Annotated in this window: 19 protein-coding genes (1 of these 19 cut by a window edge); 11 read left to right on the top strand and 8 right to left on the bottom strand. The window is 71.6% G+C overall.

The genetic code is table 11. From position 1 onward, the window contains the following. Positions 1–589: 589 nt before the first annotated feature. The 3 genes from IE267_RS08045 to IE267_RS08035 all read left to right on the top strand — a co-directional run bounded on the left by IE267_RS08045 (position 590) and on the right by IE267_RS08035 (position 3,818). On the top strand, positions 590–1,939 hold the full coding sequence (locus IE267_RS08045; RefSeq protein WP_189762612.1) for a DUF8189 domain-containing protein: 1,350 nt from the start codon (positions 590–592) through the stop codon (positions 1,937–1,939). 307 nt (positions 1,940–2,246) lie between these two features. Beyond that, positions 2,247–2,672 carry an HIT family protein gene (locus tag IE267_RS08040; protein WP_189762611.1) on the top strand — a complete coding sequence of 142 codons (426 nt, stop codon included), beginning with the start codon at positions 2,247–2,249 and terminating at the stop codon, positions 2,670–2,672. A gap of 681 nt (positions 2,673–3,353) precedes the next feature. Further along, a complete protein-coding gene (locus tag IE267_RS08035) occupies positions 3,354–3,818 on the top strand; it encodes a hypothetical protein (protein ID WP_189762610.1) in 465 nt (154 codons plus the stop codon). 286 nt (positions 3,819–4,104) lie between these two features. Here the strand turns inward: IE267_RS08035 and IE267_RS40390 are convergent, their stop codons facing one another. Next, positions 4,105–4,314 carry a hypothetical protein gene (locus IE267_RS40390; protein WP_189762609.1) on the bottom strand — a complete coding sequence of 70 codons (210 nt, stop codon included), beginning with the start codon at positions 4,312–4,314 and terminating at the stop codon, positions 4,105–4,107. Positions 4,315–4,341: 27 nt separating this feature from the next. After that, on the bottom strand, positions 4,342–4,680 hold the full coding sequence (locus IE267_RS40385) for a hypothetical protein (RefSeq protein WP_189763045.1): 339 nt from the start codon (positions 4,678–4,680) through the stop codon (positions 4,342–4,344). Between IE267_RS40385 and IE267_RS08020 the strand changes: the two genes are divergently transcribed. Further along, positions 4,679–5,059, top strand: coding sequence for a hypothetical protein (locus tag IE267_RS08020; RefSeq protein ID WP_189762608.1), 381 nt, complete (start codon positions 4,679–4,681; stop codon positions 5,057–5,059). The two genes, IE267_RS40385 and IE267_RS08020, sit on opposite strands and share 2 nt — an antisense overlap. A gap of 100 nt (positions 5,060–5,159) precedes the next feature. Here IE267_RS08020 and IE267_RS08015 read toward each other — a convergent pair whose 3' ends face one another. Continuing rightward, the gene (locus IE267_RS08015; protein WP_229860840.1) at positions 5,160–5,396 is read right to left on the bottom strand and encodes a recombinase; all 237 of its coding nucleotides are present in this window, start codon (positions 5,394–5,396) and stop codon (positions 5,160–5,162) included. Between the two features lie 620 nt (positions 5,397–6,016). Beyond that, a complete protein-coding gene (locus IE267_RS08010; protein ID WP_189762607.1) occupies positions 6,017–7,012 on the bottom strand; it encodes an NAD(P)H-dependent flavin oxidoreductase in 996 nt (331 codons plus the stop codon). A 313-nt stretch (positions 7,013–7,325) separates the two neighbouring features. Between IE267_RS08010 and IE267_RS08005 the strand changes: the two genes are divergently transcribed. Then, a complete protein-coding gene (locus IE267_RS08005) occupies positions 7,326–8,834 on the top strand; it encodes a cryptochrome/photolyase family protein (protein ID WP_189762606.1) in 1,509 nt (502 codons plus the stop codon). A 123-nt stretch (positions 8,835–8,957) separates the two neighbouring features. Here the strand turns inward: IE267_RS08005 and IE267_RS08000 are convergent, their stop codons facing one another. The 3 genes from IE267_RS08000 to IE267_RS07990 form a co-directional block, all read right to left on the bottom strand. Beyond that, on the bottom strand, positions 8,958–10,562 hold the full coding sequence (locus tag IE267_RS08000; protein ID WP_229860838.1) for a beta-N-acetylhexosaminidase: 1,605 nt from the start codon (positions 10,560–10,562) through the stop codon (positions 8,958–8,960). A 703-nt stretch (positions 10,563–11,265) separates the two neighbouring features. Continuing rightward, positions 11,266–11,643 carry a hypothetical protein gene (locus tag IE267_RS07995; protein WP_229860969.1) on the bottom strand — a complete coding sequence of 126 codons (378 nt, stop codon included), beginning with the start codon at positions 11,641–11,643 and terminating at the stop codon, positions 11,266–11,268. A gap of 201 nt (positions 11,644–11,844) precedes the next feature. Next, positions 11,845–12,699 carry a hypothetical protein gene (locus tag IE267_RS07990; protein WP_229860836.1) on the bottom strand — a complete coding sequence of 285 codons (855 nt, stop codon included), beginning with the start codon at positions 12,697–12,699 and terminating at the stop codon, positions 11,845–11,847. 395 nt (positions 12,700–13,094) lie between these two features. On the opposite strand from IE267_RS07990, the gene IE267_RS07985 reads away from it, so the two are divergent. Next, positions 13,095–13,949 carry a class I SAM-dependent methyltransferase gene (locus IE267_RS07985; RefSeq protein WP_189762988.1) on the top strand — a complete coding sequence of 285 codons (855 nt, stop codon included), beginning with the start codon at positions 13,095–13,097 and terminating at the stop codon, positions 13,947–13,949. A gap of 618 nt (positions 13,950–14,567) precedes the next feature. Here IE267_RS07985 and IE267_RS07980 read toward each other — a convergent pair. After that, positions 14,568–15,140 carry a dihydrofolate reductase family protein gene (locus tag IE267_RS07980; RefSeq protein WP_189762604.1) on the bottom strand — a complete coding sequence of 191 codons (573 nt, stop codon included), beginning with the start codon at positions 15,138–15,140 and terminating at the stop codon, positions 14,568–14,570. Between the two features lie 3,015 nt (positions 15,141–18,155). Here IE267_RS07980 and IE267_RS07975 point away from each other — a divergent pair. The 5 genes from IE267_RS07975 to IE267_RS07955 form a co-directional block, all read left to right on the top strand. Then, positions 18,156–18,551 carry a hypothetical protein gene (locus IE267_RS07975; RefSeq protein ID WP_189762603.1) on the top strand — a complete coding sequence of 132 codons (396 nt, stop codon included), beginning with the start codon at positions 18,156–18,158 and terminating at the stop codon, positions 18,549–18,551. A 747-nt stretch (positions 18,552–19,298) separates the two neighbouring features. Then, on the top strand, positions 19,299–20,510 hold the full coding sequence (locus IE267_RS07970) for a cytochrome P450 (RefSeq protein ID WP_161250043.1): 1,212 nt from the start codon (positions 19,299–19,301) through the stop codon (positions 20,508–20,510). Between the two features lie 102 nt (positions 20,511–20,612). Next, on the top strand, positions 20,613–21,968 hold the full coding sequence (locus IE267_RS07965) for a serine hydrolase domain-containing protein (protein WP_189762602.1): 1,356 nt from the start codon (positions 20,613–20,615) through the stop codon (positions 21,966–21,968). Between the two features lie 248 nt (positions 21,969–22,216). After that, positions 22,217–40,762 (top strand): non-ribosomal peptide synthetase, encoded by an 18,546-nt coding sequence (locus IE267_RS07960; RefSeq protein ID WP_189762601.1) that lies wholly within the window; start codon positions 22,217–22,219, stop codon positions 40,760–40,762. A 13-nt stretch (positions 40,763–40,775) separates the two neighbouring features. Further along, positions 40,776–57,671: the 5' portion of a non-ribosomal peptide synthase/polyketide synthase gene (locus tag IE267_RS07955; protein WP_189762600.1), read on the top strand. It continues 3,135 nt past the right edge of the window; 16,896 of the gene's 20,031 nt are visible here — the first part of the coding sequence; its start codon is at positions 40,776–40,778; its stop codon lies beyond the right edge, outside the window.

Genomic DNA, 57,671 nt, shown 5'->3' with positions numbered 1-57,671 from the left:
GTCGGGCCCGCCAACCGGGATCCGGCATCGGCCACCCGGGTGCGAACAGGCGGCGACGGCCTTGATCCAGAGGCACCGAGGCGGCCGAGAGGCCAGGAGCGCATCGTCCCAGCGCATCACGTGCGACACGATGGCATCGTCCTCGCCCCAGAGCAGTTCCGGACGTTCCCTGCCGCGCCGCCCCTGACCGCAGGGGGAGCGGGAGCAAGGTTGGGCCGTCTTACGCGGTCCGCTGCGGCGGTACCCCTCCCGGAGCGGGCCGCCCGCCTGCGTCGAGGCGATCTGTGGCGAGCGTCGTGAGGCCCTGGGGTCCGCCGCTCAGCGCGGCTTGAGCTGTCTGGTCCAGGCGTGGGGCCAGGTCCGGCGGGAAGGGTTCGGGGCGCCGGGCCGGCCACTTGCCGCCGCCGAGCCATGTGCCTGGGCCGGTGGGCCGGCTCGCCCGCCCGTGGCTTCTCTTCGCATCAGACAAACCAGCCGCTTCGGCGAACAAGCTGGCCTGTGTGCTTCTTGCAGGCTGTGGGGGTGGTCGGGACACTCGGTACCGTTGAAGAGCCTCGCGGCGGATCCTCCTGAGCAGGGACGTGATCGCATGCACGACGAGAGCACCAGCCCGAACCACGACCAAGCCGAAGCCGACGCCCGTTCCGCCTGGCAGGCTGTTCCGTACGCCGTGTCCCACGAGGAGGCACGGCGGATCTCCCGGGAGTATCTGGACGCGGCCCGCAAGGAGTTCGAGCAGCAGACCGGTCGTCTCGCCCGCGGCACGGGGAGCACTGCTCTCCAACTTCAGGTGGAGCTGAACGCGAACGGCTGGGAGGTGTACCCGTACGCGAAATGGTGGGGCTTCGAGCTCGTCCTCAACGCCGCTGCCGCCCAAGCCGCGGCGGAAATCTCGGAGAAGGTGGGGGAGCTCGTCGGAGCCGTCCTTCCCAAACCGATCGGCACGCTGGTCGAGGCCGCCTTCAAGATCCGCGCGGTCGTCATCAAGGCGATGGGCGAGCACTACGGCTGCCGCCTGGTCTCGCCCTGGACCGCCCCGCTGATGCTCATTCCCCTCCCGCTGGCCCCCAAGCAGGACACCTCGCTGTGGTGGACGGTCATGAACGCCTCCCACAACTGGAGCCAGGACGAGAAGTTCTCCGGCCACCTCTCCAAGGCCCACCCGGCCTTGGCGGAGTTCCGCGGCAAGCTGTACTGCGTGCACCGCGGGGATCAGGACGACAAGCTCTGGTGGACGGTCTACGACCCCGCGCGCAACAACGGCTGGAGCGCCGATACCGCCCTGACCGGCCACTTCAGCGCGGACGGTCCGGCCCTGGCGGTCTACAACGACCGCTTGTACTGCGTGCACCGCGGCACCGGCAACGACCGGAACCTGTGGTGGACCCGCTTCGACGGCACCAACTGGAGCCGCGACACCCGCATGAACGGCGCAAGCAGCCGGGGCCCGGCCCTGGCGACCCACGACGGCATGCTCTATTGCGCATACAAGGGCGCCACCAACGATGAGATGTGGTGGACCCGCTTCAACGGCACCAGCTGGAGCGCAGACCAGTCATTCGGCGCTCACCGCACCGCCGCCAGCCCCGCCCTGGCCTCTTACAACGGCCATCTGTGGTGTGTCCACCGCGGCGGCGGCAACAACGAGGACCTGTGGTGGACCCGTTTTACGGGCACCACCTGGGCGGGCAACCCTCAACTGCCCGCACACAAAAGCAAGGAGGGCCCGGCGCTGACCGTCTACAACGGCTACCTGTACTGCGTGCACCGCGGCGCCGGCAATGACCGGAACCTCTGGTGGACCCGTTTCAACGGCACCAGCTGGCACAACGATGTCCGACTGCCCGGACACATGAGCTCCCACAGTCCAGCCACCGCCGGCTACCGCGATCCCAACGGCACCGAAACCCAGCTCTTCTGTGTCCACCGCGGCGCTTAGAGGACATGTCTTTTCGGGGGTCTGGGGCAAGCCGATCCAACTCGTACAGCGGTAGCTCTCCCCGAGTTACGTTCAGCCCGGCACCGTGCTGTGCGGCAATCAAGGACCTCTCCGAGGCAGGCACCAAGACACCCGCACGGAGACGGCGCAGTATCACGCACGCTGTGGACGACCAGAAGGTGGCGTTGTTCACAAGAACGGGTTCTGGCGCAACATCTGTGAGGTCGCGGGTCGCCTCCCCCGTGCCGTCCCCACCAGACCCGAACCGGTTGACGAGTTCCCTCCCTCATCTGGCAGGGTCGGTCGCATGGATTGCATTTTCTGCGGGCTCATCCGTGAGGGCACTGCGAGTTGGGTGGATCGTGGTCCGGTCGCCTGTGCTTTTGCTCCACTGAACCCGCTGACGCCGGGTCACACTCTGGTGGTTCCGACGTTGCACTATGCGGATGTGTTTGAGACCCCGCCCGAGGTACTCGCCGTGACGACGGCGCTGGTGCAGCGCGTGGCCGAGGCAGCGCGGACCGCCTTGAACGCCTCGGGTGTGAACATCCTCAGCGCCAGCGGTCCTGGATCGGAGCAGTCAGTGCCCCATCTGCACTTCCACGTTGTTCCGAGGTGGCTGGACGACGGAATCTCGACCTGGCCGACCGGACGTTCCGCCCACCACGTCACTGGCGATCCGAGAGCGCGGCTCGCCGAGGCCCTGGCTTCTGGCCGGTACCACAGAGGTTGAGCCAGATCTCGTTCTCGTGAATTGGGCCAAGAAGGCGATGAACTGAACGGTCAGCAAGGGCCGTTCAGGGTTGAATAGCAACCCGTCGGTGAAGTGCAGGCGGACGTCGGGTCGGTCGCCCCTGCGGCGGCCCACGCTTGCAGTTGCCGGATCTGGGCGGGAGGCAGGTTGCCCGCTGCGGACGTTGGAGCAGTTGGCAGGACCTCCCTGAGCGGATCGGGAGGGTGGCATCAGGTGGCACCGAGGGCATCGAGGAAGTCGCCACGCGCTGCTGGAGAACGCGCCGACGCTGTGGAAGACGTTGATGACGGCATGGGCGAACTATGGCAGTAGGCTCCTTCGCTGGTCCGGCCGCAACGCTCATCTCTATGGTCCGCTCCACCCGCTCATCCCTATGGTCCGCTCCACCCGCTCGTCGCCGCCGGGGATGACGCAGACGGCAACACCATCCCCGACCTCTGGGCAACAACCGGCGACGGCAAGTTGCTCTTCTACAGCGGAGCAAGAGACGCGAGCGGTAACCCCACGAACGGCGCGTCCACTGTCGTAGGCAGCTCTGGCTGGAACGAGATCACAGCCATCAGCTGAGCACGCACCAACACGGCAGAATGTGTACGGGTCGTAGGCCGAGCGCCTGTGACCCGTACACATACCCGGTCGCCTTTGACACACAGGAGCGACATGCCTGAACAGCTGACCGCATACGAAACCCTCGTGATGCCCGACTACGGGGGCCTCGACCTCTACGACGCGGACTTCGACGTCCGCGACAACGACTTGATCCCCCTCGCCAGAGAGAATGTAGCGGCCGGCAACGGCTACGAGGTGATCGTGGTTCCGGCGCAGTCGCAGTTCAAGGTGAAACTTCGCATCGAAACCTGGACAGAGGAACACGCGCCTCCCGTCGGGTGGGAAGGCCACCGCGATCTGCACATGGAATTTCCCACTGGAGAGCTGGTGATTTCGGAACGTACCAGGGGGGCATGGGGCGTCTCGATTGCGGAAGGTGATCGTCATGCTCGCCTATCGTTTCGTGGACGCAGTGAGGCGAAGCGCGTCGCTGACTCCTCCGGGCCACATGATGACTTGTCCCCGTACGAGGGGACGGAGCAGTACTTGCTTCAGCTCTGGCCGCGGACGTCGTAGCAGTACGTGCCGCGTCCCAGCGCCGGCAGATCATGGTGCTTGGCATGGCCTCACAGCGAAGGGTGCCAGCCGGTCGCATGGTGTTGTTCGGGCCCGTTGCCGGCGCAGTCAGACAGCAGTGCAGTCTGTTTGCCCAGGGTGGTTCGGCCGGGCGCCCAGCTTCCTATTTGGAGGCCGAGCGACGTCAGCGCTGTCGTCCAGTCCGTCGCGATGGCGTTTTGTGCTGCTGCGCGTTGGACCTTGCCGGAGCAGACGGCGGTGTGGAGCTAGGACTCGACGCTGTCCTTCAGGTTGTTGGGTCCTGCTCCCGCCTCGTGGTCCGGTGACGGCGGCTCAAGCCATGGTTGCGGCTGTCGTTGGGGTCGCCGCCCGGCTCAAGGCTGACCAGGTGGTCGTACTCGGCGGTGACGGCGGTCGCGGTCATCTGGCCCGGCGCTCTTGCGTCGGAAGTCCAGATGATGATGACGGCGACCGCATGGTCGGACCGGAGCGTCATCTCGTTCGTAAGGATCCGCTACACCCGCTAATGCGCCGGCCGGGCCGTGCAGCTTGCAGTTCCCGCGAGGTTCAGCAGAGCTCCAGGCGCGATGGCTGCTGTTGGCTTCGAGCGGTTCTTGGCCCGGTGGATTTCATCTGTCGAAATCCCGACCCACTGCTCAACGAAAACGTCGCGCGGGATACGCGCGGGATAGGGGTATCCGAGGAGTTTGCGCACCTGCTTCTTCAATGGCTCGCTCTTGTACTCGCCAGTGCTTCTCTGCACTTCACCCGTTCGGGTGGGGCGGTGGCTGCGCTGGCCTTGAGGTGTTGAGGATTGAATCCCATGGACCGTCGCATGGCCGTTGTGATCCACTGCGGTCATGAGTCTGTCGGTTGATGTCTTCGTCGTTAGCGCGGACGGCGAGATGCAGGTGCTGGATGTTCCGGAGGGGTGCTCCGACCTGGCTGGCTTCGAGAGCTGGCGTACTCGCGTGTGGGGCTCGCAGGTCGTTTGTTCGCTGGGGGCGCGGTTCTTTCCTATTCTGGCGGATGCTGACCTGAGGGTTGAGGCCAGCGAAGTGCCGGCGTTCGTGCGGGAGTGCGCTCTCCTCCGAGACCACCTGGAGGACATCGTCATCGGCACCGACCCAGTACGGACGGTGGAAGAACACCGCCACGGGATCTCTGGACGATTGGCGAATATCGAGGATGCGGCCAGGCGCGCGGAGCGAGTAGATGGTGGTGGGGTCCTCATCTGGTGACGCGTCGGATTGGGACTGCGGACGAGACGGGATTCCCGTCCGCAGTCACCGGCTCCTTGCGGCGCGCCACTGGCTCGTATGGCTATAGGTATGTGACTCGTCAATGGGTCTCCAGGGCTGAGGGGATGGGGCAGGGTTTCGGGATGCCGAGGTCGACGACCGGTCGTCGTGCCATGCGCTGGGACTCGTCGCGCTTGGAGCGGAGGAGTGCGAGGGGCAGGTTGCGTTCTTCGATCTCGCCGGCCCAGCCCTCTCGTTCGGCTCGGTCCCCGCGTGAGAGGAGGTTCTTCTCGAGGTCGTCGAGACGGGCCAGCATCTTGGGGTTGACGTGCAGCATTGGACAGCGAATGCACGCGTGTCGTGCTGGCAGGGAGTGCCGTAGGGGAGCCCGCAGGAGCCGAGTTCGACTTTGCGCTTCTCGAAGTGCTCGGTGAACTCGTCCCACTCTTCGGTGCTGGCTGGGCGGTATTCGTCGCTGAAGCGGATCTTGCGGCGGTTTGGGCGTGGGCGATCTGCTGCGGGTCCATCAACCAGGTCCGGCCGACCGCCGCCCGCGCATCGAGCGTGGCGGTGAAGGCATCGCCCGCGGCCTTGTTCGAGGTGAGTAGGACTGGGCCGGGCGCGCTGAGGATGGAGGGTGAGAAATGAGAGGGTCAGCCGGGTGAGCGACACACTGGACGAACACCCTGCAATGCCGCTCTGGCGGACCAAAAGACGCTCCGGTCCTGGTTCTGGGTCCCTCGCTGGGTACCGCATGGCACAGGCGGTACCGCCCCCGCCCACAGTCGTGCCCCGGGTGGCCGGACCGGGGTCGCGGACGGCTGCGGCCCGGGCGTGCGCGTCTTCGTGGCCGGGCCGCGGTGGGACAGGGCCCCGGACGCCGGCCTGTGCCCCCCAGGAGCCGCGAGCCGGGCCTCGGAGCGGTCCGCGGCGTGGGGGACGGGCGGCAGTCTGGTGTCAGTCGGCGGCGTGTGATCCGTCCACCTGGTGCCTTCGCCCGGCTCGCGTCAGCGCGTCCTCGGCCTGGGCGGCCAGCGTGGTGACGAGGTCGGCGGCCGACGGCAGATCCGTGATCAGGTCCACCGCCTCACCCGCCCATACCGGCTCGGACGGAATCACCCCGCGCGCCACATCGTCCCGGTACTGCAGTGGCGCACTGCCGTCGCGGGCCAACTCGGCCTCCCTGCCGCGCCATTGGTCGAGGTAGGGGTGTCCGAGGGTGCGAGCGGTGTACCGCTCGACGGGCCAGCGGGACCCGCGGGCGATGTCCAACACGCCATTGCGTTCGGTGTCCTGTCCACGCCCTTCGAGGAGTGCCTCGCGGACCGCGCTGCCGACCGAGGCCTCGGTGGTGGCCTGGAAGCGGGTGCCGATGAGCGCACCCGCGGCGCCCAGAGCCAGCGCCGCCGCGACCCCGCGCCCGTCGCCGATCCCGCCGGCTGCCAGCACGGGCACCGGAGCCGCGAGGTCCACCACGAGCGGGACGAACGGGAAGGTGGAACGTCCGCGGCGGGCACCGTGCCCGCCGCTCTCGGTGCCCTGCGCCACGATGACGTCGGCACCCAGGTCCACGGCCCGCCGGGCCTCCTCCACGTCGGTGACCTGGATCAGGACGGCCGCGCCCGCGTCATGGACGCGATCGACGAAGGGGCCCGGGTCTCCGAAGGACAACATCACCGCGGCCGGACGGAACGCCAATGCGCGCTCCACCGCACGGACATCGACCGCCCAGGCCAGAAACCCGACGCCCCAGGGCCGGTCGGTGCCCCGGGCCACTACCGACAACTCCCGCTCCAGCCAGTCGACTTCACCGTATCCGCCACCCACCAGACCGAGCCCGCCCGCGCGGGACACGGCGGCTGCCAGCGCGCCTCCGGCCGCACCTGCCATCGGCGCCAGCGCGATCGGGTGCCGCACACCCAGCAACTCGGTGAAGTCCGTCGACAAGGCCATGGCCCTCATGATTCCTCTCGCACCCCATCGGCGGGCGGAATTGACCAACCGTGCGATCGGCTCCGGACGGAATCGGCCACGCGCCGCCGTACCACGGAAGCTCGCGCCGTCCCCCCCGTGCGGGGTCAGAGCGAGGGCGGGTGATGCGGGCCCGGTGGCCCCGATGGACGTTCCGGGACCGTACGTGGCGGTGTCGGTCCGCGCGTACGACCTGTGTGGCGTGCCGTGCCGGCGGCGTCCTCGTGCAGTTGGATCGGCGGTGGACGGCCGCACTCGAGACAGGACGGGCGTGGCCGGCGACGGACGGAGTGGCATGGCATCCGCAGAACCCGCAGTGACCCACTGGCTGTTCGGCGATCAGCTCGGGCCGCACTTCCTCGATCCGGCGCGCGGCGGCCCGCGCCGGGACGCGCCCGTGCTGATGATCGAGTCCCGCGGTGTGTTCCGGCGTCGGAGGTTCCACCGCGCGAAGGCACACCTGATCCTTTCGGCGATGCGCCACCGGGCCGCCGAGCTGGGCGACCGGGTGCGATACGTCAAGGCGGACTCGTACCGGGAGGGGCTGGAAGCGGTGGGGGAGAGGCCCTTGACGGTGCATCACCCCACGTCGCATGCGGCACTCGGATTCGTCCGATCCCTTCCGTCCGTGCGCGTCCTGCCGGCCCGCGGATTCCTCGTCACGCACGATGCGTTCAGGTCGTGGGCGGAGGGCCGCGGTACCAAGCAGCTGCGTCAGGAGGACTTCTACCGATGGATCCGCCAGGGGCACGACCTGCTGATGGAGGGGGACCGCCCGGCCGGCGGCCGGTGGAACCTCGACCACGACAACCGGCAGCCGCCGCCGCGCGACGCCACCACGCTCGGCGTTCCCGCGCCCTACCGGCCGCGGGAGAGCGACATCGACGAGGAGGTGCGCGTCGATCTCGACCGCTGGTCGCGCGACGGCGACGTCCAGTTCGTCGGCGAGGACGCACCGCGCGCGTTCCCCGCCACACGCCGTGAGGCGCTTGCCGCGCTGCACCGGTTCGCCGAGCATCGACTCGCCACCTTCGGCGCGTACGAGGACGCGATCCTGGCGGGGGACGCCACGATGAGCCACAGCCTGCTCTCGTCCTCGCTCAACCTCGGTCTCCTTGACCCGGCCGAATGCGTCGAACTGGCCGAGACGCGCTGGCGGTCGGGCGATGTCCCGCTCAACAGCGCCGAGGGGTTCGTGCGGCAGATCGCCGGCTGGCGCGAGTTCGTCTGGCACCTGTACTGGCACTTCGGTGACGAGTACCGCGACAGGAACGCCCTGCGCCACCACCGGGAGCTCCCCGACTGGTTCACGGAGCTGTCCTCGGAGGGCACCGACGCCAACTGCCTCTCCCACGTGCTGGAACAGGTCAGTGCGACCGGCTGGACGCATCACATCCCGCGTCTGATGATCCTGGGCAGCTTCGCGCTCCAGCGGGGCTGGGAGCCCCGGGCCGTCACCGACTGGTTCCACCGCAGCTTCGTCGACGGCTACGACTGGGTGATGGTGCCGAATGTGGTGGGGATGTCGCAGTACGCGGACGGCGGACGGATGACCACCAAGCCCTATACGTCAGGGGGCGCCTACATCGACCGCATGAGCGACTTCTGCGGGGCGTGCCGGTACAAGCCGTCCGTGCGCGTGGGCGACGATGCCTGCCCGTTCACCTCCGGATACTGGAACCTCCTGCACCGCCACCGCGAGCGGTTCGAGCACAATGCCCGCATGGTGCAGGCCGTGCGGGGTCTCGACCGGCTCCGCGACCTCGACGAGTTGCTGGCTCAGGAAGCCGCGCGCGAGGACTGAGGGACACCGGGCGGGATGCTCCCCTCGACATCCGAGGTGCGTGGAGGCCGACGGAATCCGCCCGGGCGAGGCCACGAGTCGCACGGGCGCGGCGGGGATCAGACCACTGCGCCCGTGGACTGCTCAGTGAGCGCTGCCCGATGCGGAGGCGCCACTGGCAGGAGGGGTCGCGCCGGCCCGCGCGGGGCCGCCGCCCGGATCGGCCCGCCCCACTAGCTGTTGAAAATCGCTCCAGGACCGGGTGGGCTGCCCCGCGTTCCACACCTTCTGCGACAGAGCGGCCAGCGGCATCCTGATCCCGCTCGCGACCTGCTCCTCGCTCTGCGCTCCGGGCCTGTCGCACCAGACGGCCAGACGGGCGCCCAGGATGGAGTCCTGGTAGCGGGCGGCGTCGGGGACGGGCCGACTGCCTCGCAGCACGGCGGGGGTCCACTCCTGATAGATCGCCTGGCCGGTCGGATACGTGAAGTCGTTGGGCTGGCCCAGGACGTAATACAGATACGCGTCGTTGAGGTTGACCACCTTGCGTCCTTCGGCGAGGTATCCCTCGGGGAGCCGGGCACCGATCTCCTTGCCGGTCCAGTACTCGGCCTCGATGGCCGCGTCGGCCTTGGCGATGCCACCGGTGTAGAAGCCGTCGTTCCACGCCTTGAGCTGCTTCTTGGAAGGGGCCAGTGCCCGTGCCCGGTCGTCGAGCCAGCGGGTGGCGAGGTCCTTGACCGTGCCACCCGGTCCGTACAGTCTGTGGGCCGCGGCCGCGAGGTTGGGGAACGATGCCTCCGGGTTCCGCCGGGTGAGGGCCTGATACTCGTCGCCGCCCAGATGCCAGGCACCACCGGGGAACAGGGGCAGGAATTCCTTGTTCAGCGCGTCGATCACCGGGCCGGCGCCGGCTTGGGAGATGTCGATCGCACCCTGCACTATCTGGCCGTTGACGTCCTTGAGCCGCAGATCCGGGAAGGACTTGAGCACCGCTCCCAGATGGCCGGGGGAATCGATCTCGGGCACCACCGTGATGTGGAGGGACTCGGCCAGCTTGACGATCCCGGCCAGTTGCGCCTGGCTCAGGCGGGCCGTCGAGACGCTCTTGGCGTACCGGGGGTTCTTGATCTCGATCCCGAACCCCTGGTCGTCGGAGATGTGCAGGACCAGCTGGTTGAGCTTGAGGTCGGCCATCTCGCGCAGCCGTGCCTCGATCCACCCCGGGGTGAAGTACTTGCGGGCGATGTCGAGGTTCAGGCCCCGCTGAGGCTTGGCCGGACCGTCCGTGACCGTGCCCTCGGCCAGTGCTCCCGTGGTGCGCACGGCCTGCTTGACGGTACGGGTGCCGTAGAAGACGCCCGCCTCGTCCCGACCGGTGACGTCCACCCGGCCACCACTCACGGTGATCCCGTACGACTCGGCCGGGCCGGATGCGGACCCGGACAGCGCGAGGCGTATGTCCCCGCGCCCCGGAGCGGCGGTCTTCCCGTACGCCAGGCCCAGCTCCCGCGCCAGGAGCTCGCCCTCGTCCGCCAGACCGGGACTCTTCCCGTCGATCACCACGCGTGAGCCGGGCGCCGGGCGCCACCCCGGGCCGGAAGAGGCCTTGAACGTGCGGACGGAGGGCACCACGGACGGCGGGCCGGTGGCCGTCGTCGCCGCGGGCCGTTCGGGGGCCGTGGGCACCACTGCGGAAGCTGTCCCGGAACCGGCGAGGAAAAGGGCCGTGACGGCAACGGTCGTCATGGTGCGACGGTGGTCATTCCTGTGTACGGACATGGTCCTCCGCTCTGCTCCGTTTGCCCTACCACGCTGGCATGCGGCTCGGGAGGCCGCGACCGGGGCGGGGTGCGGTACGGCGGTGCGCGGCCAGTGATCTCGGGGCATCGGTGGTTCGCGCCGACCGGCAGGCCCGGTCCCGCCGACCGGCGACGAGGCGGGTGACCGCGCGGCGATGTCCGCGGCGGGCGACGGCCGGGTAGACACGGTGATCGGTCTGCCGCCCGGGCCACCCGGCTCGGAGGCGTACGCGGAGGCCGTGACCGTGCGTGAATACGGCCACGTCGTTCTCGTGAGCGGAGTCGGCATGCCGGGTGGCTGCGACTTGCCATTGCCGTACCCATGGATCGAGCGCAACTCGATCATGAGGGGAGCTGATCTCGACGCCTTGGGAAGTCCTGACGAACTCTGTGCGGTGATCGGGCCACCGCTTCCCCCAGCTGAGCGTGGGAGCAGGCGTTCGGGACGCAAGCGGCATCCGGACCGGCTGATGGTCCGGGACATCCTGTCCATCGTCGAGGCGCCCGGAATACGTGTCACAGGAACGCGGATTCGGCTCCGGCCTGATCTGCTGGTGCCGCCTGGCGGAGTGGGCCGAGGCCGACGTGTGGACCCCGGCTGCCCGAGGGGCTCGTGGTGAGGTTTCGCGGCGTGAACGCCCCGGACCTCGTCAGGGGATCAGTACGCAGTGGTTCTCGATGAACCTGCCACTACGGTCCAGACCACCGCAGACGGCCAACTTCGGATACGCCCTGAACTCACGGTTGACGACGAACCGATACTGGGACACCCCGGCCTTGCTGCCCCGGTAATCGCCCACGAAGGCGCGCAGCGTTCCCGGCAGTCCCTCACGGGTCGTGACGGTGATGTCCTGAACGTAGTCGCGACCCTGGTAGGCGGTGGCCACGCAGATGTAGGTGCCACAGGTGGACTTGACCTCGGCACTGGCCGGTACTGCGGTCACCACACCCAGGGCGCAGGCTGCGGCGAGAGAGGCCGAGACCGTTGCCAATCGTCGGCGCTTTGACACCGGCTGGCGCGTGTACATCACGAGACCTCCTCGGCCTGCTTGCGCTGGCTGCACGTCATGCGCTGGCTGTACGTCCATTCTCACTGTGACGGACCACCCGTCAGGCGGCAAGCAGCCCGGCCTGCAATGCTCCTGACGGGCCATCGGGACCGCGGCGCCGCAATAGCCCGGCATCTGCCGGGCGCGCTGGGCCATGGAGAGGTCCGTGACCGGGAGAGGTCAGGGTTTCCAGGGGAGACGGAGGGCTTCGAGGCCGGGGGCGTTGAGGAGGGCATCGATCAACGGGGTGGGGCCTGCGACCTTGGTGCCGTGGAGGTCGAAGTGCGTGAAGGCGACCCAAGTCCGGTCAGCGGGCCAGATGTTGGAGGGGCTGTATGCCATCAGGTCGGGATGGTGGTAGAGGCTGTAGGCGTCGCCCAGTCGGCCGGTGAGCACCGTGGGGACGAAGTAGTAGAACATGTTTCTGCAGAAGTGGACCATGCAATGGGTGTCCGGGCCGTCCGGACTGTGCTCAATGAGGAGGTCGATCAGCCGGTCCCAGGTTTCCCGGTCGAGGCTGCCTTCGTTCGACCATAGGATGTCGTCCCGCTGGCTGTGGTCCTTGGAGCGGGAGCGCCATGACCGCAGTTGGTACCGGTCGGGATAGGAGCCTTCCTCGACGATCGCGTCGCCGCTGCGTTCGGCCAGCTCGGACCAGCGCACCCGCTGCCACTCAGGACCGGGATGTGCAGCCCAGTCCGTTTCGTCGTCGCAGTCGTCGGCGCCTTCCGTGCCGATCCCGGTCTCGGCGTCGGCCGGAGTGGCCGGATGTCGCGGGCTCTCGTACATGGCGTGCAGAATCCACGCGCTGTCAGGGCGAGCCGGCGGCTCGAAGCCAAGGAAGCCGTCGTCACCGGACAGTGTGGCCAGCCAACGCGTTTCGGTCTCGGCGGGAACGCGCGCCCAGTTGGCGAACGACGCGGCCTCCTCGGGTGTCAGGACCCGCGCAGCCCTCTCGGCCTTGTCCGCCGTGAGGATGCTCCGCAGTGCCGGAGGTACCTCGGCCAGGTCGGGGAGGCCGTAGACATCTTGCATCTGGCCATTCTCTCAAGGTGCGGGAGCCCCCTGGACGCGGCCGGGGACCCGCACGCAAGGCGGGCTCCCGGCCCCTGGCGGTCCAACAGCGTCCGGAAGCGGTCCACCTGCGCGTCGAGCGTAGAAGGTGCCCGAGCCAGCTGTCCGTGGCAAGGAATGTCCGAGAGCGCCGAGCCGGGCGGGCCGAAACCCCTCAGGTTGCGTGCGCTCCACCCGAGGAAGCGTACGAGTCCCCTCGCCTCTGCCGAAGCCGACCAACGGCCCAGGACCACCGTCCAGGACTGGAAGCATCTGGTGGGGTGGGGGCGCACCGTTTGTTGCCCGGGCCCCGGAGGTGCCGTGGAATTATCGGACGCCGGATCTGCACGTTTCTCTGCGAAGGGTGGTGGGTGGATGTGGATACCGACTGGGAATGGGACGAGACGTTGTTCTCAGGCACGGCCACCTACTACCGGCGCGGGAGGCTGCCATACGCCCCCGGGCTGACGGACGTGGTCGCCGAGGTTCTGGACCTCAATGGGCGAGGGCGGCTCATCGACGTGGGATGCGGACCTGGCACCCTTGCCCTGAGCTTCCAGGACTTGTTCAGCGAGATCGTCGGCCTGGACCCCGACCCGGTAATGATCGCAGTAGCCGCTCGCGAAGCCGCCGAGCGCGGAGGGGCTGACAAAGTGAGGTGGGTCCAGGCCCGCGCCGAGGATCTGCCCGCAGGACTGGGAACATTCACCGTCGCGACCATTGGCCAGTCCTTCCACTGGATGGATCGTGGCCTGGTGGCAGCGAGCATCAGGGACATGCTCCAGCCCGGCGGGGCGCTGGTGCACATCTCCGACTTGAAGACGGAGCGCCGAACCGTCGACGATCCTGCGTATCCAGCGGTTCCCCATGTGGCGATCGAGGAGCTGGTCAGGAACTATCTCGGACCGGTTCGCCGAGCTGGGCAGGGGGTGCTGCAGCAGGGAACAGCCGGCGGTGAGGCCGCGGTGCTCGCTCAGGCGGGATTCACCGGTCCCGAGAGGCGGGTCGTCCCTGGCGGACAGCTGCTGGAACGCACGGTTGACGAGGTCGTCGCGGGGGTGTTCTCCATGTCTTTTTCGGCTCCGCACCTGTTCGGCCAGCGCCGTGACGAATTCGAGGCGGACTTGCGTCGACGACTGCGGGGGGCTTCCCGCTCGGGCAGGTTCTCCGAGCGGCAGCCGAGCACCGAGGTGTTCGTCTGGAGGAATTGCCCCGCTGAATTGCCCTGCTGAACCGGGATCCGCGCTGACCGCGCGACCGTGCAGACGGGGGCCAGGATCGTGTCGGCTTCAGTGCCTCTTCTGTTCTTGGCCGATCGACTCCGTCATCAGCATCGCGTTCATCGCTGCGCAGCAGTTCCTGGGACTCGGCTCAACCCCTTGCTACGTCTACCTCTTCGCCACAGTGCTGCCCGCATGCCGCCTCGCACTGGAGCTGAAGGCAGACGCGATCGTCGTCGGCGTGCAGCCCCGTCATCGGACTCGTCTTCGGTGCGCCGGCCGTCTGGCACAGCGCGCCCCGCCGAGCCACGGGACGCCGACGGCGCCCCGGTTCCGTCAGTGAATAGTCGGCGGGGCCTCGCACGGCCGACGGGGTACCGGGGCCTCACGTCCTGGCTCCCAAGTCAGCCGCAGAGACGGCCATTCCGGGGCTTCGATGGCCAACCATCGTTCGGCAGAGTGACCATGCAGGAATCGGCATCGACCGGTGGCCTGCTGTTTTCGTTTGCAGCCGGCCAACGGTCGGCCATGGCCACATGTGTTGTGACCGTCACCGATGGCTCGCCACTGGCAGAGGTGGTTGGCCATGCGTCGGGGTGTCGGTCTCGTCCGGACGAGACCGGACCCTTGTCAGCGGACCACGTCGAAGACGTTCTTCTGCAGCCCGTTGGCGTAGGCCTCGTGCTCGACGAGCTTCAGCTTCTGCGTGTCCTTGTCGGTGGTGCTGAAGAGCCGCTTGCCCGCGCCGAGCAGCAAAGGGAAGACGAGCAGGTGGTACCGGTCGATCAGGCCGGCGTCGGAGAGGGCCTGGTTCAGGGACGCGCTGCCGTGGACGATGATCGGGCCGCCCTCGGTCTCCTTCAGCGCGGCGACCTGGTCGAGCGACCGCAGGATGGTTGTCTCACCCCAGTTCGAGACCAGGTCGTCCTCGGCGAGCGTGGTGGATACGACGTACTTCGGCATCAGCCGATAATCGGCGAACTCCTCCATGTCGGGCCACACCGCGCTGAACGCTTCGTAACTGGTCCGGCCCATCAGGATCGCGGAGGCCTCCTTCTGCTCTCGGCCCTTGATCTCGAAGGCCTCGGGGAGGAATTCGACGTCCTTGAAGGTCCAGCCGGAGTTCCGGTAACCGGGCTCGCCTCCGGGCGCCTCCACCACGCCGTCGAGCGATACGAAGGCGGTGCTGATCAGGGTGCGCATCTTGCTTCCTCGGTGTCTCGTGTCTGGATCTCAGCAGGTGAGGCTGGTGCACGCTGCGATCACCTACGTGGCTGCGATGCACCAATCATGGTCTATGACTGTGGATCGTGTACGAAGTCATCGGTCGCCGCGAGCAAGAAACCAAATCACCTATGCCGAGCGAGCTCCCGGCGCGCCTGGGACGACGGCGAGGGCCAGGATGCTGCTGAAAGTGTGAGACGCCTTCGACGCAGAGTGAACGTCGGGTGCTACAACGTGTCATTCTCCGTGCTCATTCAATTGGGATGCCAAGGAGCGCTTTTGTTCCGGTGCACGGCCACACACCGCGCCGGGATGTCGCCGTCGTTGCAGAAGCTGTCGGGGTAACCGGCAGGCCACAGGGAGCAGTGTCCCGCCCGGAGTTCCGGAAAGCTCGGCCTGCACCAGGCCTCCCCGTACACCTTCGCCGTGCTGCGGTTCGCCGTGACGGGCGGGGCACTGTTGGTACCTGACCTGATTTGCCGTCAAAATGTGTCCAGAGGAAGCAAGTTGCTCCACAAGTAAGTGGCTGACGTGTTCGTGCAAAGGGTGCAGTTCTCCAGTATCTACGTGGGTATGGAGCGCGGTGTCCCCCCGGTCTCTTCGCTCTCGTTGTCATCCTGTACTCCCTGGTCGCCTCGCTCATCGCGGTGTCGGTACTCCGTGAACGGGCCACCCGGGGACAGTGCTTCGAGTTGTGCCTCGCCCTTGGCAGGGTGGTGTACGCCGTCTCGGGGAGCCTCACCCTCGGCGCCGGATTCCCGCGAAGGCGTGGCCTGCTACTCGCGCCGTATTTCGTCTGCTGTGGTGATGGCGGCCTTTCCGTCGGCACCTGGATGGCCGATGCCCTCGGCAGCGTGTGAAGGCGGATTCAGGGTGCGATGGTGCAGCCCCCGCTCGGCGAACAGGGGCCGCACGTCACCGATCGCACGCGTGATGGTGCGGCGATCGACAGCGAATCAGCAGGTCAGTTCATCGTGCGTGGCGCCGTGTCGGGCTGACACAGGTGGCGGACAGTAGGTGGACGAGCTTGCGTTTGGTGCTGGCCCACTGCCCGGCGACGGGGTTGTGGCTCAAGCGCTGTCTGGTGCCGCTCATGCCACAACGGGCCAATCCTGGCGACGAGTTCAGCAATCACTCTTCGGGCGTCAGCCCTATGGTCTCCTGGCTTCGGATGATTGCTGCACGTGCCCGGATCCCCACCACACAAGCCATGGTTGACGGTCATGCTGTCGACGCGCCAACGCCAACCATGCGCGTGCTCACTAGTTTGTGTGTCGCCTGACCCAGGAGATGAAATCACTCTTTGAGGAGAACGTGGCGTCGCGATCCCTGGTGGTCCCGTCCCTGTCGATGACGGTGGCGCTGGTCAAGCTGCCGTCCGCTTGGAGTTGTCCCGAGGCCTTCCAGTGGCTACTCGGGTCGATCCAATTTTCTTGCATTGCTGCCTCCGTTGCGTGCAATTGAGACTTGGGGATGTTCGCGAAGACTAGCCAGCGCGAGTGACCGTTTTCGTAGGTTTGCGAAAACCGAAGTGGTAGCCTACGCCTATTGCCTGACGAGCTGAGTAGACATGAGAGTAGTGCTGGCGAGGAGTGCCAGACGAGCACGTTGACGGCGCAGAATCGCTCGCCTAGACCTCTTCATCCTGTCAGAACACAGCAAGGCCATGATTTCAATCGAATCGTTCCGGTGAGCATCCTTAGTTCGGTGGGGGTGGTGGGTGGAGTCGGACTGGTGTGGGTGAGGAATGATCAGGGGAGTTGGGGGTCGGTGTCGATGTAGTGGATGGTGCGTTCGGTGGGGTCGGCTTGATCGGCGAGGTGGTTGCCGGCGAGGTTGGCGTGTTCACGGCTCGCGTGTGAGCCCGTTCTGTCCGGCGGCCCACGCTCGTGTCGCGCGGCTCCAGTGGGCAGACAGACAGACCGTCCCAGCTCAGGTCCACCTTCTCGCCGCGGTAGAACACCAGAACACCCTCGTTTGCTTTGAGGACTTCGACGGACCCGGTGGTGTCGTAACTGGCGGGGCTTGAGGTGGAAGCCCAGGCGGGTGCCTCGGCCGCGGCCGGTGGAGTAGTGGCCCAACGCCCCGGCCATCGACGCCCGAATACAGTGCAGGCGGTGCCGCAGGAGTCGGGTCCGGTCTTGGTGGTGCATAGGTGTGACGGATCTACGGGGGCAGGAAAACCCACCGTCCGGGCCGCTGAAGCCTCGGCCCAAGCCGGCCCGTCAGCAGCCCTCACAAAGGCGCCTTCGTGGCGGAGGTCTTGTCGGCGGGTCTACGGGTCGCACTATCCGGCGAGGCTGAGGTTGTGCAGGTGGGCGACCCCGATCATGGTGTGGTGGCGTCCCTTCCTCGACCTGCCCGTGAGGGTTGGCGCGGCCCGGTGCGCTGCAAGTTCCTTGCCCGGTTGATAGGGGTGTGGCTTGCCGAGCCCGCTGTCGGGACAGCCGGCGTCAGCTACCGTGCTCCGATCTCCGGCGCGGACGCTGCACGGCTTGAGCAACGCGCGGCCGGCTGTGCGTGAGGCTCTCTTTCGCTGCGGGGGAATGCCGGCAGTGGCACTCAGCCGGCAGGCCTACGCCGCTTGGATCAGCGCGGCCCAGTTGGCGGGGTGGGGACGACGCCTGGTCGGTCCCAGGGCGTAGATGCCAGCTGCCTACGCGGAACCACGTGCACCGTAAACGACGCTCAGCGGATCACTGGCAAGAACGGCTCCGCCACTTGGCGATCGGCTGGGGTAATTTGCCAGCATTGCGTTCAGGATGCCGCATCTTTCCGCTGTGCCAGCTTTCGATGGACTTTCCCTTGTGCGGGATGCCTTGATGGCTCGGGTCGTCCCCCATGTCCGATACGAATCTTGCTGTGATGCCCGGTTGCGCTTCTCCTTATTGAAGTCAGGCATATGCCAAAGGCATTCATGCTTTCACGTGTGCAGCTACTTGGTCGCCGGATTCTCGCGGTGCCCCTTCCGCGATGGGGCGGGCGGTGATCCGTATGGAAACTGTCTTGCTGCCTGCGATGTGCGCGACGTTGTCCCATTTGTGGCAGATCGGAAAGATCGTCATGGTGGCACCGGAAGGCCCGGTCCTGGCCAATGTGATCTCGAACATCGGAGCCGACTGCCGCAACTCGGGTTGTGTGCCAGGGCGTGGCAAGAGGCAACAAACGGTGCTTCAGCAACATTCGTCACTGCAGTCCCCTCTGGATGTCGCCACCTGTCGGTGCGACAAGGCGTTTGAACTGCGCCGGGATCAACTCGGCAACCGGAACAATCTGCTTCTGGCCATCTGTCGAAAAACGACCTGCCAAGTACGGGTCGTCAGTGGCCGGCACGGTTCATTTTCAGCCTTCGGCTTGTTCGAACAGCTCCTTGCGTTTCGGTACGACTAAGCAGTTCGCGCCTGGGTTACTACCTAGTTACCTCGCTCTGCCGACCCTAGGAAATCGGCCGAGACGGACTGTCCGGAAACTTCCTGTGCGGTTCGCTTGTTTGTCACTGAAGCGCTGGGGCACTCGCGCATCAGCGCTCCAGCCGTGGGCTTGCGTACACCGTGACATCACGTCAATGCCCCCTGGTGGAGACCCAGGCAAACCGTCAAAGTTTGCGTCAAAAGACAAGGGTTGCGTCGGAGCGGGCCTTGTGTGGAGACTGTGGCGGAGTTTGGATGGAGCGCAGCTGTGCAGGAAGCTTGATATTTCGCCAATCCAGATCCTTACCGAGGCGTAAATAGGTACCGTCATGCTTCAGGGATGAGTTCTACAGTTCTGGTCGATCACTGGTGGGACGCCCGCGTGACCGTCACGCGTTGGCATCGCCGAGGGGGATATGTCATGCCGGGTGGAGTTGCCGCGCCAAGTGCGCTCCGCAGGAGTCAAGGACACTTCGACTCGTCGCGCCGGGAGTGTTGACGTTCGGGCGGGAGATCTGCACGGGATCTCTGCGCCTCTGACGCGCTTCATCGGCGCATCTGGGCGGTCATTCGCCGGCGGTGCGGGGGCACCGACGCGGGCGGGCCCGTCACGCCGACGGACGTCCGCGCTCCGTCGTCCAAGCCACACCCCGAACTGCTCTGTCCTTGTTCCCTGCCGCGTGCGTACGCGGACGGGCCGTGTCCGCGTGCCGTTAGCCGAGGAGTCATGGTGTCCACCGACCAGAAGACGAACAAAGCCTTTCTGCTGGATGAGTTACCCGGTCGCTGGCGTGACCTGCGTAAGGACGGCCCGGTCAGGCACGACGACCGGCAGGGTGTCTGGCAGGTCGTGGACCACGAGACGATCTCCGCCGTGCTCGCCGATCCGGCCACCTATTCCTCGGACCTCTCCTCCCTCGCTCCCACGCAGGAGGACTTCGCGACCTTCACCCAGGGAAACTTCGTCGGAATGGACCCGCCGGAGCACCGCAAACTGCGCGCCCTGGTCAGTCAGGCCTTCACCCCCCGCGTCGTCCAGGGACTTGAGCCGCGTATCGAGGCCGTGTGCGACCGGCTGCTGAACTCCGTTGCCGACCAGGACCGTTTCGACCTCGTCGAGACCCTGGCGTATCCGTTGCCCATCATCGTCATCGCGGAACTGCTGGGCATCCCGGCAGAGGAGCACCGAACCTTCCAGGACTGGGCGAGCGTCCTGTTCGGCGGAGACCAGCTCGGTGAGGCGCCCGACATGGCCGACCTGGAGCGGGCGCTGGCCGCCATCGCTCCCACGGTCCGGGAGATGAACAGTTACATGCTCGACCACATACGCGGCTGCCGGGCCGCCCCCGGTGACGATCTGACCAGCAGACTCATCGCCGCCGAGGTGGACGGAGTCCGGCTCACCGACCAGGAGATGGTCGGTTTCGTGGCACTGCTCCTCGTAGCGGGCCACATCACGACGACCGCCCTGCTCGGCAACGCCGTCGTCACCTTCGACCGTCACCCCGATGCGGCCGCCGCCCTGCGCAAGGACCCCGGCCGGATCCCCCCGGCCGTGGAAGAGGTGCTGCGCTGGCTGCCCCCCTTCCCCGAGCTGGGGCGACGCGTCACCCGGCCCGTGGTGCTCGGCGGCCACGAACTGCCCGCCGACAGCATGGTGATGGCCCACCTGGGTGCCGCCAACCGCGACCCCAAGCGGTTCGAACAGTCCGATGTGTTCCTCGCGGACCGCCACCCCAACCCGCACCTCACCTTCGGGCACGGCATCCACTTCTGTTTCGGTGCCCCGCTGGCCCGGCTGGAGGCCAGGATCGCGCTGAACATGATGAATGAACGATTCCGCTACCTGGCGATCCCGTCGTACGACGACATCGTCCTGCAGAATCCGGCCGTCATCGTCGGCGTACGCCATCTGCCCGTCGAGGTCGGCAGGCCCTAGCCGCCGCCCGGCACGTTCGCGCACCGCCCCGGCTCGGCACCGCTCGCCACGGCCGGGTAAGCCACCCGCACACGAGGAAACTCACTGGGGAGCTCCTTTCTCATGCCCTACTACGTCCCCTCCGTCCCAGCCGCCCCCCGAGCGGCAGGTCCCCACCGCCAAGACCTGCAGAACAGACTCGACGCCCTCGCCGAGACGCACGGGGTGCCAGGCGCCCAACTGGTTGTCACCACCGGCACGGGGACCGTCTCCCTGCACACCGGTATCGCCGACGCGGCCACCGGCACACCGTTCACACCGGACACAGCCGTCGCCCTCGGCTCGCTCACCAAGCCGTACACGGCCGCGCTGGTGCTGCTCCTCGTCGACGACGGTGACCTCGACCTGGACGAGCCGGTCGCCGACCACCTGCCCGCGCTGCGCGGCTTACCGGAGGTGACGATACGTCACCTTCTCAGCCACACCGGCGGGCTCCCCACCGGTCCCGACTCCGACACCGCTTCGACGACCAACGGCACCCGCTACCTCACCTCGCTGTGCACGTCCGACCAGGCGCTCTTCCCGCCCGGCACCGACTTCTCCTACTCCAACGCCGGCTACGTCGCCGCCGGGCTGCTGGTCGAGGAGATCACCGGCATGCCGTGGCACGAAGCCGTTCGCGCGCTGCTCCTGGAGCCCCTGGGGACATCGGCCGCCTTCATCGGCGACAGCACCGTCAGCCGTCCGTGGGCCGCCGGACACGCTCTGAACACCGCCACCGGGCGGGTCCGTCCCGTACAGCAGAACCTGGCCTCGCTGGAGGCCCCGGCCGGGGCCCTGATGGCCAGCGCCGCCGATCTGGCGGCGTTCGGCAGCGCGCTGATCGGCCGGTCCCACGTGCTGCCGCCCGCGGTGGCCAAGGGGATGCTCCGCGCGGAGCACGGTGCCCGGCCCGGAGCCCTGGCCGACGGCTGGGGCCTGGGGGTCGCCCAGTACCGGCAGGGCGACGACCTGTGGTGCGGGCACGACGGCAATGCCCAGGGCACCTCGTGCCACCTCCGGGTCGACCCCGCGAGCGGCGTGGTCGTGGCCTTCACCGGCAACGCGGGCGGAGCCACCGCTCTGTGGCGTGAACTCGCAGCAGAACTGCGGGACTTGGCCGACGTGCACGTGCCGGCCGGGCCCGCCCCCGCCGGAGACCGGGGCCGCCCGGTTCTCCTGCCCGAGTGCTGGGGGGCGTACCGCAACGGTGGCGCCGACTATCGCGTCAGCGCCGGTCCCGACGGTAGTCCGGTCCTGTCGATAGACGGTGACCTGTCGCTGCCACTGGTCTGCTACGCCGACCTGTCCTATGACTTGGTCGACCCCGCCACCGGTCGCCGCGAACCCGGCGGACGCTTCCACCGTGACCCCGCCACCGGCCGGATCGAACGTGTCCAGGTGTCCGGACGCACGGCCCGTCGCACCGCCGACGGCTGAATCATCCCGGGCCGACATCAGCCGTCGGGCAGAACGCCGCCGGTTCCCCCGGCCCCGCGCCGTGGCAGCGGGACAGTCGCCCGGTCCGCCCCGGTGGCTGCCCGGCCGTACGCCCTGCGGGGCGGCCGACCGGCGCCCCGCAGGACGCCGTGAGCCCCGCCCGCCGCACCTTCGCGGCCGATGACGACGCGCCCGCCCCCACCTCGCCGCCCACTCGCGCCACCCCTGGCTTTCAAAGGACTGGACCCATGACGGACCCGCACGTCACCCCCCTGCCGGCGACCCCGCGTTCCCAGGACGGCGGCACCGCGCGAGCGGAGGGGCCTCCGGCGCTCGACGAGCTCTTCGCGCGGCAGGTGGCCCGCGCACCGCACGCTCCGGCGCTGACCGACGGGCGTCGGACCTGGACGTATCGCGAACTGGCCGAGCGCGCCGACCGGTTGGCCGCACACCTGGTCGGTTCGGGCGCCGGGCCGGACCGGGTGGTCGCGCTGGTGCTGCCGCGATCGATGGAGCTGATCGCGGCGGAACTCGCCGTGGCCCGGGCTGGTGCGGCCTTCCTGCCGGTGGACCCGGCCTATCCCGCCGAGCGGCGGGCGCTCATGCTCGCCGACAGCGCCCCCGCGGTGACCCTCGACGATCCGCAGGCGGTCGCCGCCCTGATGGAGAACGAGCACCAGGCGTCCCTGAGGGAGCGGGTGTTGGGCGGGCCCGGCCTGGACCGGGCCGCCTATGTGATCTACACGTCCGGGTCGACGGGCACCCCGAAGGGCGTGACGGTCACCCACCGTGGCATCGGCGGATTCACCGAGGCCGCCGCCGACCGGTACGCCGTGGGTCCCGGCGACCGGGTGCTGCAGTTCTCCTCGCCGAGCTTCGACGCCTCCGTCCTCGAACTGTTCATCTCCGTTCTGACCGGCGCCACGCTCGTGGTCCCGCCCGAGGGCCCCTGGCTGGGCGACGAACTCGCCGCGGTCCTGGACGAGCACCGCATCTCGCACGCCCTCATCCCGCCGGCCGCGCTGGCGACCCTGCCGGACCCGGCACAGGGGACCGGACGTCACCTGCGCACCCTGATCGTGGGCGCCGAGGCCTGCCCGGCCGGCCTGGTGGACCGCTGGGCGCCGGGCCGCCGCATGATCAACTCGTACGGCCCCACCGAAGCCACCATCGTGGCCACCTGGACGGGAGAACTGTCCGCCGGGCAGGGCACCCCGGCCATCGGCGCGGCCCTGCCCCACACGCGCGTCCACGTCCTCGACACCGCTATGCGCCCCGTCCCGCCCGGTGCGGACGGTGAGCTCTACATCGGCGGGGACGCCGTGGCCCGCGGCTATCTGGGCCGGCCAGGCCTGACGTCGTCCCGGTTCGTCGCGGACCCCTTCGGAGCACCCGGGGCCCGGCTGTACCGCACCGGCGACCGGGCCCGGCTGCGGCCGGACGGCGAACTCGACTACCTCGGACGGTTCGACCGCCAGGTCAAGATCCGCGGGTTCCGCATCGAACCCGGCGAGATCGAGGCCGCTCTCGGCAGCGACCCGCGGGTGGGCGAGGCGGCCGTCGTGGTCCGGGAGGACGAACCGGGCCGCCCCCGCCTCGTCGGATACGCGACCCCCGCCGAGCCCGGATCACCACCCGACCCGGCGTCGCTGCGCGCCGCCCTCGCCGCCGTCCTGCCCGCCCACATGGTGCCGTCCGCCCTGGTCGTACTGGAACGGATGCCGCTCACCCCGCAGAACAAGACCGACCATGCCGCCCTGCCGGCACCGGAGTTGACCACACGTGCGGACCGGGTCGACGCACGTACCCCGCAGGAGGCGGCCCTCGCCGGGATCTGGGCCGATGTCCTGGGCGTCGACGGCGTCGGTGTCGGCGACGACTTCTTCGACCTGGGCGGCGACTCCATCCTCGCCGCCCGCGTCCTGTCCCGCATCCGTGAAGATCTGGGCATACGGTTGACCGTCCGCGACCTGTTCACCTCGCGCACGGTCGAAGCCCTGGCCCCCTTGCTCGGCGACCCCTCCGCCGCCGCGCCCGCCGAACCGATCCCGGCCGCCCCGCGCACCGGCGGCCTGCCGCTGTCGAGCGCACAGCGCAGGCTGTGGTTCCTCGACGACCTCGCCGACGGCGGCCCCGAGTACAACACCGGCCTGACCCTGCGCCTGCGCGGCGCCCTGGACGCCGAGGCCCTGCGCCGGGCCCTGCGCCGACTGGCCGCCCGGCACGACGCGCTGCGCACCACCTTCCGCTCCGACGGCGGCCAGGGCACCCAGCACATCGCCGCCGAACCCGAACTGCCCCTGGAGATCGCCGACCTCGCCGGCACACCCCATGCCGACCGCCGCCGCGCCGCCGAGCGGCTGCTGGCCGAAGAACTGGGCCGCCCGCTCGATCTGGCGACCGGCCCCCTCACCCGCGCCCTCCTGATCAGGCTCGACGAGGCCGACCATCTGCTGCTGGTGGTCCAGCACCACATCGTCACCGACGGCTGGTCCGTCGGCATCCTGACCCGGGAACTGGCCGCGCTCTACCGGGCCGAGACCACGGGCGAGCCGGACGGTCTGGCCGAACCGGCCGTGCAGTACCCGGACTTCGCGGTCTGGGAACAGGCGCAGCGGGGCTCGGAGGCGGAGGCCGGCCACCTGCGGTACTGGCGCAGGCACCTTGAGGGGGTCCAGCAACTGGAGCTCCCCACCGACCGTCCCCGGCCCGCCGTGCGCACCACCTCGGGGGCCGGACACCGCCGTCACCTCCCGCCCGCACTGATGGCACGGCTGCGTACGCTCGCCACCGGACGCGGCACCACCGTGTTCACCGTGCTGGCGGGTGCCTGCGCCCTGCTGTTCGCGCGCTACTCGGGACAACGGGACGTGGCGTTCGGCACCATCACCGCCGGCCGCGACCGCCAGGACCTGGAGGACGTGGTCGGCTTCTTCGCGAACACCGTGGTGGTGCGCGCCGACGTGGACGAACGGGCCAGTGTCGACCGGTTCGTGGAGCGCATGCGCACGACGCTGTTGGACGCCTTCGCCCACGACGCGGTGCCCTTCGACCGTGTGGTCGAGGAACTGGGCCTGCCCCGTGACCCGAGCCGCACCCCGCTGGTGCAGGCGCTGGTCGTCCAGCAGAGGGCGAGCGACGCACCGCGCGTGGGCGGTCTGCGGTTCACGGACCATCCGCTTCCCCGGCCCGCTGCCCGCTTCGATCTCGTCCTGGAGTTCACGCCGGACGCGGACGGCGGATGCGTGCTGACCGCCGAGTTCAACACCGACCTGTTCGAGACGGCGACCGTGGCCCGGATGGCCCGCCACGTGCAGCGCCTGCTGGAGGCGATGGCCGACGGACCGGGACGCAGCCTGGCCGAACTGTCCCTGCTCTCCGACGAGGAACAGCGCACCCTCCTGGACTCCTGGAACCCGCCGGCCGACGCCGAACCCGACGACGTCACCCTGCCCGAGCTGCTCCGCGCCCAGGCGGCCGGCACCCCCGGCCGCACCGCCGTCACCCACGGCAGCGAGCGCCTCGACTACGCCGAGGTCGAGCGCCGCGCCAACCGTCTGGCCCGCGAGCTGATCGCCCGGGGGGCGGCTCCCGAGACGCTGGTCGCGCTGTGCCTGCCACGCACCGTCGACCTGCCGGTCGTGCTGTGCGCGGTGCTGAAGTCCGGCGCGGCCTATCTGCCCGTCGACCCGAACTACCCGGCCGAGCGCATCCGTTACATGCTCTCCGACGCCCGGCCCGCGCTCGTCGTGGCCACCCCCGAGACCGCCGCCGCGCTGCCACCGGACTGCGAACCGTTGATCATCGGGGACCTCGACGCCGACAGCGCGGTCCCGGTGCGCAGCCGGTCTTCGGCGGACGTCACCGACGCCGACCGGTCCCAGCCCCTGCTGCCCGATCACCCGGCGTACGTCATCTACACGTCGGGTTCGACGGGCCGGCCCAAGGGTGTCGTCGTCACCCACCGCACGGTGGCCGCGCTGGCGGCCTGGACGGGGGAGCGGTTCGGGGACCGCGAGCCGGACCCGGTGATCGCCTCCACCTCCCTCAACTTCGACGTCTCCGTGTTCGAGCTCCTTTGCCCCCTGCTGACCGGCGGCAGCGTGGAGGTGGTCGCCGACCCGACGGCACTCGCCGACGCGGGCGAGGGGCGGCGCGGGCTGATCAGCAGCGTGCCCTCCGTGATGTCCCGGCTGTTCGTCGGGGACGAGGCACCCGTGGCGGCGGACACGGCCGTCCTCGCCGGCGAAGCGCTGCCCGCGCAGACCGTCCAGGACCTGCGGGCGGCCCTGCCGTCCTGCACCATCGTCAACGCCTACGGGCCCACCGAGGCCACCGTCTACGCCACGGCCTGGTTCGCCGGTGACCGGGTGCCCGACCAGGCACCGCCCATCGGCCGCCCGGTCGCCCGCACCCGCGCCTACGTCCTGGACGGCCGCATGCGCCCTCAACCCCCGGGCGTCACAGGGGAGTTGTTCCTGGGCGGCGGGGGGCTCGCCCGCGGGTACCTGGGGCGCCCCGGCCTCACCGCCCAGCGGTTCGTCGCCGACCCCTTCGGCGGTCCCGGAGCCCGTATGTACCGCACGGGAGACCTGGTGCGGTGGACCGCCGACGGTCAACTGGAGTACCTCGGCCGCACCGACCAGCAGGTCAAGGTGCACGGCTTCCGCATCGAACTCGGCGAAGTGGAAGAGATGTTGCGCCGCTGCCCCGGCGTCGCGGAAGCCGCCGTCGCCGTCTCCGGGGACGACGACAACCGCCGACTGACCGGCTATGTGGTGCCCGTGCCCGGGCAGGCGCTCACACCCGACTTCGTACGCCGAACGCTCGCGCAGACGCTGCCCGACTACATGGTCCCCGCTTCCGTCCTGCTCCTGGAGGAGCTGCCGCTCAACCCCAACGGAAAGCTCGACCGGGCCCGCCTGCCCAAGCCCGGCCCCGCGACCACCCGCGCCGCGCGCCACGTCCCGCCCCGCACCGCCACCGAGCGCACCCTGGCCCTGGTCTGGGCCGAAGCGCTCTCCGTGGCACGGGTCGGCGTGGACGACAACTTCTTCGAGCTCGGCGGCGACTCGATCCTCAGCCTCCAAGTGGTGGCGCGGGCCCGGCAGGAGGGACTGACCGTCACCTCCCGCGACATCTACCGCCACCAGACCCTCGCCGCCCTCGCCCGCTGCGCCGACGCCGCCGATCCGCAACGTCCCGGTCCCGCGCGGGTGGACCCCGAGGGCCCCGCCCCGCTGACGCCCATCCAGCACTGGCTGTTCGCCACCGACACCGCCCGGGCCGCACACTTCGCCCAGACCCTCTCGGTGCTCGTGCCCGACGACGTGGACACCGAGGCGCTCGAAGGCGCCCTGAACGACCTCGTCGCCCACCACGACGCCCTGCGCTCCCGCTTCGACCCCGCCCCCGGCACCCCGCCGACCTGGCACATCACCGACCAGGAAGACCGCGTCACCCTGACCAGGCACCGCGGCCCGGACACCGACACCCCCCACTTCGGGGCCTTCGACCTGGCGCGTGGCCCGCTGCTGCGGGCCGTGCTGCACGACCGGGGCACCGGGCACGCTCCCGTTCTGCACCTCGCGGTCCACCACCTCGTCGTGGACGGCGTGTCCTGGCGGGTGCTGCTCGAAGACCTGGACACCGCCTACCGCGCCCGCCGCGACGGTAGGGACGGCACGGCCGCACTTCCCGCCAAGTCCTCGCCGCTGCGCCAGTGGGCGCAGCGGCTGGCCGCACACACCAGTGGCGGCGGCTTCGACGACGAACGGGCCTACTGGGCGCAGGCGGCCCTGCCCAGTGGAACCGATCTGCCCGTCGACCTGCCGGGCCGCAACACCTACGCCTCCGCGCGCGCCGTCACCGTCCGGCTGAGCGCCGCGGACACCGCTACCCTGCTGCGCCTGCTGCCGGAGACCTACCGCACCCAGGCCAACGACGTCCTGCTCGCCGCGCTCGGCCGCGCTCTGTCCACCTGGAGCGGACAGGAGCGGGTCGTGGTCGACGTGGAGGGCCACGGCCGCGAGGAGCTCTTCGCGGATCTCGACCTCAGCCGTACCGTCGGCTGGTTCACCACCCGCCACCCCGTCGCCCTCGCCGTCCCGGAGCAGGCCTCGTGGGACGCCGTGCTCAAGCAGGTCAAGGAGCAGTTGCGGGCCGTGCCACGGCACGGCATCGGCCACGACGCGCTGCGCCACCTGGCCGGCCCGGATGCCGAACCGACCGCGCAGGGGGCCCGGGTCAGCTTCAACTACCTGGGGCGGATGTCTCCGGGAGAGACGGGCACGGGGCTGTACCGGGGCACCTTCCGGCCGCTTGAGCTGGACGCCGACCCGCAGGCCGAACGTCCGCATGCCCTGGAGCTGGTGGGCCGACTGGACGGCGACGCGCTGGAATTCACCTGGTTCTACTCCGACCAGGTGCACCGCGAGGACACGGTCGAAGCCCTCGCCCACGGCTACGCCCGCGCGCTGAGCGAGCTCGCGGGCCACGCCGCCGGACCGGACGCCGCCGGGCGCACCCCGTCCGACTTCCCCCTCGCCCGGCTCGACCAGAGCGCCGTCGACCGCCTCGTGGGAGACACCCCGGCCGCCGTCGAGGACGTCCTGCCGCTGACGCCGACCCAGGCCGGCATGCTCTTCCACGGTCTCTCCCAGGACAGCGGCGTCTACTTCCAGCAGGTCACCTTCGTCCTGGACGGAGTGGAGCGCACCGACCTCCTCGCGGCGGCCTGGCAGCAGGTCACCGAGGCCACGACCGTCCTGCGCGGCCGGGTGGTCTGGCAGGACGTGCCCGAACCGCTCCTCGTGGTCGAGCACGCCGTGCCCGTGCCCGTGACCGCGCTCGACTGGCGCGGCCTGAGCGACGACGAGTCCCGCGACCAGCTGGAGACCGTGCTGCGCGAGGACCGTGCCGCCGGGATCGACCTGGTCGGCGGTCCGCTCCAGCGCCTGGTGCTGGCCAGGGTCTCGGACACCGCCGTGCGCGTGGTGTGGTCCTTCCACCATCTGCTCCTCGACGGCTGGAGCCTGTTCCAGGTCCTTTCGGACGTGTTCACGTGCCACAGCTCGCTCACCGGCCGGCCCGGCGCCCCGGCGCTGCCCGACCGGCGGCCCTGGCGGGACTACCTGGCCTGGCTGGGCGAGCGCGACCGCGACGAGGCGGAGAAGTACTGGCGCCGGCGGCTCGCCGGCCTGGACGAGGCCACCCCGTTGCCCTACGACCGCGAGCCCCGCGAGGCGCACCGCGCGGAGTCCTCCAGGGCCGTGACGGTCACCCTGCCCGAGGCCACGACCGCAGCCCTGGAGGAACTGGCGCGCACCTCGGGTCTGACCCTCAACACCCTGGTGCAGGGCGCCTGGGCCATCCTCCTGAGCCGGCAGTCACGACGTTCCGACGTGGTGTTCGGCACCACGGGATCCGGCCGCCCGGCGGAGCTGACGGGCGCCGAGTCCATCACCGGCCTGTTCATCAACACCGTGCCGACCCGGGTCACCGTCCCCGCCGACGGCACCCTGCGCGACTGGCTGCGCTCGCTCCAGAGCGACCAGAGCGAGGACCGCGGTCACGACCACCTGCCGCTGAACCGGCTCAAGGCGTTCACCGAACTGCCGGAGCGGGCCGCCCTGTTCGACAGCATCGTCGTCTTCGAGAACTATCCGAGGGACGACGACCTCTCCGCCCACGGTCTCGTGCTGAGCGACCTGGACGGCATCGAGACCACCAACTACGCGCTCGGCCTGGTCGCCTACCCCGGCACCGCACTCGCGCTGCGTCTCGGCTACGACCCCGAGCTGTTCGACGCCGAGACCGTCGAGAGGTTCGCCGAATACCTCGCCGTGCTGCTCACCGGGATGGCCGACGCACCGGAACTGCCGCCCGCCCGCATTCCGCTGCTGGCCGACGACCGGCGCGAACAGGTCCTGCACACCTGGAACGACACCACCACCGACCTGCCCGGGGCCACGGTCGCCGAACTCTTCGCCGCACAGGTGCGGCACACTCCCGAAGCGATCGCCCTGGAAGCGGGCGACGAGCGGCTCACCTACCGCGAACTCGACGCGAGAGCAGCCGAGTTGGCCGAACGCCTCGCCGCCCTCGGCGTACGCGCCGAGCGTGCCGTGGGCATCCTGATGGACCGCTCCGCCGATCTCGTCGTCACCCAGCTCGCGCTCGTACGCACCGGCGGGGTGTACGTCCCCCTCGACGGCCGGGCGCCGCGCGAGCGACTGCGGCGCATGCTCGCCGACGCGGACGTCACCCTGCTGCTCACCGACGCCGAGGGCGAGGAAACCGCCCGGGACCTGCTCGCCGGTGACGCCGTCCGGCGCGTGGACGACCGCACGGCGACGCGGGGTACGCCGCCCGACATCGGTGTGCTCCACCCCGACCAGGTGCAGTACCTGATGTTCACCTCCGGCTCCACCGGCACCCCCAAGGGTGTCGCGGTGCGCCAGCGCGACGTCGCCGCTCTCGCCCTGGACCGTGCCTTCGCCGGACACGACCGGGTGCTCGTGCACTCCCCGCACGCCTTCGACGCCTCGACCTACGAGGTGTGGGTGCCCCTGCTGCGCGGCGGCACCGCCGTACTGGCCCCGCCGGGTGACCTGGACGCCGCGGTGGTGCGGCACGCCATCACCGAGCAGCACGTCACCTGCCTGTGGCTGACGGCCGGTCTGTTCCGGCTGCTCGCCCAGGAGGACCCCACCTGCCTGCAGGGCGCCCGCGAGGTGTGGACCGGAGGCGAGGCCGTGCCCGGCGCCGTCGTCCGACGTGTCCTGGACGCCTGCCCCGGACTGACCGTGGTCGACGGCTACGGGCCCACCGAGACCACCACCTTCGCCACCCGTCGCGCCTTCCGCGCCGGTGACCAGCTACCCGCCGTCCTGCCCATCGGCCGCCCGCTCGACAACACCCGCGTCTACGTCCTCGACGACACGCTCCAGCCCCAACCCCCGGGCATACCTGGTGAGTTGTACATCGCCGGTGCGGGCCTGGCGCGCGGCTACGCGGGCCGTCCGGGGGCGACCGCCGCCGGATATCTCGCCGACCCGTACGGGACGCCGGGTACCCGCATGTACCGCACGGGTGACATCGTGCGCTGGAGCGCGGACGGCGAACTGCACTTCGTGGGCCGCGCGGACGACCAGATCAAGATCCGCGGCTTCCGCGTCGAACCCGCCGAGATCGAGGCGCGGCTCACCGCGCACCCCGCCGTCGCGGAGGCCGTCGTGTCGCCGTACACGGTCGACGGACGCAAGCGGCTGGCCGCCCACCTCGTCCCGGCCGAGGGCACAGCCCTGCCCGCGGCGGCCGAACTGCGCGCGCACGTGGCCGCCGATCTGCCCGACTACATGCTGCCCGCCGCGTTCGTCACCGTTCCCCGGCTGCCGCTCACCGCGAACGGAAAGGTCGACCGGCGACGGCTGCCCGACCCCGACTGGGCGGCCGGCGGCGACAGCGCCTACCGCGCCCCCGGCAACGACACGGAGCAGACACTCGCCTCCATCTGGGCCGACCTGCTGGGCGCCGAACGGGTCGGCGTCGACGACAACTTCTTCATGCTGGGCGGCGACTCCATCCTCAGCATCCAGGTCGTCTCGCGGGCCCGTGCCGCGGGGCTCTCCCTCACCCCGCGCGACCTGTTCCGCCACCCGACCGTGGCCCGGCTCGCCGCCGCCACCGGTACGGCCGTCGCCGTGTGTGGCACCGAGCCGGTCGAGGGCGAGGTCCCCCTCACCCCGATCCAGCACTGGTTCCTCGACCCGGGGCCGAGCCGGCCGGGCTTCTTCAACCAGTCCGTCCTCGTGGAGATCGCGCCCGACACCGACCCGGACGTCCTGCGCCGGGCGCTCGCCGCCCTGTGGAGCCGGCACGACGCGCTGCGCTCCCGGTTCACCACCAAGGACGACGGCACCTGGCACCAGCACGTCACCGCCGCCGACGCCCCCGACCTGCTGACCGTCTGCCCGCTGGACGGTCTCGACCCCACCGCGGCACGGCAGCGGGAGGACCGCGCCACCGCCGAGGCGCACGCCGCGTTCCGCCTCGACACCGGGCCGCTGCTCACCGCCCGCCTGTTCACCGGTGACGGCGCCGCGACCGCCCGGCTCCTCCTGGTGGTCCACCACCTGGTGGTCGACGGCGTGTCCTGGCGCATCCTCCTCGAAGACCTGGAGACCGCCTACCGGCAGATCCTGGCGGGCCAGCCGGTACGGCTGCCCGCCCGCACCACCTCCGTACGGGAATGGGCACGCCGCCTGCACGCCCGCGTCGAGGGCGGCGGCTTCACGGACCAGCTCGCCCACTGGACGCGCACCGCGGGGCACTGCGCCGAACCGCTGCCCGTGGACGGCGAGGGCGGGAACACCGCTGCCGACGTCCGCGAGGTCACCGTACGGCTCGACCGGCGGCGCACCGACGAACTGCTGCGCCAGGTCCCCGCCGTCTACGGCACCCGCATCGACGACGTCCTGCTCACCGCCCTCGGCCGGGTCCTGGGCGACTGGACCGGACGCGAGACCGTGGCCGTCGGCCTCGAAGGACACGGCCGCGAGGACCAGCTGTTCGAGGACGTCGACCTGTCCCGCACGGTCGGCTGGTTCACCACGCTGTTCCCGGTCGCCCTGCGCGTCCCCGCCGACGACTGGGGCAGCGCCCTGAAGGCGGTCAAGGAGCAGCTGCGGTCCGTGCCCGAGCGCGGCCTCGGCCACGGCGTCCTGCGCCATCTCGCGGGCACCCCCCTGCCCGCCATCGCGCCGATGCCCGGCATCAGCTTCAACTACCTCGGCCGCTTCGACTGGTCCGCCGACGGCGCCACCCTGATCCGCGGAGTGCGCGGAGGACTCGGCGGCGCGGACGCGCCCGACACCGAACGCGCCCACCTGCTGGACGTGGTGGCCCGGGTCGAGGGCGACCGGCTGGAGATCAGCTGGCACTACAGCCAGGCCCTGCACCACGAGAGCACCGTCACCGGCCTCGCCGAGGGCATGCTGCACGCCCTGGAGGAGATCCTGGCCCACTGCGCCGAGCCCGGCGCGGGTGGTCGCACCCCCTCGGACTTCCCCCTCGCCCGCCTCGACCAGCGGGCGGTGGACCTGCTGGCCGGTGACGGCCGGGCCGTCGCGGACCTCCTGCCGCTGAGCCCGATGCAGTCCGGCATGCTCTTCCACAGCCTCCTCGACCCCGACGGGCGCACCTACGTCAACCAGGTGCAGCTGGTGCTGAACGGCGTGACCGACCCCCACGCCCTCGCCGAGGCCTGGCAGCGGACCGTGGACGCCAACCCGGTGCTGCGCTCCCACCCGGCCTGGCAGGAGAGCACCGAACCCGTCCAGGTGATCCGGCACCGGGCCACGGTGCCCGTCGTCCACCACGACTGGAGCGGCAGGCCCGCCGACCTGTGTGCGGCCGACCTCGACCGGCTCATGGAGGAGGACCGCCTGGCCGGGATCGACCTGGCCGCCGCGCCGTTGATGCGACTCGTCCTCATCCGGCTCGGCTCCGAACGCGTACGGATGGTGTGGACGTTCCACCACATCCTGCTGGACGGCTGGAGTGCCGCCCAGGTCTTCGACGAGGTGTGCGAGCGCTATGCGGCCCTGACCGCCGGGCGCCCGCCCCAGATCCCGGCCCGTCGGCCGTTCGCCGACTACCTGGGCTGGCTGGCCGGACAGGACACCACCAAGGCGGAACGGTACTGGCGGACCACCCTCGCCGGATTCCACGCCCCGACCGAACTGCCCCGCGACCGCCGGGCCACCGAAGCCCACCACAGCGCCTCGTCGGGCACGGTACGGGTGACGCTCGACGCCGACGTCTCGGCCCGCTTGCGGGGGACGGCCAAGGAGGCCGGCCTCACCGTCAACACGATCCTCCAGGGCGCCTGGGCTCTGCTGCTGTCCCGCTACGGCGGCGGGGACGACGTGGTGTTCGGCACCACCGTCTCCGGCCGCCCCGCCGAACTCCCCGGCGTCACCACCATGGTGGGCCTGTTCATCAACACACTGCCCACCCGTGCCCGGATCGACGGGCGACGCCCGCTGCTCGACTGGCTGAGCGAACTCCAGGCCGCCCAGTCCGAGGCCCGGCGCCACGACTTCGTCTCGCTCGCCCAGTTGGGCACCTGGAGCGAGGTGCCCGGCGGAACCAACCTGTTCGACTCCATCGTCGTGTTCGAGAACTACCCCTTCGACGAGGGCGCGCTGGCCCGGCACGGCCTGTCCATGGAGACCGAACGGGACCTGGAGCCCACCAACTACCCGCTCAGCGTGGTCGTGGCGCCGGGGGACACCCTCGACGTCAGCCTCGACTACGACCCGGCCGCCTTCGACGAGTCGACCGTCCAGGGACTGGGGGAGAGCCTTCGCACCCTGCTGACCGCGATGGCCACCGCGCCCGCCGGCACACTGGCCGAGCTGCCGCTCACCGACCCGGCGGACGGCCGCGCGCTGCTCGACCGGTTCGGCGGAGCACGCGTCGCCGCACCCCAGGACACCCTGCCGGAAGCCTTCGCCCGCCAGGCCGCCCTGACGCCCGACACCCCGGCGGTCCGCCACGGCGAGGACCAGCTCTCGTACCGCGAACTGGACGAGCGCTCCAACCGCCTCGCCCGGCTGCTCATCGCCGCCGGGGCCGGCCCCGAGCGGTACGTCGCGCTGGCCCTGCCCCGCACCGGGGACCTGGTCGTGGCCCTGCTCGCCGTCCTCAAGAGCGGTGCCGCCTACCTGCCGGTGGACCCCGGATACCCCGCCGAACGCATCGCGTTCCTCTTCGAGGACGTGGCGCCCCTCGCCGTCGTCACGGCGGACGCGACGGCCGGAAGGCTGCCGGACGGACCGTTCACCAGGATCGTCCTCGACGACCCCGAACATGCCCGGAAGCTCGCCGCCGCCTCGGCCGCCCCGATCGGTGACGGCGACCGGCGCGCCCCGCTGCTGCCCCAGCACGCCGCGTACGTCATTCACACCTCGGGTTCCACCGGCCGCCCCAAGGGAGTGGTCGTCGCGCACGGCTCGGTGCTCGCCCTGACCGACTGGGCCGCACGCGAGTTCACCGGCCGGGGTCTGGCGCACGTGGTGGCGTCCACCTCGCTCAACTTCGACGTGTCGGTCTTCGAGATCTTCTCGCCCCTCATGGCCGGCGGCTGCGTCGAGATCGTCCGCGACCTGCTGGCGCTGGCCGAGCGGCCCGGTCCCTGGCGTGCCGGACTGCTCAGCGCGGTGCCCTCCGCCCTCGGCCGGCTCCTTGCCGAGGACACCGTGCACGTGAGCGCGGACACCGTGGTGCTGGCGGGGGAGGGGCTACCGGCCCGGACCGTACGACAGGTCCGCGCGGCCGTACCCGGCTGCGAGGTGCGCAACATCTACGGCCCCACCGAAGCCACCGTCTACGCCACCGCCTTCACCTGCGACCCCGCCGACCCCGACCGCGACCCGCCGATCGGCCGACCGCTCGGAGGCGCCCGCGCCTACGTCCTGGACGACCGGATGCGTCCGGTGCCCGTCGGCGCGCCCGGCGAACTGTTCCTCTCGGGCACCGGAGTGGCCCGCGGTTACCTGCACCGGCCCGGTCTTACCGCGTCCCGCTTCCTGCCCGACCCGTTCGGGCCGGCCGGCAGCCGCATGTACCGCACCGGTGACCGGGCCCGCTGGACCGCCGACGGGGACATCGTCTACCTCGGGCGGGCGGACGACCAGGTCAAGGTCCGCGGCTTCCGCATCGAACTCGGCGAGGTGGAGGCGGCCCTGACCCGTCACCCCGAGGTGGCGGACGCGGCCGCCCGCGTGGTCGAGCACGACGGCCACCGTCGCCTGATCGGTTACGTGGTGCCCGGCCCGGCCGGAGCCCCGGAACCGGCGGACCTGCGCGCCTTCCTCGCCCGCACCCTGCCCGACCACCTGGTGCCCGCGCTCGTGATGACGCTGGAACACCTCCCGCTCGGCGCCACCGGCAAACTCGACCGACGGGCCCTGCCCGATCCCGAGTGGAGCGCGGGCACCCGGTCAGGGCGTCCCCCCGCCACCGCGACCGAGATCACCCTCGCCGCCATCTGGTGCGAGGTGCTCCGCCTGCCCGAAGTCGGCGCCGACGACAACTACTTCGAGCTCGGCGGCGACTCCGTCCTCGGCATCCAGATCGTCTCCGCCGCCCGCCGCGCCGGACTCGGCCTGAACCCGCGCCACCTCTTCGCCCACCAGACGCTCGCCGAACTCGCCGCGGTTGCGGCCGAGTCGCCCCTCTCGCCGGTCGTCGCCGAACAGGGTCCGGTGGTCGGCGAGGTTCCGCTCACCCCGGTGCAGCACTGGTTGCTCGACACCCTTCCCGGCGATCCGTCCGACTTCAGCCAGACGGTCTCCTACGAACTGGCCGAGGACACCGACGAGTCCCTGCTGCGGGCCGCCCTGGCCACGGTCCTGGAACGGCACGACGCGCTGCGGCTCCGCTTCGAGCGGGACGCCGCCGGGGTGTGGCGCCAGCACGGCACCGCCCCCGGTGAGCCCCCGCACCTTGAGGTGCACGACGGGGCACCGGCCACCGGACCGGAGAACGGGGCGGACGCCGGCTTCGACCTGGCGAACGGGCCCCTGCTGCGGGCCGTACTGCGCCGCGGTGCAGGAGACGTGCGGCCGGTGCTGACGCTGTCCGCGCACCACCTCGTCGTGGACGCGGTGTCCTGGCGGCTGATCCTGGAGGACCTCGACACCGCGTACCGCGCCCTGCGCGCCGGTGAACGCCCCGACCCGGGCGCCAAGAGCACGTCCTTCCGTGCCTGGGCGCAGCGGCTTGCCGCCCACACCGCGGCCGGCGGCTTCGACACGGAAGTCCCGTACTGGCAAGCCCAGCAGGCCGAATGCCCGCTGCCCGTCGACCTGCCCGGGGGCGCGAACACCGCCGCCGAGGAGGCGACGGTCACCGCCGGTCTGGACGCCGAGGACACCCGCAGGCTCCTCCAGGACGTCCCCGACGCCTACCGCACGCGCGTCAACGACGTGCTGCTGTACGCCCTCGGCCGGGTGCTGGCCCGCTGGACCGGGCGGGACCGGGTGGCGCTCGCCCTGGAAGGACACGGTCGCGAGGACCTGTTCCAGGACGTCGACCTCTCCCGCACCGTCGGCTGGTTCACCAGCCTGTATCCGATCGCCCTGGACGTGGCACGGGACGCGGGCATCGGTACCGCGCTCAAGGCCGTCAAGGAGAACCTGCGGGCCGTACCCCGCGGCGGCATCGGTTACGGCGCCCTGCGCCATCTCCGCCCCACCGCCGCCCGCGACCTGCCGGGTCTGCCGGAGATCAGCTTCAACTACCTCGGACGGCAGGACCGGCAGACGGCGGCCGACGGACTGCTGCACGCTCCGCACGGCGGCCTCGCCGGCGGGATGGACCGGTCGGCCGAGCGGCCCCATCTGCTCGACGTCCTCTGCCATGTGACCGACGGGCGGCTTGAGTTCGGCTGGTCCTACTCGCGGGCCCTGCACCGCCGCGAGACCGTCGAACGCCTCGCCGCCGAGCTGGCCGACGAACTGCGGGCCCTCGTACGGCACTGCGCCGAGCCCGGCGCGGGCGGCCGCACCCCGTCCGACTTCCCGCTCGCCCCCCTCGACCAGACGGCCGTCGACCGCATCGCCGGTACCGGCCGGGACGTGCGGGACGTGTATCCGCTCACGCCCACCCAGACCGGGATGGTCGTGCACGGCATGGACGAGGCGGCCCAGGGCCTGTACGTCGAGCAGATCACCTTCGTGCTCGACGGCGCCCGTGACGTGGACCTGCTCGCCGCCGCCTGGCAGCACGTGGTCGACCGCACACCGGTGCTGCGCACCGCCGTCGTCCTCAACGGCGTACCCGTGCCGCTCCAGACCGTCCACCGGGACGTGACCCTGCCGGTCACCCGGCACGACTGGAGCAGCCTGCCCCGGGAACGGCAGCCGGCGGAACTCGAAGAACTCCTCGCCGCGGAAAAGGCGTTGGGCATCGACCTGGCACGCCCGCCGCTGCTGCGTCTCGCGCTGGTACGGCTCGGCCCGGACGCGGTGCGCGTCGTCTGGACCTTCCACCACGTCCTGCTGGACGGCTGGAGCGTCTTCCACGTGCTTGGCGACGTCCTCGCGGCGCACGCCGCGCTCGCCCGTGACGAGCAGCCCCGGCTGCCGGAGCGCAGGCCGTTCGCCGACTACGTCGCCCATCTCGCCGGGCGCGACACCGGGCAGGCCCGCGACCACTGGCGCGGCGCCCTCGCCGACCTGACCGCACCGACCCCGCTGCCCTACGACCGCCGGCCCGCTCCGGACACCACCGCACGCTCAGGAACCTGGCTGTCCGAGCGGCTGAGCACTGAACGGACCACAGAGCTCCAGGAGTTCGCCCGTCGGCACCGGCTCACCCTCAACACGCTGGTGCAGGGCGCGTGGGCGCTGCTCCTCGCGCGCTGGAGCGGCACACCCGACGTGTGCTTCGGCACCACCGTCTCGGGCCGCCCCTCCGACCTGCCCGGCGCCGACACCATCACCGGCCTCTTCATCACCACGCTGCCCGCCCGCGCCCACATCGACGGGACGGCACCCTGCGCGGACTGGCTGCGCACCCTTCAGACGGCGCGCGCGGAAGACCGACGCTTCGACCACATGCCCCTCAACGAACTGCACGGCCTCACTCAACTGCCGCCCGGTGCAGCCATGTTCGACAGTCTGGTGGTGTTCGAGAACTACCCCGTCGGGGACGCCACGGCCGGGGCCCACGGCCTCACCGTGCGCGAGCTCGACGCCCGCGAGGCGACCAACTACCCGCTGACCGTGGTCGTTTCGCCCGGTGACCGACTCGCCGTCGAACTCGGCTACGACCCGCGCCTCTTCGACGCGGACACGGCCCGTTCCCTCTCTGGGCAATTGCTCCACACCCTGCGTTCCCTGGCCGCCACGGACGGCACCGCCCGCCTCGACGACATCGACATACTCTCGTCCGAGGAGCGCACCAGGCTGCTGCGCGGCCCGGCCCGCCCGGCAACGGCTCCCGTGGTCCCGGCCACCCTTCCGGCGCTGATCGAGGCCGCCGTGGACCGCAGGCCCGACGCGCCCGCACTCGGCGACCCCGACCGACTGCTGACCTTCGCCGAGACGGAGGACCGGGCCAACCGCCTGGCCCACCTGCTCATCGCCCGCGGCGCACGCCCCGGTGCCGTCGTGGCGCTCCTGCTGCCACGCTCCCTGGACATGGTCCTGGCGCAGCTCGCGGTGGCGAAGACGGGCGCGGCCTTCCTGCCCGTCGACCCGGCCTACCCGGACGAGCGCATCGCGCTCATGCTCCGGGACGCGGCGCCGGCCCTCACCCTGGACGCGAAGGAAGTCGCCGCTCTGCTGGCCGACTCGGTGGAGGACGGCCGCGGCCACCGGCCCACCGACGCCGACCGCGGGCGCCCGCTCGATCTGGACGATCCCGCCTACGTCATCTACACCTCGGGATCCACCGGCACCCCCAAGGGCGTCATCGTCACCCACCGCGGACTCGCCGGGTTCGCCGCGGCCGAGGCCGCCCACTACCAAGTGACCGAGGGGGACCGGGTCCTGGCCTTCGCCACTCCCAGCTTCGACGCCTCCGTGCTCGAACTGTGCGCCTCGCTGCCGCACGGCGCCCGCCTCGTCGTCCCCGAACCGGGACCGCTGCTCGGCGAACCGCTGGCCCGGGTACTGCGTGACGAGCGCATCACCCACACCCTGCTGCCGCCGGCCGCGCTCGCCACCCTGCCGGACGGGACGCCCGGCACCCTGCCCGACCTCAAGACCCTGATCGTCGGCGCCGACGCGTGCGGCGCGGACCTGGTCGACCGCTGGGCCCCGCACCACCGCATGGTCAACTCCTACGGCCCCACCGAGGCCACCGTCGTCGCCACCTGGTCCGCGCCCCTGGTGCCCGACGGCGCCGCCCCACCCATCGGCCGGCCACTGCCCGCCACCGGCGCCTACGTCCTCGACACCCGGCTGCGCCCGGTCCCCGACGGTGTCCCCGGCGAACTGTGGCTCAGCGGACCGGCCCTGGCCCGCGGCTACCTCGGCCGCCCCGGACTGACCGCCGCCCGCTTCACCGCCGACCCCTTCGGGCCGCCCGGCGGCCGCATGTACCGCACCGGTGACCTGGTGCGCCGCGACGGCGGGGGCGAACTCCACTACCTCGGCCGCACCGACCACCAGCTGAAGCTGCGCGGACACCGCATCGAGGCCGGCGAGGTCGAGGCGGCCCTGACCCGCCATCCGGAGGTCCTGGACGCCGTGGTGAGCGTTCGCGAGGACGATCCGGGTCTGCCCCGGCTCGTCGCCCACCTGCTCACCGCCCCCGGCGCCCCGGCACCGGCGGACGGCGACCTGCGTGCCCTGGCCGCCCGTTCGCTGCCCGGCTACATGGTGCCCTCGGCCTTCGTCTGCCTGGAGCGCTTCCCGCTCACCGAGAACGGCAAGACCGACCGGGCCGCCCTGCCCGCCCCGGCCCCCGCCGCCCCGACGGCCCCGGCCGAGCACATCGCTCCCCGCACGCCCACCGAAGAGGCGCTCGCGGAGCTGTGGGAGGACGCCCTCGGCAGGGCCGTGGGCGCCGAGGACGACTACTTCCTGCTCGGCGGCGACTCGATGCGCGCCCTGCTCATCGCCTCCCGCGCCAACGACCTGTTCGGGGTGAGCCTCACCCCGCGCGACGTCCTGGTCTCCCGCACCGTCGCCGCACTGGCGGAGCACGTGGAGGAACAGGTGCTCAGTGAACTCGAAGACGCCGCGTACGGCAGCCCCGACCACGACGAACGGTAAGGATCCGACGAACATGACGTCTTCGAAGCCCTCCAGGCGAGACCGCGCCGAAGCGCTGCCCGACGATCTGCGCGAGGCCCTGCGCCGCCGACTGGCCGGACGGGCCGCGGCGGGCGGCGCGCCCGCCGGCATCCCGCGCGCCGACCGCGACCGTCCCCTGCCCCTGTCGTTCGCCCAGCAGCGCCTGTGGTTCCTGGACCGGCTGCACCCCGGTGACGCCCGCTACAACAGCGCGGTCGCCGTGCGTCTCACCGGCACCCTCGACCAGCGCGCCCTCGGGCGTGCGCTCGACGAGGTCGTGGCCCGGCACGAGGCACTGCGCACGACGTTCGAGGAGAGCGACGGCCGCGCGGCACAGCACGTGCACCCGGCAGCGCCGGTGCCCCTGCCCGTCCGCGACGTGCCGGCGGACGGCCTGGACGCGGCGCTGCTCGGGGAGTACTCGGCGCCGTTCGACCTGAGTTCCGGGCCCCTGTTGAGGGCCCTCCTGCTGCGTGAGACCGACACCTCGCACGTACTGCTGCTGACGGCTCATCACATCACCACCGACGGCTGGTCGATGGGCATCGTCCTGGGTGAACTGTGCACGGCCTACGAGGCGTTGGCCCGGGGCGACGAACCCGGCCTGCCCGCGGTGGCGACCCAGTACCCGGACTTCGCCGTCTGGCAGCGCGAGCAGCTCACCGGCGGCCGGCTGGAACGCCAACTGGACCACTGGAAGGACCGGTTGACGGGGGCGGTCGTCCCCGAGCTCCCGCTGGATTGGCCCCGGCGCGGCGAAGAGGCGGGCGCGGGCGCCGTCCACGCTTTCACCGTCCCCGCCGGGGTGACCCGCGCGCTCCGCGAACTCGCCGGGCAGCAGCACACCACGCTGTACACCGCGCTCGTCGCCGCCGCCCAGGCGCTCCTGGCCCGCTGGTCAGGACAGGAGGAGAGCACCGTGGGGTCCCTGACCCCTGGCCGTTCGCGTACCGATCTGGAGCGGGCCGTCGGGTTCTTCGTGAACACCGTCGTGCTGCGCACCGCGGTGGCCCCCGGCGACTCCTTCCGGGAGCTCCTGACCCGGACCGCCGACACCGTCAACGAGGCCTTCGCACACGGCGACACGCCCTTCGAGCGGATCGTCGAGAGGGTGGGTGCGCCCCGCGAGGCCGGCCGCAACCCGCTGTTCGACGTGATGGTCCTGCTGCACCCGGACCCGCCCGCGGCAACCGCCCCGCGCGACCTCGGGATCACCCCGGTCGCCGTGCCGCGCCGGTCCGCCACCTTCGACCTGAGCATCGAGTTCGTGCCGGACGGCGAGGTGCTGACCGGACTGCTGGAATACCGCACCGATCTGATCGACCCGGACACCGCCCGCCGCATGACCGGCCAGCTCCTGCGCCTCCTGGAAGCGGCGACCGGCACCCCCGACCGGCCCCTCGGGACCCTGCCGCTGCTGTCCGAGGCGGAAGTGCGACAGGTCACCCGTGACTGGAACGCCACCGCCCTGCCCGTCGGCGACGCCCTGCATCCGCGGCTCTTCGAGGAGCGTGCGGCCCGCACACCCGACACCCTGGCCCTGGTGGCGGGCGACGAGCGCCTCGACTACGCGACGCTCAACACCCGCGCCAACCGGCTCGCCCACCACCTCATAGGCCTCGGCGCCGGCCCCGAACGGCTGGTCGCGCTCCGGCTGCCGCGCACCGCCGACATGATCACGGCGATCCTGGCCGTGTGGAAGTCCGGTGCCGGATACCTCCCGCTGGACCCGGCCCTGCCCGAAGAGCGCGTCCGCTTCCTGCTGGACGACGTCCGCCCGGCCCTGGTCCTGGACGAGGCCGCGCTCACCGCGCTGCCCGACGGCCTTCCGGACACCGACCCCACGGACGACGACCGCCGGTCACCGCTGGACCCGCTGCACACCGCCTACGTCATCCACACCTCCGGCTCCACCGGCCGCCCCAAGGGCGTCGCCGTACCGCACCGGGCCGTCGCCCATCTGCTCGCCGCCCATCGCGCCGGATTCGTCGCCGAGGCGGGAGGCGGACCGCTGCGAGTGGCGCTCACCGCGTCCTTCTCCTTCGACACCTCGCTCGAAGGCGTGCTGCTCCTCGCCGACGGCCACCCGCTGCACCTGGTGGACGAAACGACGCGGATGGACCCGGCCGCCCTGGTCGACTACGTCGTGGCGCATCGCATCGACTTCCTCGACCTCACCCCCTCCTATCTCCGCCAACTGCTGCCCGCCGGACTCCTGAACGACCCGCGCCACCGCCCCCGGGTGCTCATGCTCGGCGGCGAGGCGCTCGGCCCGGCACTCTGGCGCGAGCTCGGAGCCCACCCCGAGGTCGCCGCGTACAACTTCTACGGCCCCACCGAGTGCACGGTCGACGCGCTGTCCTGCCGCATCGAGGGAGCGGGCCGCCCGCTGGTGGGCCGCCCGCTGCCCAACACCCGCGCCTACGTCCTGGACGACCGTCTGCGACCCGTGCCGCCCGGCGTCGGCGGGGAGCTGTACCTCGCCGGCGAGCAGGTGGCCCGCGGCTACCTCGGCCGCCCGGGCCTGACCGCCGCGCGCTTCCTGCCCGACCCGTACGGCCCGCCCGCCACCCGCATGTACCGCACCGGCGACCTGGCCCGCTGGACCGCCGACGGCCGCCTGGACTACCTGGGACGCGCCGACGACCAGGTCAAGGTCCGCGGCCACCGCATCGAACCCGGCGAGATCGAGGCAGCCCTCACGGACCTGCCGGGCATCGCCGCCGCCGCGGTCGTCGCCCTGCCCGACCCGCACGGTCACCTGCGGCTCGCCGCCTACGCCGTACCCGCGCCCGGCTGTGCGCGGCCCGAGCCCGCCGCGCTGCGGGCCGCGCTGCGCACGGTCCTGCCCGACCACATGGTGCCGTCCTCGTTCACACCGCTGGACTCGCTGCCGCTCACCGTCAGCGGCAAACTCGACCGCCGCGCCCTGCCCGCCCCCGACCTCGAAGGACCGGACACGGCACGGGAGTTCGTCGCCCCGCGCACCCCGGACGAGGAGACCCTGGCCGCGATCTGGACCGAGATCCTCGGTGTGCGCCGCGTCGGGGTCACCGACAACTTCTTCGAGCTCGGCGGCGACTCGATCCTCAGCATCCAGGCCGTCTCCCGGGCCCGGGCCGCCGGGCTCGCCCTGTCCTCGCAGGACGTCTTCCGCCACCAGACCGTCGCCGAACTCGCGGCCGCCTCCCGGCGCGCCGCCGCCGTGCCGGTGCCCCGCCGCCCGCAGGAGGGCGGGCCCGGCCCGCTGACCCCGGTCCAGGAGTGGTTCTTCGCCACCCACGGGCCGCGCAGCCGCTTCGCCATGTCCATGATCCTCGACCTGCCCCACGACGTCGACGCGGCGAAGCTCTCCCGCGCACTGGACGCGGTCGTGGCACACCACCCCTCCCTGTGCGCCCGGTTCGTGCGGGAGGGGGAGACCTGGCAGCAGCATCCCGGTGCCGGCCCCGCCACCGGCCTGCTCACCGGCCACGACGGCGCGAGCATCGCCGAGGTCGCCGAGGCCGCCCGCGCGCAGCTCGACCCCAGCACCGGCAGCATGCTGCGCGCCGTCCTGCTTCCCGCGGCCGAAGGTGCCCGCCCGCAACTGTTCTTGACGGTCCATCACCTGGCAGTCGACGGCGTCTCCTGGCGCGTGCTGCTCGCCGACCTGGAGCGGGCCTACCGGCAGGCCGAGGACGGACAGAGCCCACAACTGGAGCCCGAACACACCCCGTTCGTTTGGTGGGCCCGTCATCTGGCCGAACGCGTACGGGAGGGCGCCCTCGACGACGACCTGCCGTACTGGACCGCCGAGGCCGCCCGCCCGCGCATCCCGCTCCCCGTGGACCTCCCCGGCACCGCGCTGGCCGGAACCGTGCGCACGGTCCGCGGCCGGCTCGACGAGGCCACCACCGACGCACTCCTGCGCCGCGTCCCGGGCGCCTACCGCACGCAGGTCAACGACGTCCTGCTGAGCGCGCTCGGCCGGGTCCTGGCGGACTGGACGGACGCGCCGCACATCACCGTCGCACTGGAGGGCCACGGCCGCGAGGAGCACCTGGTCGAGGGCGCCGAACTGGCCCGCACCATCGGCTGGTTCACCAGCCAGTTCCCGGTCACCCTCACCCCGCAGGGCCCCGCGGAGGCTCCCGACTGGGCGGCGACCCTGAAGTCCGTCAAGGAGCGACTGCGGGCCGTGCCGCGTCGGGGCCTGGGCTACGAGGCGCTCGGACGCCTCGGTTCCCCGGCACCGGAGGCGGGTGCCTTGCGTGAACTGCCGCTGCCCCAGGTGTGCTTCACCTACCACGGACAGTGGGAGTCCGGTGCGGGCGGCGACTTCGCGCCCGCCGCCGACGTGCCGCCCGGCGACATGGACCCGGCGCAACCGCTGGACCACCTGCTCGACGTGTCGGCCGTCGTGCGGGACGGCGCGCTGGAGATCACCTGGCACTACAGCGACCAAGTGCACCACGAGCCCACCGTCCGGGCGCTCGCCGACGGCATGCTGCGGGCCCTCACCCAGGTGACCGAGCACTGCGCCCGACCCGACGCCGGCGGCCGCACCCCCTCCGACTTCCCGCTGGCCCGGCTCGACCAGGCGGCGGTGGACCGTCTTGTCGGGGACGGCAGGTCCGTGGAGGCCCTGCTGCCGCTCACCCCGCTCCAGGAGGGCATGCTCTTCCACCGGCTGGTCGGCGGGACGGACGACGTCTACCTCGACCAGGCCGCCCTGCTCCTGGAGGGAGTGGCCGACGCCGAGGCGTTCGCCGCCGCCTGGCAGCGCGTCACCGACCGCACCCCGGCCCTGCGCACCTCGGTCGTGTGGGAGGGCGTACCCGTTCCGCTCCAGCGCGTGCACCTCGACGTGCGGGTGCCGATCGAGGTGCTGGACTGGCGCGCACTGGACGCGGGGGAGCGGGCCGCCCGCCTGGAGCGGCTGCGCGCCGAGGACCTGGCCCGCGGCCTCGACCTGGGCGCCGCCCCCCTGATGCGGCTCACCCTGGTCCGGCTGCCCGACGCCCGTCTGCATCTGCTGTGGACCTCCCACCATCTGATCCTGGACGGCTGGAGCCTGGCCCAGGTCCTCACCGACGTGTTCGCCGAGTACGCGGCCCTCACCACCGGTACCGAACCGGCACCGGTCGTGCGACGGCCGTTCGGGGACTATGTGCGCTGGTTCTGCGACCAGGACGGCGAAGCCGTCCGTACGCACTGGCGGGGAGTCCTCGACGGTTTCGCCACCCCGACCCCGCTGCCCGTCGACCGCGCCCGCCCGGCCGGCCACGAGTCGCGCTCGGCGGCCGTGCACACCGCCGCGCTGTCCGACGAGACGTCGGCCCTCCTGGCCCGCACCGTCCGCACCGCCGGACTCACGCTCGGCACCGTCGTGCAGGGTGCCTGGGCACTGCTGCTGTCCCGCTACGCGGCCGAGCCGGACGTCCTCTTCGGCACCACCGTGTCCGGCCGCCCCGACGAGCTGCCCGGCGCCGAGGACATGGTCGGCATGTTCATCAACACCCTGCCCACCCGCGTCCGCGTGAGCGGCCGGGGCTCGGCCGTCTCCTGGCTGCGCGACCTCCAGGAGGCGCAGGCGGACGCACGGCGCTTCGCCGCGGTGTCCCTCGCGGAACTGACCGCCCTGAGCGACGTGCCGGCCGGCAGCACCCTGTTCGACAGCATGGTGGCCTTCGAGAACTACCCGTTCGACGACACGAGTTCGGCCGGATCCGGTGTGCGGATCGTCGACGTCGCCTCGCGCGACGCCACCAACTACCCGCTGGTGCTGCGCGCGTACCAGGGTGAACGCTTCGGCTTCGACCTCGCCTACGACCCGGACCTCTTCGAAGCGGCCACCGCTGCGGACCTCGCCGGGCGGCTGTGCCTGCTGCTCACCGAACTGGCCGAGGACCCGGAACGTCCCCTCGCCGCCCTCGCCCGGACCACCCCCGAGGAGCGGCAGCGTCTCCTCGCGGTCGGCAGCGGCACCGCAGAGGGCAGGCCCGCCGAGACGCTGGTCGACCTCTTCGAGGCACAGGCCGCCCGCACCCCGCACGCCGAAGCCGTCAGCTACGGCACCGAACGGCTCGACTACGCCGAACTGGACGCGCGCGCCGGCCGCCTCGCCCACCGCCTCGTCGAACTCGGCGCCGGCCCCGAGCAGTACGTCGCCCTCGCCCTGCCGCGCTCCACCGACCTGGTCGTCGCCGTCCTCGCCGTCCTCAAGACGGGCGCCGCCTACCTGCCCATCGATCCCGCGCTGCCCGCCGAACGCGTCACCGGCATCCTGGACGACGCGGCCCCGGTGGCCCTCGTGACCACCACGGCGACGACCGGCTTCGGCGCGGTTCCCGCACTGCGCCTGGACGATCCCGAGGTGCGCGCCGACCTCGGCCGACGGCCTGCCGCCCCGGTGGACCGAGGGCTGCGCCCGCTGCCCGACAGCCCGGCCTACGCCATCTACACCTCCGGCTCCACCGGCCGCCCCAAGGGTGTGGTGATCCCGCACGCCAACGTGGTCCGCCTCTTCGACCGCACCCACGACTGGTTCCGGTTCGACTCGACCGACGTGTGGACGCTGTTCCACTCCTACGCCTTCGACTTCTCCGTCTGGGAACTGTGGGGGCCGTTGCTGCACGGCGGCCGGCTCGTCGTGGTCCCCGACGACACGGCCCGCTCCCCGGAGGACTTCCTGCGCCTGCTCGCGGACGAGCAGGTCACCGTCCTCAACCAGACGCCGTCCGCCTTCTATCCGCTGATCCGCGCCGACGCGGAACACCCCGAGCACAGCACCCGGCTGGCACTGCGCACGGTCGTCTTCGGCGGTGAGGCGCTCGACGTGACCCGGCTGACCGGCTGGTACGAGCGCCATCGGGACAGCGCGCCGCGCCTGGTGAACATGTACGGCATCACCGAGACCACCGTGCACGTCACCTACGCACCGCTGGATCGGGCGACGGCGGACGCCGGCCCCGCGAGCCCCATCGGCACCGGCATACCCGACCTGCGGACGTATGTCCTGGACGAGACGCTGAACCTGGCGCCGCCCGGAGCGATCGGCGAACTGTACGTCGCGGGGGAGGGCCTGGCCCGCGGCTATCTCAACCGGCCCGGCCTGACCGCGACCCGCTTCCTCGCCGACCCGTTCGGCCGTCCCGGCACCCGCATGTACCGCACCGGCGACCGCGCCCGGCGGCGGGCCGACGGCAGCCTGGAGTACCTGGGCCGCGCCGACCAGCAGGTGAAGATCCGCGGCTACCGCATCGAGCCCGGCGAGATCGAGGCGGCGCTGCACCGCCACCCGGGTGTCGCCGGCGTGGCCGTCGGTGTCTACGAGGACGCCACGGGGACGCGGCGTCTGGTGGCCCACGTGGTCGGCACCGGCAGCGTCCCGCCGTCGGCCGCCGAACTGCGCGACCACCTCAAGCAGTCGCTGCCCGCGCACATGGTGCCCGCCGCCTATGTGCCCATGGCGGCCCTGCCGCTGACCCCCAACGGCAAGCTCGACCGGCGCGCACTTCCCGCGCCCGGACCCGAGGGCTTCGCGACCGGAGGCGAGCGCAGGGAGCCGGGCACCCCCGCCGAGCGACTCGTGGCCGACGCCTGGAAGCAGGTCCTGGACACCGACGACGTCGGCGCCGACGACGACTTCTTCGCCCTCGGCGGTGACTCGATCCTCGCCGTCCGGGTCGTCTCCTGCCTGCGCGCCGCCTACGGCACGGACGTCTCGCCCCGGCTGCTGTTCACCCATCCGACGCTCTCCGCCCTCGCGGCAGCCCTCGGCGACCCGGCCGACGGGCCCGGTACCGCGGCCGAGGTCATCCCGGCCGCGGCCCCGGGCGCTCCCGCCCCGCTGTCGCACGCCCAGCAGCGGCTCTGGTTCCTCGACCGCTTCGAGCCGGGCAGCACCGAACACACCGTCCTGTCCGTGCTGCGCCTCACCGGGCCGCTCGACCGCGCCGCCCTGAACACGGCCCTCGACGGGCTTGTCGCGCGGCACGAGTCACTGCGCACCACCTTCGCCGAACACGACGGCCAGGCACGGCAGATCATCCATCCGCCCGCCTCCGTGGACCTGCGCACGCAGGACTGCGCGGACGCCGCCGCCCTCGACGCCCTCGTGGAGAGCGAGGCCGCCCGGCCGTTCGACCTCGCCACCGGACCGCTCCTTCGAGCCCGCCTCGCCCGCCTCACCGGCGGGGACACCGAGGAGCACGTCCTCGTCCTCGCCGTGCACCACATCGTCACCGACGGCTGGTCCATGGGCATCCTCGGCCGCGACCTCGGCGAGCTGTACGCGGCCGTCCTCGACCGGCGCCCGCCCGAACTGCCCACCCCCGCCCTGAGGTACGCCGACCACGCCGCCTGGCAGCGCGCGCGCACCGAGGGGGCCGAGGCCGACCTCGACCACTGGCGCCGGGCCCTGGACGGGGTGACACCGCTGGAACTGCCCACCGACCGGCCGCGCCCCGCCGTTCGCACCCGGGACGGCGCGCTGGTCACCTTCACCCTGCCCGCCGCGCTCACCGACCGGTTGCGCGCCCGGGGCCGGGAGGCGGACGCCACCCTCTTCATGACGTTGCTGACGGCCTGTCAGATACTGCTTGCCCGCTGGTCCGACCAGCAGGACGTCGCCGTCGGCACGGTCACCTCCGGCCGCGAACGCCCCGAACTGCACGACGTGGTCGGCATGTTCGTCAACACACTGGTGCTGCGCGCCCGGGTCCGTCCCGAGCTGTCGTTCCACGACCTGCTCGCCGAGGTACGTGGCACCGTCCTGGAGGCCGTCTCGCACCAGGACGTGCCGTTCGAACGCGTCGTGGACGCGGTCCAGCCCGAGCGTGACACCAGCCGCACCCCGCTGTTCCAGGTCATGGTCGCCCTGCACAACCTCGGTGCCGAGGCCCCCGTACTGCCCGGGCTCACCGTGGAGCCGGTCACCCCGCCGGTTCGGCACGCCACCTTCGACCTGGCCTTCGACTTCGTCGAGACCGACGGAGTCGTCACCGGCCATCTCGAATACAACACGGGCCTGTTCGACCCGGCCACCGCGGAGCTCCTGGCCGAGCGGCTGCGCATCCTGCTGGAGGCCGCCGCCGACGACCCGGGCCGCGCCGTCGGCGCCCTGCCCCTCATGACCGACACCGAGCGAGAGCGCGTGCTGGACCTCGGGCTAGGCATGTCGCTGCCCGTGCCCGACACGACCTTCCCCGCCCTGTTCGAAGCGCAGGCCGCCCGCACCCCGCACCTCACCGCGCTGGTCGCGCCCGACGCCACCCTCGACTTCGCCACCCTCAACCGGCGCGCCAACCGGCTCGCCCATCACCTCATACGCGGGGGCGCCGGCCCCGAGACCGTGGTCGCCGTCCGTCTCCCGCGCACCTCGGGGCTGCTGGTCGCCCTCCTCGCGGTCGCCAAGTCGGGTGCCGCGTTGCTCTTCCTCGACCCGCGCCTGCCCGACGAACGCGTCCGCGTCCTGCGGGACGACGCCCGCCCGCACACCCTCCTCACCGAGGAGACCCTGCGTGCCGCGGACGCGGCCGACCTGCCCGACCACGACCCCACCGACACCGACCGCGTCCAACCGCTGCGCCCCGAGAACACGGCGTACATCGTCTACACCTCGGGCTCCACCGGCCGCCCCAAGGGCGTCGCCGTCGAACACCGTCACCTCGTCAACCTCTGCTACGACCACCGCGCCAACCTCCTCCTCCCGCACACCGTCGAGGGCTCCCCGTCGCGAGCCGCCCTCAGCGCCTCCTTCGCCTGCGCGAGCCTCGTCCTGCCGCACACGGGAGAAGGCCCCCGGCTGCGGGCCGCCCTCAGCGCCTCCTTCGCCTTCGACACCTCCTGGGAGGGCCCCCTGCTGCTCGCCCTCGGCCAGCAGGTCCACCTCATCGACGACGACACCCGCCTCGATCCCGAGGCGTTCTGCGCCCAGGTCGGCGCCGACCGCCTCGACCTGGTCAACGTCACCCCCACCTTCCTGCGCGAACTCTTGGCCGCCGGCCTGCTCGCCCCCGGCCGCCACCACCCGAAGCTGCTGCTCGTCGGCGGCGAAGCCGTCTCGGCCGCCACCTGGCGCGACCTGGTCGCGGCCCAGGACGAAGCCGGCGTCACCGCCGTCAACATGTACGGCCCCACCGAATGCACCGTCGACTCCGTCTACGGACCCGTCACCGACCGTCCGGAACGGCCCGTCATCGGCCGCCCCGGCGGCGGACTACGCGCCTACGTCCTGGACGGGACGCTGCGCCCCGTGCCCGTCGGCACCCCCGGTGAGCTGTACCTCGCCGGTGCCCAGGTGGCCCGCGGCTACCTGAACCGGCCCGGCCAGACCGCGAGCCGCTTCCTGGCCGACCCGTTCGGGGCGCCGGGGGAGCGGATGTACCGCACGGGCGACCGCGCCCGCTGGGACACGGACGGACTCCTGGAGTTCCTCGGCCGCGCCGACGAACAGCTCAAGATCCGGGGCTTCCGCATCGAGCCCGGCGAGATCGAGGCGGCGTTGCTCGCGCTGCCGGAAGTCACCGACGCCGCCGTCACCGCACGCGAGCGCGCCGGGCGCCCGATGCTGGTCGCCTACGTGGTGACCGGGGACGGGCAGCAGCCGTCGGCCGACGAGCTGCGGATGCGGCTGCGCAGCACGCTGCCCGACCACATGGTGCCCGCCGCGTTCGTCCCGCTCGACCGGGTGCCCCGCACCATCGGCGGCAAGACCGACCGCCGGGCTCTGCCGGACCCGCCCGTCCAGCCCGAGAGCGACGACCCGTACGTCGCGCCGCGGCCCGGCACCGAGGAGCGGCTGGCCGCCATCTGGGCCGATGTGCTGGGCGTCCCGCGGGTGGGTGCCCGCGACAACTTCTTCGCGCTCGGCGGCGACTCCATCCTCAGCATCCAGATCGTCTCGCGCGCCCGCCGCGCCGGACTCGCCCTCAGCACCAAGGACGTCTTCCGGCACCAGACCGTCGCCGAACTCGCCCTGCGTGCAGGCAAGTTGGCCCCGACGACCGACACGACCAGCCCCACCGGCCCCGCACCGCTCACCCCCATCCAGCACTGGTACCTGGACGCTCTGCGCCCCGGCGACCACATGCGGTTCACCATGACCCAGCGCTTCGAGCTGGCGCCGGGCACGGACGGCGAGGCGCTCAGCCGGGCCGCCCAGGCCGTTGTCGCACGGCACGCCGCCCTGCGGACCCGGTTCACGCACACCGAGTCCGGCTGGCACCAGGAGGCGCTGCCCGCCACCCCCGGCTCCGTGTTCAGCCGGCACGACGTCGCCGGACTCGACGACGCCGCGGTCGAGGCGGAGGCGCACCGCCTCACCGACCGCGCGCAGGCGGGACTCGACCCCGTCGAGGGGCGAGTCGTGCGCTTCCTCTTCCTGGACCGCGGCCCCGACCGGGCGGGCCACCTCGTGATCACCGTCCACCACCTGGCCGTCGACGGCGTCTCCTGGCGCATCCTGCCGGCCGACATCGCCACCGCCTACCAGCAGGCCGCGGCCGGACGCCCCGTGGACCTCGCGACCGCCGGCACGGCCTACGCCCACTGGGCGACCCGTCTGGCCGAACACGCCCGCACCGGAGCATTCACCGCTGACCTGGACCACTGGCGGCAGGCGGCCGAAGCACCGGCCGAACTGCCCGCGGGCCGACCGGGTCCCAACACGTACGGCACCTCGGCCACCGTCACCGTCACGCTGGACGAGGAGACCACCGAAGCCCTGCTGCGCAAGGTGCCCGAGACCTACCGCACCCAGGTCAACGACGTCCTGCTCAGCGCACTCGGCCACACGCTCGCGCAGTGGTGCGAGCGGGACACGGTCCTGATCGGCGTGGAAGGCCACGGCCGGGAGGACCTCTTCGCCGATGTCGACCTGTCGCGCACGGTCGGCTGGTTCACCGCGGAGTTCCCGCTCGCGCTGCGCGTCGACCCCGGTGCCGGATGGCACGACACGCTCCGCTCGGTGAAGGAACAGCTCCGTGCCGTCCCGCTGCACGGCCTGAGCCATGGGGCGCTGCGCCACCTCCTGCCGGACAGCCCGCTCGCCGGTGCTCCCGCGCCGCAGGTCGGCTTCAACTACCACGGTCAGTGGGGCGCGGGCAGCGGCACCGGCGACGGCCTGCTGCGCGGCGCCCTCGCGCCGACCGGACGTGACACCGACCCGGACGCTCCACGCCCGTACGTCCTCGACATCACCGGCATCGTCCAGGAGGGACGGCTCGAACTGGGCTGGAACTACCCGGCGGCCGTCCACGACGAGGACACCGTCCGTGCCCTGGCCGAGCGGATGACGGCCGCGCTCCGGGACATCGTGGCGCACTGCGCGAGCCCGGACGCAGGCGGTCGCACCCCCTCCGACTTCCCGCTCGCCGGCCTGTCCCAGGACGGCCTTGACCGGCTCGTCGGCGACGGCCGACACGTCGAGGACGTCCTGCCGCTGACCCCGCTCCAGGCGGGGATGCTGTTCCACGGCCTGGTGGACACCGACGGCGCCTACTTCGACCGGATCGCGGTCCGCCTGTCCGGGGTGGCCGACCCGCAGGCGTTCGCCACGGCCTGGCAGCTCGTCGCCGACCGGACCCCGGCGCTGCGCACCAGCGTGCACTGGCGCGGCCTGCCGCAGCCGGTCCAGGTCGTGCACCGGCGGGTCGAGCTGCCCGTACGCCATCTCGACTGGCGTGGGCTCGGTGCGGCGGAACGTGTCGAGCGCACCGAGCAGTTGCTCGAAGAGGACCGCGCCGCCGGCATGGACCTGAACGCCGCGCCGCTCACCCGGCTCGCCGTCGCCGCGCTGCCCGACGACGAGGTGCTGCTGCTGTGGTCCACCCACCACATCGCCCTCGACGGCTGGAGCACCGGCCAGCTCCTCACCGAAGTGTGCGAGCGCTACGCCGCGCTCACGGGCGGCCCCGACGCGGAGCTCCCGGTGCGGCGCCCCTTCGCGGACTTCCTGCACTGGCTCGGCGAACAGGATCTTCCAGCCGCCGAACGCCACTGGCGCGACGTGCTCGCCGGGTTCACCACCCGCACTCCACTCCCGTACGACCGCACCCCGGACGAGGCGCACCGGGCCCGAGCCACCGCCCAGGTCCGGCACGCACTGGACGAGCACGTCTCGGCGCGGCTGAGCGCGGGAGCCGCACGTGCCGGACTGACCGTCAACACCGTGGTACAGGGCGCCTGGGCGCTGCTCCTCGCCCGCTGCGGAGGCCGCGACGACGTGGTGTTCGGCACCACCGTCTCGGGCCGCCCGGCCGAACTGCCCGGTGTGGAGGGCATGATCGGCATGTTCATCAACACGGTGCCCACCCGGGTCCGACTGTCCGCGGGCCGTGTTCTGCCCTGGCTGAGTGACCTTCAGGAGGCACAGGCCGAGGGCCGCCGCTTCGACTTCCTCGCCCTGCCCCGCATCCAGTCGGGCAGCGAAGTGCCGTCCGGTGAAGCCCTGTTCGACAGCATGGTGGTCTTCGAGAACTACCCCGTCGACGAGGCGGCCACCGCCCGCACCGGCGTCCAGGTGGCCGAAGTACGGGCCGACGACGCGCCCACCTTCCCGTGGTGCCTGCGGGCCCACCTCGCCGAACGGCTCGGTTTCGACCTGGCCTACGACCCCGCCCTCTTCGACCCGGCCACCGTCGAGCGGGCCGTGGAGCGCCTCACGGTCCTGCTCACCGCCCTCGCCGAGGGCCTTGACGGCGACCTCGCGGACCTGGACGCGCTCACCCCCGACGACCGGACGCTGCTGGCGTCCTGGAACGTGCCGGCGCGCGCGACACAACCGCGCAGCCCCGTCGACCTGTTCGCCGAGCAGGCCCGGCGAACCCCGGAAGCGGTCGCCGTACAAGACGGTGAGCTGGAGCTGACATATCGTCAACTCAACGAGTATGCAGCGCAGTTGGCGGCGAAGCTGGTCGCCGACGGTCTCGCTCCCGAAGGCCGGGTCGCGCTGTTGATGGACCGCTCCGCCGACCTCGTCGTCGCCCAGCTCGCGGTCCTCGCCGCGGGCGGAGCCTACGTACCGGTCGACACCCGCGCTCCCGAGGAACGCCGCCGGATCCTGCTCGACGCGGCAGGCGTCACGGCCCGGCTCACCGCCGCCGACGTCGCCGCCGCCCGCACGGGCGACGGCGGCGCCACGGGCGACGGCGACGGATCGCTGCCGCCGGGCGATCCCGACCGGCTGGCGTACGTCATGTTCACCTCCGGCTCGACGGGCCGGCCCAAGCCGGTGGCCGTGCGCCACCGGGACGTGGCGGCGCTGGCCACCGACAGTCGGTTCGCCGACGGCATCAGCGACCGGGTACTGCTGCACTCCCCGGTGGCATTCGACGCGTCCACCTTCGAGGTGTGGGCGCCCCTGCTGAACGGCGGCCGTGTGGTCGTCGCCCCCGAGGGCACCGTCGACGGCTCCCTGATCCGGCGCCTCGCCGCCGCGGGGGAGCTGACGGCACTGTGGCTGACGGCCGGTCTCTTCCGCCTCCTCGCCCAGGACGCGCCGGACTGCTTCGCCGGTCTGCGACAGGTGTGGACCGGCGGTGACGTGGTGCCCGCCGCCGCCCTGCGCCGCGTCCTCACCGCCTGCCCCGGGCTGAGCGTCGTCGACGGCTACGGGCCCACCGAGGCCACGACCTTCGCGACGTCCCACGCACTGGCCGACGCGTCCGACGTGCCGGACACCGTGCCGATCGGCCGCCCCCTGGACGACATGCGCGTCCATGTCCTCGACGGACGGCTGCGACCGGTCCCGCCGGGCAGCGCCGGTGAGCTGTACCTCGCCGGCGAGGGAGTGGCCCGCGGCTACCTCGGACGCCCCGGCGAAACCGCGGCCCGCTTCCTCGCCGACCCCCAGGGCCCCGCCGGCGCCCGCATGTACCGCACCGGCGACCTGGCACGCCGCCGCCCGGACGGCACCGTGGAGTTCCTGGGACGCGCGGACGACCAGGTCAAGATCCGCGGCTTCCGTGTGGAGCCGGGCGAGGTCGAGGCCGTCCTCGCCGAGCACCCCGACGTGGCGGACGTGGCGGTGCTCGCCGGTGCGAGCAGGTCCGGCGCCAAGCGGCTGATCGCCTACGTCGTGGGCCCGGCCGGCCGGAACCCGGCGGCCCTGCGGGACTTCGCGGGCCGCACCCTGCCCGACTATCTGGTGCCCACCGACATCGTCCCGCTGGACGCGCTGCCCCTGAGCGCCAACGGCAAGGTCGACCGCGCCGCCTTGCCCGCACCCGAGGCCGCCCCGCGCACGGAGCTCACCGAGCCGCGCACCGAGGCCGAGCGCCGCGCGGCCGAGGTGTTCGGCCAGGTGCTCGGGACCGAACCGCCCGGCGTCGACGACGACTTCTTCGCCCTGGGCGGCGACTCGATCCTCAGCATCCGCCTCGCCGCCCGCCTCTCCGAGGCCTTCGCGACCGACCTCACGCCCCGGGACGTCTTCACCCGCCCCACCCCGGCGGCACTCGCCGCGCTCCTCACCGAGGAGTCCCGCGACGCCCGCCCGGCCATCACCCCGGCCGCCCGCGACGCGGCGCTCCCGATGTCGTACGCCCAGCAACGCCTCTGGTTCCTGGAGGAGTTCGCGCCCGGCGGCAGCGAGTACGTGACCGCGCTCGCCCTGCGCCTGCGCGGCCGCCTGGACACCGCAGCGCTGACCACCGCCGTCACCTCACTGGTCGCCCGGCACGAGTCGCTGCGCACCACCTTCGACAGCGCGGACGGCCACGGCGTGCAGATCGTCCACCCGCCGCACCCGGTACCGCTCCTCCCGCCCCACGACCTGTCCGAGCTGCCCGCGGCGGACCGGGAGGCGGCCCTGCGCACCCTGCTCAGCAAGGAGCGCGAGCGCCCGTTCGACCTGCGCCGAGGGCCACTGCTGCGCGCCGGCCTGGTCCGGCTCGCCGATGACGACCACGTCCTCGCCCTGAGCCTGCACCACATCGTCACCGACGGCTGGTCCACCTCGGTCCTCCTCGGGGACCTGGCCCACTCCTACCGTGCCCAACTCGGCGTCCAGGGGCCCGCCTTGCCGGCCCTGCCGATCCAGTACGCCGACTACGCGGCCTGGCAGCGCACCGCCGGAGCCGCCGATGCCGACGGCCAACTCGCCTACTGGACCCAGCACTTGGCCGACGCGGCAGCGCTGGACCTGCCCACCGACCGACCCCGCCCCGTCGTCCGTACCAGCAACGGCGCCACCACCCGCCTCGTCGTACCGGCCGACACCACCGCACGCCTGACCCGGCTCGCCCGGGAGAACGGCACCACCCTGTTCACCACCCTGGTGGCCGCCGCGCAGGCCTACTTGGCGCGGCTTTCCGGGCAGAGCGACATCGCCGTCGGCACCGTGACCTCCGGACGCGACCGGGCCGAGACCGAGCACCTCGTCGGGTTCTTCGTGAACACCCTCGTCCTGCGCTCCCAGACCGACGCCGGACAGCCGTTCACCGACTTCCTCGGCGCGGTCCGCCAGACGGTCCTCGACGCCTTCGCACACCAGGACGTGCCCTTCGAGCGCGTCGTGGACCAGGTCCAGCCGGTCCGGGACACCAGTCGCACGCCGCTCTTCCAGGTCATGGTCGTCCTGCAGAACACCCCCGCCGCCGACCTCGATCTTCCGGGCCTCCGCGTCAGCGACGTCGAGACCGACATGCACCAGGCCGCCTTCGACCTCACCTTCGAATTCGCCGAGGCAGCGGACGGATCACTGCACGGCCTGCTCTCCTACAACACCGACCTGTTCGACGCCGACACGGCGGACCGCCTCGCCGCACGCCTCGGCATCCTCCTGGACGCCGTCGCCACCGACCCCACCCGTCCGCTCGGCGCCCTGCCGCTGACCTCGGGCGACGAGGAGCGCGTCCTCCTGGACCAGGGCAGGGGCAGCGGCGAGGCCGTACCGGAGTCG

This window comes from Streptomyces xanthochromogenes (assembly GCF_014650455.1).
Classification (GTDB): domain Bacteria; phylum Actinomycetota; class Actinomycetes; order Streptomycetales; family Streptomycetaceae; genus Streptomyces; species Streptomyces xanthochromogenes.
The sequence above is the reverse complement of the archived record's forward strand: the minus strand, read 5'-3'. Positions and strand labels throughout refer to the sequence as shown.

What these genes read in the sequence shown, in the direction of transcription:
- IE267_RS07990 (WP_229860836.1), bottom strand. Translation starts at nt 12,699, where the DNA reads ATGCAAGATGTCTACGGCCTCCCCGACCTGGCCGAGGTACCTCCGGCA.
- IE267_RS08015 (WP_229860840.1), bottom strand. Translation starts at nt 5,396, where the DNA reads ATGCTGCACGTCAACCCCAAGATGCTGGCCCGTCTCGACGACCTCGAG.
- IE267_RS07980 (WP_189762604.1), bottom strand. Translation starts at nt 15,140, where the DNA reads ATGCGCACCCTGATCAGCACCGCCTTCGTATCGCTCGACGGCGTGGTG.
- IE267_RS08020 (WP_189762608.1), top strand. Translation starts at nt 4,679, where the DNA reads ATGAGTCTGTCGGTTGATGTCTTCGTCGTTAGCGCGGACGGCGAGATG.
- IE267_RS07970 (WP_161250043.1), top strand. Translation starts at nt 19,299, where the DNA reads ATGGTGTCCACCGACCAGAAGACGAACAAAGCCTTTCTGCTGGATGAG.
- IE267_RS08035 (WP_189762610.1), top strand. Translation starts at nt 3,354, where the DNA reads ATGCCTGAACAGCTGACCGCATACGAAACCCTCGTGATGCCCGACTAC.
- IE267_RS07960 (WP_189762601.1), top strand. Translation starts at nt 22,217, where the DNA reads ATGACGGACCCGCACGTCACCCCCCTGCCGGCGACCCCGCGTTCCCAG.
- IE267_RS08045 (WP_189762612.1), top strand. Translation starts at nt 590, where the DNA reads ATGCACGACGAGAGCACCAGCCCGAACCACGACCAAGCCGAAGCCGAC.
- IE267_RS40385 (WP_189763045.1), bottom strand. Translation starts at nt 4,680, where the DNA reads ATGACCGCAGTGGATCACAACGGCCATGCGACGGTCCATGGGATTCAA.
- IE267_RS07995 (WP_229860969.1), bottom strand. Translation starts at nt 11,643, where the DNA reads ATGTACACGCGCCAGCCGGTGTCAAAGCGCCGACGATTGGCAACGGTC.
- IE267_RS07975 (WP_189762603.1), top strand. Translation starts at nt 18,156, where the DNA reads ATGGAAACTGTCTTGCTGCCTGCGATGTGCGCGACGTTGTCCCATTTG.
- IE267_RS08040 (WP_189762611.1), top strand. Translation starts at nt 2,247, where the DNA reads ATGGATTGCATTTTCTGCGGGCTCATCCGTGAGGGCACTGCGAGTTGG.
- IE267_RS08010 (WP_189762607.1), bottom strand. Translation starts at nt 7,012, where the DNA reads ATGGCCTTGTCGACGGACTTCACCGAGTTGCTGGGTGTGCGGCACCCG.
- IE267_RS08000 (WP_229860838.1), bottom strand. Translation starts at nt 10,562, where the DNA reads ATGACGACCGTTGCCGTCACGGCCCTTTTCCTCGCCGGTTCCGGGACA.
- IE267_RS08005 (WP_189762606.1), top strand. Translation starts at nt 7,326, where the DNA reads ATGGCATCCGCAGAACCCGCAGTGACCCACTGGCTGTTCGGCGATCAG.
- IE267_RS40390 (WP_189762609.1), bottom strand. Translation starts at nt 4,314, where the DNA reads ATGACGCTCCGGTCCGACCATGCGGTCGCCGTCATCATCATCTGGACT.
- IE267_RS07965 (WP_189762602.1), top strand. Translation starts at nt 20,613, where the DNA reads ATGCCCTACTACGTCCCCTCCGTCCCAGCCGCCCCCCGAGCGGCAGGT.